The organism is Nonomuraea sp. NPDC003727 (assembly GCF_053586935.1).
This window is the reverse complement of record NZ_JBSFNE010000010.1, coordinates 355,638-411,610: the sequence shown is the minus strand read 5'-3', so window position 1 is coordinate 411,610 and position 55,973 is coordinate 355,638. Positions and strand designations below refer to the sequence as shown.

Here is a 55,973-nt window from a genome sequence, read left to right as displayed (position 1 = left end):
CGGGCTGCCCAACACGCTGATCCTGGCCGGCGTCTCCGCCGTGCTCGGCACGGTCCTCGGCATGCTGCTGGCCATGGCGGGCATCGCCAGGACCCGGTGGCTCAGGTGGCCCGCGCGCCTCTACACCGACGTCTTCCGCGGGCTGCCCGCCGTCGTGACCATCCTGCTCATCGGCGTCGGACTCGCGCCCGTCGGGATGCGGATCTGGGGGCCCAACCCCTACCCGCTGGGCATCCTCGCGCTGTCCCTCATCGCCGCCGCCTACATCGGGGAGATCTTCCGCTCGGGCATCCAGAGCGTCGAGAGCGGCCAGCTCGAGGCGGCCCGCGCCCTGGGCTTCTCCCGCGGCGCCGCGCTGCGCCTGGTGATCATCCCGCAAGGGGTACGGCGGGTGCTGCCTGCCCTGGTCAACCAGGTGATCGCGCTCATCAAGGAGTCGAGCCTGGTCTACTTCCTCGGTCTGCTGGCCACCCAGCGCGAGCTGTTCAGGATCGGCCAGGACGCGGCGGCCAACACCGGCAACGAGTCCGCGCTGGTGCTGGCCGGGCTGTTCTATCTGCTGCTCACCGTGCCGCTCACCCACCTGGTCAACCACATCGACGGCCGGCTGCGGGCCGCGCCGAAGGAGGCGAGGGCATGAGCGGCGTCGTCACCCGCGACATCCGGCTGTCCTTCGGCGCCACACCCGTCCTGCGCGGCGTGGACCTCGACGTCGCGCACGGGCGGACGGCCTGCGTCATCGGCCCGTCGGGCTCGGGCAAGTCGACGTTCCTGCGCACGATCAACCGGCTGCTCGAACCGTCCGGCGGCGACGTCCTCCTGGACGGCCGGAGCGTGCTGGGGGAGGACCCCGACCGGCTCCGCCGCCGGATCGGGATGGTCTTCCAGCAGTTCAACCTGTTCCCGCACATGAGCATCCTGCGCAACCTGACGCTGCCGCTCCGCAGGATCAGGGGGCTGTCGGCCGACGAGGCCGAGCAGGTCGCCAGGCGCCAGCTCGACCTGGTGGGGCTGGCGGGCAGGGCGGACGCGCGCCCCGGGCACCTGTCGGGCGGCCAGCAGCAGCGGGCCGCCATCGCCAGGGCGCTGGCGATGGAGCCGGAGGTGATGCTCTTCGACGAGGCCACCTCCGCCCTCGACCCCGAACTGGTCAAGGGCGTGCTGGGGCTGATGGCCGAGCTGTCGCGCGAGGGCATGACCATGGTGGTCGTCACCCACGAGATGGGCTTCGCCCGCGAGGCGGCCGACACCGTGCTCTTCCTCGACGAGGGGGTGTCGGTGGAGGCGGGGCCGCCGGCGCGGATCTTCGAGGCGCCGGTCAGCCCCCGGCTCAAGCAGTTCCTGTCGGACGTGCTGTGAGCGTGGCGCCCGGCGCCACCCGCTGGACCTGCCCGCCCGCCGTCCAGGTGTAGGTCACGTGGTCCGACAGGTTGCTGAGCGTGGTGGTGCCGCCCTCGTGGCGCACCGCCACGCTGCCGCCGCCGACGGGGATGCCCGAGATCGACAGCCAGTCGATCCCCGCGGGCAGCGCCGGCTCCGTGGCGATGGCCGCGCCGTTCGGCCGCACGCCGAGCAGGCCCTCGACCACCTGGCTGACCAGCGTGAACGACACCTCCGGGTAGTCGCCGTTGCGCCCGCCCGCGACGTGCTCCTCCTCGCGGGCGGCGTAGATCTCCCGCATCCACCGCCAGGCGGTCTCCGGCCTGCCGGCGCGGAAGAACGTGTCAGGCAGGTAGGTCCACGCCTCGATGTTGTGGGGCCTGCCAGGACCGCCGGCCTGGGCCTCGATCGTGTCGAGGAGCCCGGTGTCGGCGGACAGGCCCTTCAGCGCGGGGAACCAGCTGCTCTCCCTGCCCCAGCCGGTGACGGGGCGGCCGTCGGCGGTGAAACCGCGCACGTCCGTCCACTCGGCGGCGAACCAGTCGCGCAGCTCGGCGGCCCGCCGCAGGTAGTCGTCGCCGTCCAGCCCGCGCGCCCGCGACAGCTCGGCCATGGCCAGGAAGGCCGCGTACCGCGCGGCCACCCCGTCACCCGCCACCGCCAGCGGCTCGCCCTCCAGCTCGTTGTAGGAGGCGGTGCCTTCGAAGATGCTGGTGCCCATCGCGGTGGGCGGCAGCTCGATCGCGTGCCGGTAGTAGTCCCACAGCACCGGGTCGTCGACGTAGGCCCGCTCGCCCGTCCAGCGGTGGCCGACGGCGCCCGCCTCCACCAGCTCGTACACCGCGGGGACCTCCCTGACGAAGTCGCCGGGCCCGCGATAGTCGATCGCCAGGTAGGAGCCGTCGAAGTTGAACGCCCACACCGGACGGCGGCCGTGCTCCTCGGTGGCCGAGGCGGCGAACAGGCGCAGCATCGTGAGGTTGGCCTCGTGCAGGCCGAGCAGGTGGGCGCCGGGGAGCTGGTGGACGAAGTCGCGCAGGTAGAAGCCGCTGCGGTGGGCGTAGCCCGCCCAGTACGAGGCCAGGTAGACGCCCTCGCCGGTGCCTTCCGGCCGCCGCTCGTCCACGTCGACCGGGCCGCGCGATCCGGCCGGGTGCGCCCAGCGCAGCGCCCGGTCGCACGCCCACTCGAACATCGCCACCAGCTCCTCGTTCGAGGAGTCGATACGCATGAAAGCCTTCCGATCAGGGTCCGAGACTGGGCCGGACCACCAGCTCGCCGGGCAGCAGGAGCCCGGACTGGGGAGTGACGCCGTCCTCGATGATCCGCAGCAGCCGGCTGACCAGCGCCTCGGCGATCCGCCGCAGCGGCAGCCGCACCGTGGTCAGCGCCGGCTGCAGGAACGCGGTCACCGGCAGGTCGTCGAAGGCGACGAGGGCCACGTCGCGGCCGATCTCCATACCCTCGGCCCTGGCGGCGGCGTAGACGCCGAGCGCGAGCCAGTCGCCCCCGGCCACGATCGCGGTCGGGCGGTCGGCGCCCGCCAGCAGCTCGCGGGTGGCCGCGACGACCCGCGCGGGCTCGTCACCCGGCACGGCGAACTCCCGGCCCCGCAGGCCGTGGCGGCGCACGCCGGCGCGGAAGCCGTCGCGCCGGTCGTCCATCCACGGCTGCCCGCTGGAGGAGGCCAGGAAGGCGACCTCGCCGTGCCCCCTGTCCGCCAGCAGGCCGACCAGGTCGACCACCGCCTGGACGCTGTCGACGTCCACCCACGCCTGCGGCTGCCCTGGCTCGGTCCTGCCGAAGGCCGCGAAGGGGAAGCCCTCGGCGGTCAGGTAGGCGACCCGGGGGTCATCGCGCAGTATGTCGGACAGCAGGAAGCCGTCCACGGTCCGCGCGGCGAGCAGCTCGTCCAGCGCCTGCTCCTGGCTCTGGCCCGGGCGCGGCCGTACCAGGAGGATCCGGTAGCCGGACTCGCCCGCCGCGGACACGACGGCCTCGAGGAAGCCGCCCATCAGCGGGTTGGGGTTGGCCGGGTCGTCGACCGGCGTCGGATAGGCGATGATCCGCCTGGTGCCCGACTTGAGGCTGCGCGCCGACTGGTCCGGACGGTAGCCGAGCTCCTCGATCAGCGCGGTCACCCGCTCCAGCGTCTCCGCCTTCAGCCGGTGCGGGGCGTTGAGCGCGTTGGAGATCGTCTGACGTGACACGCCGGCCGCGCGCGCGACGTCCTCGATGGTGACCCCGCGCTCGCGCGGCCGACGTGTCGCCACTCAGTCTCTCCTCAGCTTGAGCAGACCGCCCATGGGCACCTCGACCAGCCTCGCACCCGCGTCGAACCGCAGCCTGTCGGCGCTGACGAGCGTGCCGCCGCAGTCGAAGACCTCGGCGCTCGCCTCGCCCTCGCCGTAGAGGACCACCCGGGGGTCGGAGTCGGCGTTGGCGACCAGCACCTCTCCCGTGTCCGGAACGTCCACGGGGAGCGCGGCGTAGCGGGCGATGATCGTGGTGTCCCCATCGTAGGCCCGCACGAGGGGGTAGCCGTGCTCGGGCTGCGCCGGCTCCAGGGCGCCGAGTTGCAGGGTGTCCAGGTGGGTGCGGAAGACGCCCAGCCAGAACTCGACGGCGGCCAGCTGGTCGGGCCGCTGGGCGGCCAGGTCGACCGACACCTGCGGCACCGAGAACAGCGCGTTGATCAGGTGCACGGCCACCTGCTCGGCCGGCTCGTCCGGGTGCCACAGGATCATGTCCGAGTGCACGGCGACAGGTCCGGCGATCAGCCGCAGGTCGACCGTGCGCTGCCGGTTCTCCTGCGGGCTGAGCGGGCAGTCCATCGCGCGCACCATGTTCGCGTACGGCCACAGGCCCGGCCCCGTGTACGGCTGGCGGTGCTCGATCAGCACGTCCGGCCGCGTCCGGCGGAGCCGCGCGTCGAGGTCGTGCAGCAGCCGCCGCACCCCCTCGTCGACCTCCACGCAGTCGGCGCCGTCACTCGGGGCGGGATCTCCGCCCGGCGTGGCGAACCGGTCCACGAAGTCGATCTTCAGCCCGTCCATGCCCCACCGCTCGACCGCCTGGGCGAGCCTGCCGATGAGGAACTCGCGCACCTCGGGGTGGCGCGGGTCGAGCACGGCCGCGTCCATGTGGTCCAGGTAGCGCAGGAACCTGCCCTCGAAGTGCTCGAAGGCGGCGTTGTGCTTGCCGACGAACGGCAGCGCGTACCACAGCAGGTAGGCCATGCCGTTGTCGCGCACCCTGCGCACATGGCTCGCGATGTCGGGGAAGGCGGCCGGGTTGGGCTCCCAGTCACCGCAGAAGGCGTAGCCGCGCGCCCGGTCGGCGGTCTGCCAGCCGTCGTCCACGATGATCGTCTCGCAGCCGATCCGCCTGGCCAGCCGCGCCTGCACCTCCACCGTCTCCTCGGTGACCTCCTGGTGCATGCTGTACCACGTCGAGTAGGCAGGCAGCCGCGCCTGAAGGGGCGTCGGCGGCAGCTCGCGGCCCTCCAGCCACCAGGCCGCCACGTCGGCCAGCGCGGCCGAGTAGGGCCGCTCCGACACGTCGAGCCTGATCCGCAGCCCGTCGCCCTGCAGGGTGAAGACGAACTCGCCGGTCTCCTCGATCAGCCCGCCGGTGAAGCTGACCTGCGCCACCGTCTCGGCCAGCGCCGCCGTGCACACGTTGGCGCCTGCCGTACCGACCAGGCTGACGACCGGGGAGCCCGTGGTCAGCCTGGCCGTCAGCGGCGCGGCCCAGATCGGCGGCACCCAGCGGGTGCCGCTGCCCGGCGTCCAGAAGGCGGCCGTGCTCACGCACGGCACCCTCCACTGCGCCGCCGTCGCCTCGGGGGCGTCGATCAGCCACACCCCCTCGCCGAGCGGCGTCACGGTGACGCCGGTGGTCCCCGCCACCGCCACCTCGACCCCGCCCGCGTGAACCACGGTCGTCTCGTCGAGCGCGTGCGGCCCCCAGATCTGCATGTCTATCCCTTCGTGGCACCGGCCAGCAGGCCGGAGATGAACTGTCTTTGGAGAACGAGGAAGAGGATCATCATGGGCAGCGAGGAGATCGCCGTGCCCACCATGACCTGGCCGAAGTCGGTCTTGGCCAGCCCCAGCAGGCTGGCGAGGGCCACGGGCAGGGTGTACATCTCGGGCGTGCGCATCGCGATGAGCGGCCACAGGAAGTCGTTCCACGCGCCGAGGAACAGGAAGACCGCCAGCGCCGCCAGGACCGGCCGCATCACCGGGACCACCACCCGCCACAGCACCCGCAGCTCGCCCGCGCCGTCGACCCGCGCGGCGTCCAGCAGTTCGTCGGGTATGGCCAGCAGCGACTGCCGCATCAGGAAGATGCCGAACGGCACCGACAGGCTGGGCAGGATCAGCGCCGGATAGCTGTCGATCAGGCCGATGTCGTTCATCATCTCGAAGACCGGGATGATGGTGACGCCGGTGGGAATGACGAGCGTCGACAGCAGCAGCACGAACAGCAGATTGCGGCCCTTGAAGGTGAACTTGGCGAAGGCGTAACCCGCCAGCAGCGACACCACGATCGCGCCCGCGGTCTGCACCACCGCCACGTACAGGGTGTTGCCCAGCACGGTGACCAGCCCGATCGACTCCTCCAGCTTGGCCGTGTTCGCCACGAGTTGGTCGCCCGGGTAGAACTTCGGCGGCCAGGAGAAGATGTCGGAGTTGGCGTGGGTGGCGGCCATGGCCAGCCAGTAGAACGGGCCGACGCACAGCCCGAACACCACGGCCAGCACGAAAGTCAGCGTCCAGCCTTTCATGTCTTCTGCAACCTCATCTGTGCGATGCCGAACCCGGCCACGATCAACGTCAGGGCGTAGGCGATCGCCGCGGCGTAACCGAAGTCGAAGTAGCGGAAGCCGTTCAGGTACAGGTAAAGGGAGATCGTCAGCGTGGAGTTGTCGGGCCCCCCGCCGGTCAGCACCAACGGCTCGTCGAACAGCTGCAGCGTCCCGATCGTCGACAGCACCACGGTCAGCGCCAGGATCGGCCGCAGCTGCGGCACCGTGATCGACCAGAACCGGCGGACCGGGCCCGCGCCGTCCACCATCGCCGCCTCGTACAGCTCCTTGGCGATGCTCTGCAGGCCGGCCAGGTAGATCACCGCGTTGTAGCCGGTGTAGTGCCAGGTCAGGGCGATGACGATGGAGATGCGGGCCCAGAAGGGGCTGCCCAGCCAGTCGATGGGCGTCACGCCGAAGAAGCTGAGCAGCCAGTTGAGCAGGCCCGCGTCCTTGCGCAGGATCACCGAGAACATCACGCCGTAGGCGACCAGTCCGGTCAGGCTCGGCATGAAGACGCCGAGCCGCCACAGGCCGCGGAGCCGGAGGGAGGCGGAGTTGAGCCCGAGCGCCAGCAGCAGCGCGAGGAACAGCATGATCGGCACCTGGACGACCAGGATCAGCCCGGTGTTCCAGAGCGCGGTCCAGAACAGCGGGTCGTTCACCAGCCGGACGTAGTTGTCGAGCCCGACGAAGGTGCGGGCCGCGCCCGCGCCGGTGGTCAGGCTGATGTACATCGCGGCGAGGATCGGATACGCCTTGAAGACCAGGAAGCCGGCGAGCGCGGGCACGACCAGCAGGTAGGGGACGTTGCGCCGGGTGACGAACGACCGCCTGATCCCCGCCCGCTCCCGCGGCCTGGACAGGGTGAGCGTCATCCGGCGGCCGGCTTCCTGTTGGTCTGCTGGGCCAGCTGCGTGGCGGCCTCGGTCAGCGCCGCGGCCGGATCGGCGCCCTTGAGCAGCACCTTCGTCTGCGCGTCACTGGCGAGCTTCAGCGCCCTGGCGTAGTCGCCGGAGTAGTAGGTGGCGTCGGCGCCCTCGGTGAGCGCGTCGACGAACGTCTTGAGCGCCGGCTGGTCGCCGAAGTACGGCTGGGGCGCGGTGAACCTGGGGTCGGAGTAGGCCGCGGTCAGCGCCGGGAACACGCCGCCCTCCGCGAAGACCTTGTTGATCACCTCGGGCTTGGTCAGCGCGTACTCGACGAACGCGTACGCCTCCTTCTGGTGCGTGCTGGTGCCCGACACCGACAGGTGCGTGGAGTTGACGATCGCGGCGCGCTTGCCGCCCGGTGTCACGGCCGGCGGCTGCATGACCCGCCACAGGCCCTTCTGCTCGGGACGCATCTCGGGGATGTAGCTGACCGCCCAGGCCGCCCAGGGAAGCGCGGCCAGCTTGCCGCTGCCGATCATCTGCTTGGCCGTGCCCTCGCCGGAGGTGTCGGCGAGGATGCCCGCGTCGTTCATCTTCTTGAGCAGGGTCATGGCCTGGACGGCAGGCGCGGAGCCGAGCGTGACCTCGCCCTCCCGGTTGAAGTAGAAGGCGCCCTGCTGCTGGAGCAGCGACTGGTACAGGTCCATGTCGACGCTGCCGGCGGCCGGCTTGTTGAGGCCGAGGAGGAAGGCGCCGGTCTTCTCCTTCAGCTTCTTGCCCGCCTCGATCGCCTCGTCCCAGGTGGTGATCTTCTCCGCGTCGACGCCCGCCTTGTCGAACAGGTCCTTGCGGTAGAAGAAGCCGACCGGGTTGACCTCCCACGGCATCGCGTAGACGCCGCCGTCCTTGCCGGTCACCGTCGGCCACAGCCCCTTGGCGAAGGCGTCCTTGTACTTGTCGGCGCCCAGCTTGCGCAGGTCGGCGAGGCCGCCGGGGAACTTGTCCATGTAGCCGGGCAGGTAGTCGATGCCGATGTGCAGCACGTCTCCCAGGCCCTTGCCGCCGGCGGCCATGCCGATGGTGATCTTGTCCCAGATGGCGGGGTTGCCGATCGCCTGGACGTTGACCTTGATGTTCGGGTTGGCCTTCTCGAAGTCCTTGGCCACGGCGGCCAGGCCCTCGCTGGCGGGCTTCCATGACCAGACGGTGATCGTGACGGGGCCGTTCTGCTCCGCGTCGGGGGAGGAGCCGCAGGCCGCGGCGAGTGCTCCGGTGAGGACGACGGCCAGGGCCGCGCGACGGTTGATCATTTCTTTCCTTTCGGGGGGTCAGGGCCTGCGTGTGATACGCAGTCCCTCGGCCAGGCGGTCCACGGCCTGGCTGGGGGTGGTGGCGTGGGGGGACAGCCGGATCCACGGGCCGCGCAGGGTGGTGGTGAGCCCTGCTCGCGCGAGGGCGGCATGGACGTCCGCGGGATCGTGCCCGGGGAGGCGGAAGCAGGCGATGCCGCCGCGCTCCTCAGGGGGCAGGTCGTCGTGCGGGATCTCCGCACCCGCGGCTCTGGCGGTGTCCAGGAGGGCGCCGAGGGTGTCGGCGAGCCTGGCGGCGATGGCATCCACGCCCACGGTGGTGACGAGATCGAGGGCGACGCCGAACGCGGCGACAGCCGGGTAGTCGGGGTTGGTCATGGTGTGCGCCGCCGCGCCGGGGAGCGGCTCGCGTGGATGGCCGCTCGTGCCGTCCGGGGCGGGGGCGGGGGCCTGTTCCGCCAGGGGTTCGCGGACGCCGGACCAGCCGCCGATGCCGGGGGAGAGGCGGGCCGAGACCCGGTCGCGGACGAGCAGGGCGGCGGCGCCCCACCCCGCCCTGAGCCATTTCTGGCCGCCGGAGGCCAGGACGTCGGCCGCCTCGACCTCCAGGGGAACGGCGCCCAGGCCCTGGATGGCGTCCACGACCAGGACCCGGTCGCGGCCGAGGACCTCCTTGAGCGCACCGAGCGGGGGCCGATGGCCGGTCAGCGCGTCCACGGCGCTGACCGCCAGCGCCCTGACGTCGGCGGTGAGGTGGGCGGCCACGACCTCGGGGGTCACCCGGGGGGCGTCGATCCACCGCACGCGTGGCCCGCCGCGATCCTGCAGGCGCAGCCACGGATAGACGTTGGCGGGGAACTCGCCGCGGCGCACCAGCACCGTGCCGCCCTGGAGGGCGGCTGCCGCCGCGAACAGCGCGTGGCTGGTCGAGGAGACGAAGGCGACCTCGTGCGGCGTGGCCCGCAGGAAGCCGGCGGTGTTCCGCCGCGCCTCCTCGAGCCGGGCGGCCAGCGTGTCCACCGCCCGCTCGCCCCTGCTCGCGCGGGCCGCCTCGACCAGGGTCATGGCGACGTCGTGTGAGATCGGGCCGACCCTGGCGAAGTCGAGATAGCCGGGCAGCTCGTCGAATCGCCCCAGGTAGCGCGCGAGTTGAACGTTCATATCAACAAGGCGTGCCATGGGGGACTCCAGGGGTGGGGGGTAGATATGAGCGTTCAATATAGGGTAATTCGGGCGCGCCGGGAAGACCCCGTGCGCGCCCGATGCTTTCTCAGTACTCGGTGGTCAGCGTGACACCGCTGAAGTCCGTCACGCCGTAGAGGGCTGGCGGCCGTGGCCTCGCCCGCCGGTGGCGGCTCGTCGCCGGACGGTGCCGGGCCCGATCGCGCCGCGGACGCGGGGGCCGGGGGTAACGAGAGGGAGTCGGCCCGGGCGGCGGTCAGGCCACCGGTCGCCAGGCTGAGCGTCAGGGCGACCACGGCCGCCTTCGACAGGGTTCGCGCAATTCTCATCGCCACTCCTGGGGGTGGAGCGCGGGAAGGGCCGGGCCCCCGAGTGTCCACCGGCCGGCCGCACTTATGGAGTGCAAGCGTCCACTTGCCGAAGCGCCCGCGGCTGTCATTCCCGCCGGTCACGACCTATACTCGAACACATGTTTCAGGCTTCGCTGCTCGACCTGTTCGCCGCCGAAGGCCCCGGGCCGCTCGGATCCACGGTCAGACGCGTCGACCTGGGCCACGGCGCCTGGATCGACCTCAGGCCCGGCTGGATCGGCGGCGCCGACGCCCTGCTCGACCGGCTGATCACCGGAGTGCGATGGCGGGCCGAGCGGCGTCACATGTACGACCGGGTGGTCGACGTGCCCCGCCTGCTGGCCTTCTACGAGGAGGGGCAGGAGCTGCCCGACCCGGTGCTGGACGAGGCCAGGGCAGCGCTCGACGCCCACTACGGCGCCGAGCTCGGCGAGCCGTTCGCCACGGCGGGCCTGTGCTTCTACCGCGACGGCCGCGACAGCGTGGCCTGGCACGGCGACACCATCGGGCGGGGCAGCACCGAGGACACCATGGTGGCCATCGTCTCCGTCGGCGCCCCGCGGGCCCTCATGCTGCGGCCCCGCGGCGGTGGCGGCGCGACCGTGCGGCACGAGCTCGGCCACGGCGACCTCCTGGTGATGGGCGGCAGCTGCCAGCGCACCTGGGAGCACGCGATCCCGAAGACGGCCCGCCCGGTCGGGCCGCGCGTCAGCATCCAGTTCCGCCCCCGGGGCGTCCGCTGACCTTCGCGCTACACTCGGCTCGGGCGCCAGCATCCGGTTCCGGCCCCGGGGCGTCCGCCGACCTTCGCGCCGGATCAGCTCGTGCGTCAGCATCCGGTTCCGCCCCGGGGTGTCCGCCGGCCTCGCGCCCGATCAGTACGCTCGGCTCGTGCCACATACCCTGACCGCAGGTTGGATCACGCTCGTGGGGCCGTCGCCCGCCGCCGCGGCCACGGGCGCCGAGCTGGTCGCCCGATGGGCCGAGCCGCATCGCCGGTACCACACCCTCGACCACCTGCGCGCGGTCCTGCGCGCCGTCGACACGCTGGCGCACCTTGCCGGCGACGCCGACGCGGTACGGCTGGCCGCGTGGTTCCACGACGCGGTGTACGAGGGCAAGGCCGGCTCGGACGAGGAACGCAGCGCCCAGCTGGCCCAGTCCCGGCTGGCGAGATGCGGTCTGCCGCAGGCTCGGGTGGCCGAGGTGGCCAGGCTCGTCCGCCTCACCGCCACGCACGACCCCGACTACACCACCGAGCCGCCCTCCTCGCCTGGGCGCGGGCGGGACGCGAACGGGGCCGTGCTGTGCGACGCCGACCTCGCCGTCCTCGCCGGCGACGACTACGCGGCATACGCGCGGGCCGTCAGGCAGGAGTACGCGCACGTGCCCGACGAGCTGTTCCGGCCCGGCCGGGCCCAGGTGCTGCGCCGGCTGATGGACGCGCCCCGGCTCTATCGCACGCCGCTCGCCCACGACCTGTGGGAGGCGAGGGCCCGCGCCAACATGACCGCCGAACTGGCCACCCTCGAAGCCTGAGCCGCGCCGGTCTTCTCGTGCGCCACCCTGCGGTCAACGCAGTCACGGACGGATCCCGGCCGCTCGGGCCCCATCGCCCCGCGATCAGGCGGCGTCGCGTGCCCCGGCTGGTCTCGCGCAGGGTGCGCCGTCGTCCTACAGTCCGCGGTTTCGGCGGGCCTGGCTGGTCTCGCGCAGGGTGTGCCGTCGTCCTACTGTCAGCGGTTTCGGCGTGCCTGGCTGGTCTCGCGCAGTGCGGTCAGTGGCGTCGGCGTACCCTCGCTGGTCTCGTATGGGGTGTGCCGTCGTCCTGTGGTCAGTGGCGTCGGCGGGCCCGGCTTGTCGCGTGTATCGTCCTGGGTCAGCGGGGTTCCGGGGAGCGGCGCTTGCGGTGGCGCAGGCCGGCGGCGATGAGGCGGGCCAGCAGTTCCCTGGAGCTGACCGGCTCGGCGCCCAGCGAGACGGCCCGCGAGTGCACCGTCTCCGGCACGTCGTAGTGGTCCCTGTCGAAGGCCCGCGCCGGCACCCCCAACAGCTCCGCGAACTCGTGCAGTTCCTCCAGCGAGCGGTCGCTGACCAGATGGGACCACAGCAGCCCCCGGGGACCGGGCCAGTTCGGGGGATCGATCAGCACCGTCACGCCGTCAAGCGTAAAGCCACCCGCGCCGTGAGGCGGCGCCCCGAAACCGCGGCACTTCCGCCAGTTCTTGGGGGCTCGAACCGCTCGAACCGCGCGCCGGCCCCACCCCGCTGCAGGAGAACCACCCACCGCGGATCAGGCGGGTGGGCCGCTCCACGGGCGATGGCATCAACCGATCGGTTGATGGGAGGTTCATCCAGACCCCTGATGGCTCCGGCAGGCCGCGACGGCAACCTGGAACACGTCAAGCCGTTCCGACCTGGAGAACCGACACCATGAAGATCCGTACCCGCCTGGTCGCTGGAGCCGTCGCCGCCATCGCTCTCACCAGCGGCCTGGCCACCACCCAGGTCGCGCGGGCCGCGGCCGCGGACCCGGCCGTCGTCGAGACCAAGGTGCTGTCCGCCGACGTCGCCCTGAAGATCGCCGACGCGGTGCAGAAGGAGGCGGCCAAGCAGAAGCAGCGTGTGACCGTCGCGATCGTGGACCGCTCCGGCGCCACCCGCCTGATCCTCAAGGGTGACGGCGCCGGTCCGCAGACCGAGGAGTCGGCCAGGCGCAAGGCGTTCACCGCGGTGAGCTTCGGCCAGGCGACCAGCGCGCTGGCGAAGAACCAGGCGCTGGCGGCCATCCCCGGCACGCTCCTGCTCGGCGGCGGCATCCCCGTGGCCGTCGACGGCGCCCCGATCGCGGGCATCGGCGTCGGCGGCGCACCCTCCGGCGACATCGACGAGGCCCTCGCCCAGGCCGGCCTCAAGGCCGTCCAGGGCGTTGGCTGACCTGCTCCACTGCTGCCCGCCGACCCGCCGACCCACTGACCCGACCCGCTGACCTGGGGTGGCCCCCGCTCCTCAGGTCAGCGGGTGCGGCCGACCATCCGGTACGGCACGCCGTCCCCCGCGCCACCCGAGGGCGCGGGGCTGGCGCTGTCCAGGGATACGCTCCTCGATCGCGCGTGGCCCGGGCTCGTAACGGCGCCCCGGCACGCGACTCGGGGCCAACCCTCGCCCCCGGCCTCGGCGAGATCGGAATCGCGACCGACCTCGGACCGGGTCGCGCCGTGACGATCGTCGGGACCAACCCGGATCCGGCCGCGCCGAGACCGGCGTTGGGACCACCCCCCGAATCAAGGCCGCACGGAGATGGGGGTTGGTCTACCCGGATCGGGCCGCATCGTGACGATCGTCGGGGCCAACCTCGGATCGGGCCGCGCCGAGACCGGCGTTGGGACCACCCCCCGAATCAAGGCCGCACGGAGATGGGCGTCGGTCTGTCCCGCCGCGTGTTCCTGTTGCCGGGGCGGCCGCACGGCATGCCGCAGGAGGGTGATGAAGATCACCAGCGAAATCCCGTGCGAGGGAGGCCGCCGGATCGTCCTGTCGGGAATCGTGGGAGGCCGGAGGTCACCTGATGCACGTTTTCTCATGCGATGGGCCGTCGCGCCGCGATTCCCCCTTGTCACCGGCCTGCGTAGAGCAGCGGAGCCGGCTGACGGCCACGCTCCGTAGGTTCCGGTATTCCCGACCGGCGGATCCCTGGCCGGCGGTGAATGCTCAATCGGCGGATTCCTGGCCGGCGGATCCCCGGCCCATGGCTAATCCCCGGCCCATGGCGAATCCCCGGCCGATGCCGAACTCCCGGCCGATGGGGGATTCCCGGCCCATGGCGGATCTCCGACCGGCGGCGGGCCCTCGACCGATGGCGAATTCCCGGCCGATGGTGGATTCCCGGCCGATGTCGAATTCCCGGGTGGCGGATCATGCCGGGGCGTGCCGGAGCCGCGATGCGGTCGCGGGCGGCCCGCACGAGCGTCCGGTCGCGTCATGACGGGCGATCTCGCGCAGCCGTACCTGCTGCCCGCAGGAGAGGGCGAGGCCGCCGCCACCCCGCAGCTCACGCCCATGCGGATCAAGGCGTCCAGCGAGCTCACGGGGGGCGCGATGGGCATGCTGGAGAGCGCGGATCCGCCCGGCTTCTCGACCGTGCTGCACACCCACGAGGTCGCGGAGCTCTGGTACATCCTGGAGGGGCACTACGACTATCACGTGGCGGGGCGGTGGTTGTCGGCCGAGGCGGGCGCCGTGGTGTTCGTGCCACCGGGATGCCCGCACGGTCTGCGTGCGGGGCCTTCGGGAGGGCGCAAGCTGACGATCTTCGTGCCCGGTGGCACCGAGGGGTTCTTCCGCGACATCCACCGTCGCGCCGAGGCGGGTGATCTCCCGGAGGAGACCATGCGCGCCCTCGACGCGACGTACGGTGTGACCACGCTCGGCCCGTTACCGCCCCTGGACGGCTGAGCCCGCCCGCGCCATGCCGCGTACCACGATCCAGTGGAAGGGCCGGATGACGGCGAAGTAGAGCCGGCCGGTCCAGTGCAGATACCTGATCACGGTCACCATCCGGAAGCGGTCGTCTCCGTCGGAGACGACCGCCAGGTAGGCGGCCAGGTGCGAGTCGCTCGCCTCCAGCAACAGGTGCCGGTCCTCGACGCCTTCGACGACCCGGAAGAACCCGATCCTGCGGCCCGGCGTGAACGGGATGTCCTCGGGCCGCATGCCGCCCGATCCCGGCTGGACGTCCGGGTGGGCCGTGCGCAGCATCCGAGCGAACACGCCCCGCATCCGGTACAGGAGCCGCAGCCAGCCGGGTTCCCATCCGAGCGCGCCCGCGACGAACTCGCGCAGGGTCCCCCGGGCGCGGACCGGCAGCGTGTCGGTGAAGTCGCCGGAGCCGGTCAGGGCGCGCAAGGCGGCGAAGTCGGTGCCCATGCATCCCCCTTTTTAGAGAGTATCCTCTAGAATTATGTTACATCCGGGCTGGCGGCCCGTTCGGGCGGGCGGCTCGGGCCGGTACGGCGGGCGGGTGGCCACCGAGTAGGCCCTGTGGAGGATCGCCAGGCGCACGGCCGCTGACCACTTTCCTGTGAGGAAAACAGGTGCTACTTTCCTGAGAGGAAAGTAGTCGACATCAGGGAAGGCCCATGGACCCTCAGAACGCCCAGTCCTCGCTCGACGACATCAGGCGCCTCCAGGACAAGACCCGCGACGCGATCGTCCGCCAGATGTTCCCGCTGCCCTACGTGGTCGTCTCGGCGCTCGGCATCTTCGCCGGGTTCGCGGCGATCGACCTCCCTCGCCCGTGGTCCATCGCCGGCACTCTGCTCGGGTTCGGCCTGTATGCGGGCATCGGCATCGTGTACGCGCACTGGGCCTCCGTCCGCAGGAAGGCCACCAGCGAGGAGGTGGGAATCTATGTGGCGTTGACGGTCGGCCTCCTGCTCGTCTTCGCCGTCACCAGGATCGTCGCCTTCTTCGTGTTCGGCGTGCCGGCGCACGGACTGCCGTCCCAGGCCACCGTCGCCGGGGCCGCGTCAGCCGTGACGTACGTGGCGATCATTCCCCTGGCCCGCCGGGTCTTGAAGAGGATCGTCGTGCAGGACGGTAGGCGCGGCTGATGGACCCGCTGTTCGACGAGTTCCTGCACGTTCCCGCGCGGTTGTCGATCGTCGCGGTGCTGGCGCCTGCCGACTGGGTGGACTTCGGTTTCCTCAGGGACGCGGTCGAAACCAGCGACTCGGCGCTGTCCAAGCAGGTCTCCGCGCTGGCCGCCGCCGGGTACGTCGCGGTCCGCAAGGGGCAGGACAAGCGGGCGCGGCGCACCTTCGTGCAGCTCACCCCCGAAGGACGGCACGCCTTCCGGCGGCACGCGGCGGCACTGGAACGAATCGTCGAACTCGCCAGGACGCCGGCGGAACAGCACCCGAGGGACGACCAAGGCCATGCCGGCACAGCCGGGGGCTGAGAGCTGCCGGTGACCGTAGGGCGGGACATCGGGGGAGAACCGGTTCAGGGCGCGGGGGCTGGGTCGGGACCCCTCCGATCCGGGGTGGATGCGCCGCGGCGGCCCGCTCCCAAAGTCGCATCCGACAATGGATCTTTGGGCCGAGGCGCCCCCCGGCCGCCCGCCACCAGCATGGTCACCATGTCAAAGACGACCATCCGCGGCGCGCTGGCCGCCGGCATCGCGCTGCTCGCGTTCACGGCGACCCCCTTGACGGCCACCGCGTCCGCCCGCGCCGCCGAACCGCCCTCGCCGTCCCCCGCCTCGCCGTCCCCTGCCTCGCCCTCCGCTTCGCCGGCTTCGCCGTCCCCCGCCTCGCCGGGTGTCCTGCCCAGGCCGAGCGGCCCCCGCGCGGTGGGCGCCACCACGCTGCACCTGGTGGACGACTCCCGCCCGGACCCGTGGGTGCCCGAGGAGAAGGCGCGCCGGCTCATGGTGTCGCTGTGGTACCCGGCGAAGACGTCCACCGGACGGCGGGCGCCGTACATGACGGCGGAGGAGTCGGCGCTGCTGCTGAAGGGGCAGAAGATCACCGGCGTGCCCGGAGACACGTTGAGCAGGACCAGGACCAACGCGATCGCCGGCGCCGCGCCGGTCGGCCGCCGGCGGAGCCTGCCCCTCGTCGTGCTGTCGCCGGGGTTCACCATGCCCCGCTCCTCGCTGACGATCCTGGCGGAGGACCTGGCGAGCAAGGGGTACGTCGTGGCGGGGATCGACCACACCTACGAGTCCTACGGCACGAGCCTTCCCGACGGCCGCACCGCGACCTGCGTCGCCTGCGCGGAGCAGGAGAAGGAGGCCTGGACGTTCGGTGACAAGGCCACCAGGGGCCGCCAGGCCGACATCGCCTTCGTGCTCGACCGGCTGACCGGGCCACGGCCCGCCTGGAAGGGCGGCGAGCTGATCGACCGCTCCAGGATCGGGGTGGCGGGGCACTCCCTGGGCGGCAGCAGCGCCGCATGGACCGTGCTCAACGACTCCCGGGTGCGGGCCGGCGTCAACATGGACGGACCGTTCTTCGTCCCGGCCCCCGGCGAGGGGCTCGACCGCCCGTTCCTGATGATGGGCGCGGGGAAGGTCCACGAGCCCGGCGGGCAGGACTTCACGTGGGGACGTGACTGGAAGCGCATGACGGGCTGGAAGCGCTGGCTCACCGTGGACGGTGGCGACCACGGGTCCTTCACCGACTATCCGCTGCTCCTGGAGCAGGGCGGCATCGATCTCGGCACGCCGCTGTCCGGGGCCCGCGCGGCCGAGATCACTCGCCGGTACGTCGGCGCCTTCTTCGACCTGCACCTCGGCGGACGGCACCAGCCGCTGCTCGACCGGCCCTCCCGGCGCTATCCCGAGGTGAGGTTCTGGCGCTGACGTCCTGCCGGGCGCCCAGCACACCCACCGGCACCGGGCGCGGCCGTCGCCCCGGACCGCCGCCGGCCAGCGTGGTTCCCGGCGAGCAGGCGTGACCCCTCGTCCCTGGTGCGATCTCGGCCTCGCGCCCTGGGTGGAGGGCACGCCTACCGAGGTCGCACGAAGCACCCGGAGAAACAGCTGTTCGGCCAGGGCCTGAGCGGCCGAAGTCGGTGCCGGAGCACGCCGGCCCCTGCTCGGCGTGTCCGGCGCGGGAGTCAGCCGGCCCGAGCTCGGCGTGTCGCGGTCATCGGCCCGTCGCGCGCCGCTTGAGCGCGGCCAGCATGACGCGGCGCACGAAGCCGCTGCCCAGCCTGATCACCGCCCAGTAGCGGGCCATCGCCCGGCGGGCGTCGGGGCTGGTGGTGATCAGGCGGGTCTCGGTCGTCAGCAGGATCCGGCCCCGGCCGAGGTCGGACAGGCGGAAGCCGACGACCGCCTTGGCGTAGCCGGGACGGTCGAAGGCGGCGAAGTCGGCGACGGGGACGGTGCCGGCCGCGCCGAGCCGCCACCACTGGCCGACCACACCGTGCACGATCTCGCTGCCCGGCACCTCGTCGAGCACGTCGAACACCGGCAGGTCCCGCTGCGGATGCCCATGGAGCAGGCGGGAGAGGAGGTCGCGGGCGGCGAACAGCGGCCGGGCGGCCCTGACGTCGCCCGGCTTCAGGTCGTGGAGGGCGGCCCAGACCCGCTCCCGGGAGGCGTGGATGACGATCGAGTGCCGCTCGGCGTGTTCGGGGTCGGGCATGTACCGGTCGACAAGGGTGGACATGCGGTCCACTCTCCGCCGGGAAGCCAGCCGGCGGCCTCCCACGGCAGAGGGAAAACGCTCCCCCGCGCGGGGGAGCGCGTCGAGTGGCCTACAGATCCTTCTCCTGCTGGTCGAGGATGGACAGGGCCACCGACACCGCCGTGGCGGCGTCCTCCGCCTCGATCGCCGCCAGCAGCCGCTCGTGCGAGGTGTCCGAGCCCAGCACCGCCCGCTCCATGCAGTGGTCGCTGCGCACGCTGTCCCGCAGCGCGTCGCTCATGCTTCGGTACAGGTCGCCCAGCACCGGGTTGTGCGCCGCCTGCGCCACCAGCAGGTGGAAGTCGACGTCGGCGTCGGCGAAGGCGTCCAGGTTCACCGAGCGGCCGGCCTCGGCCCGGCGGGCCAGGGCCTGCCGCATCAGCTCGAGGTCCTCTTCCGTCCGCTTGGTGGCCGCCAGCCGCGCCGCCACCAGGTCCAGGCCGCGCCGCACGTCGATGATGTCCATGGCGGCCGCCCTGTCCAGGCGCCGGCGCAGGGCCACCTGCGACTCGTCGCTGGCCGTCACGTACGTGCCGTCGCCCTGCCTGGTCGTCAGCAACCCCGCGTGCACGAGCACCCGTACGGCCTCGCGCACCGACAGCCTGCTCACCCCCAAAGAGGCGGCCAGCTGGCTCTCCGACGGGATCTTGCTGCCGACCGGCCAGGCCCCGCTCGCGATCTCCTGTCGCAGCTCGGCGATGGCGGCGTCGACAAGCGAGATCCGGCCCACGTTCCGCATCAGTCCTCTTCTCTAAACATCTGATGTCTGATAACTCTAGTGCGGAGTTCTCCTCAGAGTAAGGGGATCACCTCCCATGAGTTCCGTGCTGTTCACCCATATCCATCCCCATGACCTGCTGGTCGTCGACGGCCGCATCGCCGACCCCGCGACCGCTCCAGAGAACACCATGATCGTGGACGGCAAGGGCGCCCTCGCGCTGCCCAGCCCCGTCGACGCGCACATCCATCCCGACAAGACGACGTGGGGCCGGCCCTGGCTGAGCCGTGCCCACGCCGAGACCCTCATGGACCTCATCGAGGGCGACGTGCGCGCCCGCGCGGCCATGACCGCGTCGGTGGCCGAGCGGGCCGGGGCGCTGATGGACACCGCCATCGCCCGCGGGACCCGGGCCTGGCGCGCCCATGTGGACGTGGCCCCCGTCTACGGCCTGGCCAACGTGCACGGTGTGTACGAGGCCGCACAGGCCCGCAAGGACCTGCTCGACGTCCAGATCGTCGCCTTCCCCCAGCTCGGCCTGCTCACCAGGCCGGGCACGGCCGAGCTGATCGAACGCTCCCTCACCGAGGGCGCCGACGTGATCGGCGGCCTGGACCCCGTCGGCATCGACGGCGACCTGCACGGCCACCTCGACGTGCTGTTCGGCATCGCCGAGCGCACGGGCGCGCCGATCGACATCCACCTGCACGACCGCGGCGAGCAGGGCCTGGCCCAGGTCAGGGAGATCGCCCGCCGCGCGGCCGGCCATCCCGTCACCATCAGCCACGCCTTCTGCCTCGGCGAGGACACGGCCGGCAGCAGGGCGGCCGACGAGTTGCTCGCGCGTTCCGGCGTCGCGCTGGCCACCTGCGCGCTCGGCGCCGACCCGGTGCTGCCCGTCGGCCCGCTCACCAGGGCGGGCGTGCTGCTGGCCGCGGGCTCCGACGGCGTCCGCGACCCGTGGACGCCCTTCGGCGACGGCGACATGATCGCGCGGGCGCACCTGCTCGCCTATCGCACCGACGCCCGTACCGACGAGGAGCTGGCCGCCTGCTACGCGGTCGCCGCGCACGGGGGCGCCGCGCTCCTCGGTCTGGAGCGGGTCGATCTCCAGGTCGGCGACCCCGCCGACTTCCTGCTGGTACAGGCCGGCTCGCTCGCCGAGGTCGTCGTGGACCGGCCCGTTCCCCAGTTCGTCGTCCGCGGCGGTGCCGTGATCGCCCAGGACGGACATCTCCTCGAAAGGTCCCCTCGATGATCCGTCGTGCCGTACCTGTCGCCGGGCTCGTCCTGACCCTCGCCGCCTGCGGCGGCGCTCCGCAGCAGCAGCAGGCGCCGGCGCAGGACAAGCCCGCCGCCCTCGACCTGAAGACCTCCACCACCGCGGCCGCCAAGGGCCTGGACCAGGTGACGTGGAACCTGCCCTACGAGCCGCAGACGATCGACCCGATCCGGTCGTTCAACTACGCGGAGAACACCGCGCTGGCCAACATGTGCGAGAGCCTGCTGCGGCTCACGCCCGACTTCGAGATCAAGCCGGGCCTGGCGGAGAAGGCCGACAACCCCACGCCGACGACCTGGGTCTACACGATCAGGAAGGGCGTGAAGTTCTGGGACGGCAAGGAGCTGACCGCCAAGGACGTGGCCGCCAGCCTGAAGCGGCACCTCGACCCGGCGCTCGGCACCTGGTGGGGCGACTACTTCCACACCGTCGAGTCGGTCGAGGCCACCGGGCCGATGCAGGTCACGGTGACGCTGAAGCAGCCCGACGTGCTGTTCAACCAGGCCATGGCCACGGCGGCGGGCGCCGTCGTGTCGGCGGAGTTCGCCGCGAAGAAGGACCTGGGCTCGCCCACCACCGGTGTCATGTGCACCGGGCCGTTCGCCTTCAAGGGCTGGAAGCCGGGCGACTCGCTCACGCTCACCCGCAACGACTCCTACTGGGACAGCACGCTCGCCGCCAAGTCGAAGGAACTGGTCTTCCGCTTCATCGCCGACGAGACCACCGCGGTCAACGCGCTGCGCTCGGGCGAGGTGGACGGCCAGTACTTCTACCTGCCGCCCGCCGGCCTGGCCCAGCTGCGCGAGTCCACGACGGGGTCGGTGACGCTGGGCAGGTCGCTGACGTTCTGGACGCTGCTCAGCGCCGCCAAGTCCGGCCCCTACGCCGACCCGAAGGTCCGCCAGGCGCTCTCGCTCGCCCTCGACAGGGCCGCCATCTCCAAGGTCGTCTTCCAGGGGACCGCCGCCCCGCAGCGCGCGCTGGCCGGCGCGGAGTACTGGGGCTACGAGCAGAACACCTTCAAGCAGGCCTACGACGCCCTGCCGCCGGAGACCCAGGACCTGGCCAAGGCCAAGCAGCTGCTGACCGAGGCGGGCACGCCGACCCAGCCGATCACCATCGGCATCCAGGGCAGCGCCGCCACCCACGAGCAGACCGCCAACCTCATCAAGGCCACAGGTGAGGCGCTCGGCCTGAAGATCGACATCAAGGTCATCCCGGTCGAGCAGTACGGCAACCTCTACAGCGACCCCAAGGCGCGCGAGGGCATCGACGCCTTCTTCTCCACCTGGTACGGCAACGTGCCCGACCCGCTCGACATCTACACGGTCTTCCTGGCGGGCGGCAGGACGAACTTCAACGACTACCCCGCGGTCGACGCCGACATCAAGAAGGCCAGGGCGGAGTACGACCCGGTCGCCCGCGCCGCGCTGGTCACCGGCATCCAGGACAAGGTCACCCGCGACGTGGCGTGGATGCCGCTGAACAACCTGCCGGTGATCCTCTACATGAACAACAGGGTCACGGGCGCGGTCGCGTCCTTCCCCTACCTGTACTACCCGTGGGCCGCCGGGCTGGGCGCCAAGTGAGATTCGCGTTGAAGCGGCTGGCAGGGCTCGTCGTGGTCCTGCTGGTCGCCTCCTTCCTCGTCTACGGCCTGCTGTACCTGGTGCCGGGCGGCCCGATGGCCTTCCTGCTCGGCAACCGGAGCGGCACCCCCGAGCAGATCGCCGCCATCCGGGCCCAGTACCACCTCGACGACCCGTTCCTCGTGCGCTACGTCTCGTGGCTGCGCGACGCGCTGACCGGCGACCTCGGCAGCTCGCTGGTCTACCGGCAGGAGGTCTCGGCGCTGATCGGCTCGCGCGTGGCCACCACCATCCTGCTGGTGGTCTACGCGACCGTGCTGATCTCCGTCGGCGGTGTCGCGATGGGCCTGCTGGCGGGCCTGCGCGGCGGCCGGGTGGAGAGCGCCGTCGGCGTGCTGACCTCCGTCCTGCTGGCCACGCCGCCGTTCGTGGTCGGCGTGCTCCTGGTGATCGTCTTCGCGCTCGGCCTCGGCTGGTTCCCCGTCTTCGGGGCGGGCGACGGCCTGCTCGACCGCCTCTACCACCTGACCCTGCCGGCGATCACGCTGAGCCTGGCCAGCGCCGCCTTCCTGGCCCGCATCACCCGCGCCTCCGTCCGGGAGGAGCTGGGCCGCGAGCACGTCGAGACGGCCCGCGCCCGCGGCTTCGCCGAGCGGCACATCGTCCGGCGGCACGTGCTGCGCAACGCCTCGATCCCGGTCGTGACCGTGACCGGGCTCAACGTCGCCGGCCTGATCGCCGGCTCGGTCGTCGTGGAGAACATCTTCGCCCTCGACGGGCTCGGCTCGCTGTTCGTCCGGGCGATCCTGCAGCGCGACTTCGCCATCGTCCAGGCGGTGGTGCTCGTGCTCGTGACCGCCTTCGTCCTGATCAACCTCCTGGTGGACCTGTGCTACTCAGCTCTCGATCCGCGCCTGTCGCGGTGACCCGCCTGGGCGGCCTGGGTACGGCGTCCGCCGTCCTGCTGGCCGCCGTGGCGGCGACGACCCTGCTGGCGCCGCTCCTGGCGCCCTACGACCCCGACTTCCCCGACCTGATGAACGCGCTGAGCGGCAGCACGGCCGCGCACCCGCTGGGCGCCGACGCGCTCGGCCGCGACGTGCTGTCCAGGCTCATGTACGGCGCGCGGACCACGCTCATCGGCCCCCTTCTGATCATCTGCGTCTCCAGCGTGGCCGGCACCGCGCTGGCGATCACCGCGGCGTGGGCGGGCGGCCGGGTCGACGCGGTGATCTCCCGGCTGCTCGACATCCTGTTCGCGGTGCCCGGCATCGTCTTCGCTCTGGTCACGGTGGCCGTCCTCGGTCCCGGCATCCCAGGCGTGGTCACCGGGCTGGCCGTGGCGTACACGCCGTACGTGGCCAGGGTGGTCCGGTCGGCGGCGCTGCGCGAGCGGAGCCTGCCGTACGTGGCGGCGGCGTGGGTGCAGGGCCGCTCCGCCTTCGCCATCTGCACCCGCCACCTGCTGCCGAACCTGCGGCCCATCATCGTGGCCCAGTCGGTGTCGGCGCTGGGCTTCGCGGTGATCGACGTGGCCGCCGTCTCCTTCCTGGGGCTCGGCGTCCAGCCGCCGACCGCCGACTGGGGGTTGATGGTCAAGAGCGGGCTGGACAGCGCGCAGCGCGGCCAGCCGCTGGAGGCGATCGCGGCAGGCGTGATGATCGCGCTGGTCGTCGCCGCCGTGAACATGCTGGGCGACCGGCTGGGGAGGCGGCGATGAGCCTGCTGTCGATCGAGAAGCTGGCACTGGCCGTTCCGGCCGGAGGCGAGTGGAAGACGCTGGTGGAGGAGGTCGACCTGACGATCGGCCGCGGCGAGGCCGTCGGCCTGGTCGGGGAGTCGGGCTCGGGCAAGTCGATGACCGCCCGCGCCGTCATCGGGCTCACCCCGCCGGGCGCCAGGATCGCCGGGAAGATCCTCTTCGACGGCGTGCCGGTGCCCTCCGGCAGGGCGCTGCGCGAGCTGCGGGCCCGGCGGGTCGCGATGATCTTCCAGGACCCGCGGGCGCACATCAACCCGGTGCGCAGCGTCGGCGACTTCCTGACCGAGGCCATGGTGACCAACCTGGGCGTCCCCGCCCGGGAGGCGGGCGCGCGTGCCGTACAGCTGCTCGAGGAGGTCGGCATCGGCGACGGGGCGCGGCGGCTGCGGCAGTACCCGCACGAGCTGTCGGGCGGGCTGCTGCAACGGGTGATGATCGCCTCGGTGCTGGCCGCGGAACCCGACCTGATCCTGGCCGACGAGCCCACGACCGCGCTCGACGTGACCACCCAGTCGGAGGTCATGGCGATCCTGGACGAGCTGCGGCGCGAACGCGGCATGGCGATGCTGCTGATCACGCACGACCTGGAGCTGGCCGCCGCCACCTGCGACCGGCTCGCGGTCATGTACGCCGGCCGGATCGTCGAGGCCCGGCCCGCCGACGCGCTCACCGCCACGCCCCTGCACCCCTACACCAGCGGCCTGCTCCGCTCCCGCCCCAGCCTGGAGCGGGTCGCGCGGCGGCTGCCGGTCATCCCGGGACGGCCCGTGGCCGCCTTCGAAGCCGACCAGGGATGCGCGTTCGCGCCACGCTGCGAGCACGCGCTGTCCTCGTGCGGCGCGGACCGGCCCGCCTTCGACGGCACGGTCGCCTGCTCCCGCGCGGCCGAGCTGACCCTTCAGGGGGAGTCATGACCGGGCTCGCCGAGGTCACCAGGAGACAGCGCACCTCGGTCATGAGGCCGGCGAAGGAGGACTCATGACGGTGATCAGCGCCGAAGGGCTGCGCAAGGTGTACGGCGAGGCGGTCGCCGTCCAGGAGGTGTCGTTCACCGTCGAGGAGGGCCAGTCGCTGGCCATCGTCGGCGAGTCGGGATCGGGCAAGACCACGGTCGCCAGGATGCTGCTCGGCCTGGAGACGCCCACCAGCGGGACGATCACCGTCTGCGGACGGCCGCGCCCGCCGGGAAGGGTCTCGTCGAAGGAGCGGCGCAGGCGCGCCAGGGAGATCCAGATCGTCTTCCAGGACCCCTACTCCTCGCTGGACAAGCTGCAGCGGATCGGCGACGTCATCGCCACCAGCCTGTCGCTGCACTTCCCGCTCACCCCCGCCGAGCTGCGCAGGCGCACCCTGGAGCTGCTGGAGTCGGTCGGCCTGGCCGAACGGCACGCCGCCATGCTGCCCAGGCAGCTGTCGGGCGGTCAGCGGCAGCGCGTGGCCATCGCCAGGGCCATCGCCGTCGAGCCGCGCGTCCTGGTGCTGGACGAGGCGGTCGCCGCGCTCGACGTCTCGATCCAGGCCCAGATCCTCAACCTGCTGGCCGACATCCGCGAGCGGGGCGAGATCAGCTACGTCTTCATCTCACATGACCTGGCCGTCGTCAACCAGATCAGCGACACGGCCATCGTGATGCACAAGGGCGCGGTCGTGGAGCGCGGTCCCACCGCGGACCTGCTGCGCGACCCTCGGGAGGACTACACCAGGGCCCTGCTGGCCGCCGTCCCCCGTCCCGGCTGGAAACCGACCCGGAGAAACAGGACACCGTGAGCACCACCACTCTCGTCACCGCGTCGTACGTCGTCGGCTTCGACGGCAGCGACCACGTCATCCACCGCGACGGCTGCGTCGTCTACGCGGGCGACTCGATCGTCCACGTCGGAGCCGCCTACGAGGGACCCGTCGACGAGGTGATCGACGCGGGGGAGGCGATCGTCGGGCCCGGCTTCATCGACCTCGACGCGCTGTCCGACATCGACCACGCGATCCTCGACACCTGGCACGCCTCCTCCGACGGGCTGACCTGGTCCCTCGACTACGCCACCACCCGCAGGGCGGCGGTCTTCCCCCTGGAGGACACGCTGTTCATGCGGGAGTACGCGCTCACCCAGCTCATCCGCAACGGCATCACCACCGCGATGCCGATCGCCGCCGAGACCCACAGCGCGTGGGCGGAGTCCTACGAGGAGTTCGCGGGCATCGCCGAGATCGCCGGACGGCTCGGCCTGCGCATGTACCTCGGCCCGAGCTACCGCTCCGGCGTGCCCGTCCTGGCCGGCGGCCGGCGCGACGTCCACTGGGAGCCGGACCTGGGCGAGAAGGGGCTGGCCGACGCGGTCAGGTTCACGCGCGACGTCGACGGCACCTACGGCGGGCGGCTGCGCGGCGCGCTGCTGCCGTGCCGCATCGAGACCCTCACCCTCGACCTGATGCGCGCCACCGCGCGGGCGGCCGAGGAGCTCGACTGCCTGGTGCGGCTGCACTGCATGCAGAGCTTGACGGAGCTGCGGCTGCTGCGGGACTGGCACGGCAGGCACCCGCTCGACGTGCTGGACGAGGTCGGGCTGCTCGGCCCGCGCCTGCTCATCCCGCACGCGCTCTACACCGGCACGCCCGACGCGCCGTTCGAGGGCTCGCCCGAGCGGCTGGCGTCACCGGCGGGCATCGTGCACTGCCCGCTGACCATGGCCAGGTACGGCGACGCGCTGCGCGACTTCGACCGCTACCGGGCGGCCGGGGTGAACGTGGCGCTGGGCACCGACTCGTTCCCGCCGGACATGATCCGCAACATGGACTACGGCACCAACCTGGCCAAGCTGGTCACGGGGCGGCTGGAGGCGGGATCGGCGGCCGACTACTACCGGGCGGCGACGCTGAACGGGGCCAGGGCGCTGGGCCGTACGGACCTGGGCAGGCTGGCGCCGGGCGCGAAGGCGGACCTGATCGTGGTGGACCTGTCGGGGCCGAGGACCGGGCCCGTCGACGACCCGATCAGGACGCTGCTGATGAACTGCTCGGGCGCCGACGTCTCCACCGTCGTGATCGACGGGCGGGTCGTGATGCGGGACGGGGTCATCCCCGGCGTGGACGAGGAGGCGTTCAGGCGGCGGGCGCAGGCGTACTTCGAGCGGATGAAGGCCGCCTACCCGGTGCGCGACCACCTGCGCCGCCCGGTCGAGGAGCTGTTCCCGCCGTCGTTCCGCGTGCTCTGAGTAGTTGTAATCGTCATTTACGGGTAATCGCCGACGGGTCAACCGTCCAGGCGTCTATGATCATGCCCGCTGTAAAGCAATATGTCAGGACATATGGCTATATGGAGGGCACGATGAGTATCCGACTACGGGCGATCACCCTGTTATTGGTCGCCCTGGGAGGCGCCGCGGCGGCCGGCGCGCCGACCGCCGCGGCGACCGCGCAGAAATCCGTCACGTTCGCGTCCACGCAGGACAGCTACGTCAGCGAGGCCGGCCCGGCGAAGACTCACAACACCGTCACCTGGCTGTCGGTCTGCACCACGTCGTGCGACGGCGCGAAGGCCTCCGAACGCGGCGCCTTCATCCGCTTCGACGTCAAGGACGTCCCCGACAACGCGGTCAACGTCAAGATGACGCTCGACGTCCAGTCTGTCAGGACCACCGACACCACGCTCGAGGCGCGCCCGGTCACCGGCGAGTGGTCGGCCGAGACGCTCACCTTCGACAACCGCCCGAGCGTCGGTGAGGTGATCGCCACCCAGCAGGGCCTGACCGCCGGCGGCACGGCGAAGCTGGACGTGTCCTCCGCCTTCGCCGGCAACCGCACCTACGACTTCGCGCTGACCTCGCCGTCCGGCGCCCACGGCGTGCTCCACTCCTCGCGTGCCACCTCCGGCCAGGGCCCCAAGCTGTCGATCAGCTACGACACCGAGGCGGCCACGCCCGCCGGCCCGCTGCCGTTCACCATGCCCTCGCTGGCGACGCTGCGCTCCTCCGAGCGCAAGGTCTTCGCCCACTACTTCACGCCGTACCCGCTCTCCCTGAACAACAAGGCCGGCGCGGACGACTACTACACCAAGCACTACCTGAACCCCGACGGTGAGAGCGGCAAGCACGCCGCCTACGGCGGCCTGCTCAGGGACCGCCCGCTGCCCCGCGGCGTCCTGTCCGGCGACTGGCAGGTCCAGGACATGAAGAAGGAGGTCCAGACCGCCGCCGCGGCCGGCCTGGACGGCTTCACCGTGGACATCCTCTCCCTCACCAGCGCCCACTGGGACCGGCTGCAGGCCCTGATCAAGGCGGCCGAGGCGGTCGACCCCGACTTCAAGATCGTTCTGATGCCCGACATGACCGCGCTGAAGACCGACGCCGCCACCCTCGCCGCCGCCATGGCCAAGCTGGCCGGCTCCACGTCCGTCTACCGCCTGGCCGACAAGCGCCTGGTGATCTCGCCGTTCAAGGCCGAGGCCCAGACGGCCGCGTGGTGGCAGAACTTCATGAAGATCATGAAGAGCTCGCACGGCATCTCGGTCGCCTTCGTCCCGGTGTTCCTCAACTTCCCCTCCAACGCCGCCGCCTTCGCGCCGATCAGCTACGGCTTCTCCAACTGGGGCAACCGCAGTCCGAGCGGGCAGAGCGGCCTGGCCGCCAACATCGCCAAGGCCCACGGCCTGGACAAGATCTGGATGCAGCCGGTGTCCGTCCAGGACGAGCGGCCCAACCAGGCGATCTACGACGAGGCCAACAACACCGAGAACCTGCGTCTCACCTGGGAGAAGTCCATCTCCGATGAGGCCGACTGGATCCAGCTCACCACCTGGAACGACTTCTCCGAAGGCACCCAGTTCACCCCGTCGGTGCACAACGGCGGCGCCTACCTGGACATCTCCTCCTACTACCTGACCTGGTTCAAGACCGGCAAGGCTCCGGCAATCGTCCGTGACACCCTCTACCTGACCCACCGCACGCAGTTCGCCGCGGCCAGGCCGACCTCGGGCACGCAGACCAGGTTCATGGCGCCGCGCGCCGGCACCAGCGCCCCGCGCGACACCGTCGAGGTGCTGTCCTTCCTCACCCGCGCCGCCACCGTCAAGGCGAGCATCGGCGGGGCCGACAAGACGTACGCTGCCCAGGCCGGCGTCCAGGCCAAGACGTTCCCCCTGGCGTACGGGACGAACAAGGCGTCGGTCGGCGCCGTGACCGTCACCTCGCCGTGGCAGGTCAAGAAGGACTTCGCCGTCCAGGACCTGCAGTACCACGCGGTCAGCAGCGGCCGGAAGTGACCCCTGGTGCGGGCCTCCGCGAGGGGCCCGCACCCCTTCCCGGCCCACGCCTGGTCGGTTGACCGGCCGACGCCTGGTCACTTGGACCGGCCCGCGCCTGCTCGCTCCGGGCGCGGGCCTGCCGTGGGCGCCGACGACGGCCTTCACCCTCGCTCCCCGTAAGATCCGCTGCCATGGATCGCCCGAACCTGCCCGAAAGCCTCAAGCTGCTGCTGTCCGACGAGCCCGTCCTCGACCTGTACTCCTACGGTCCCTGGCGGGTCCCCGACGGCCTGTACGAGCAGGTGCGGGCGCGGGCGGCCGAGCTGAACGACGACCCCGCCGCCGAGGCGCTCGCGGTCGAGCTGCCGGCGTTCCTGGCCGAGGGCACCACGGTCATCGGCGCCGAACTGTGGTACCTGCTGCAGTACCTCGTCGGGTCGGTGGCCGTGTGCGCCGGGTCGGCGTGCGACCTGGCGTACGAGACGATGAGCGACTTCGTCGCCGAGCCGCGACGGCCCAACCGCGGCTGGACGTGGTCGTCGGCCGACACGCCCTTCCTGCCCCCGGCGTACTGGCTGATGGACGGCACAGGCGACGACCCCGAACTGCGCGAGCTGGCCTTCGGGGTGGCGCGCCGCTGCCTGGACGTCTTCGCCGGCATCGAGCCGCTCGAACCGCGGCGCAGGGCGCTCATCGAGCTGCACGACCTGCGCGCCGCCGACCCGGCGCTGGCCAAGGAGGACCTGCTCGCACCCGTGGAGGAGCTGCCCAGGCGGTGGGCCGCGCGCGCGGAGGCACGCCAGCTGGCCGTCCTGCCCGAGCTTCTCGGGCCCGCCGGGCACCTCGACTGGGCCTGCTCCGGCCTGCTGGCCGCGCACACCCGGCTCATCGAGAACGTGCCGGGGGCGACGAGCTCCGGACCGCTGCCCGGCTCCCCGTTCGCCTTCGAGCAAGAGGTGACACTGGCGTGCCTCCTGGCGCAGGCGGAGGTGCCCGAGGTGCCGGCCGAGCTCGCCGTCACCCTCGGACTGGCGCGCTTCACCGAGGTCCAGGCGCTGTTCTCGCGGCTGCGCGAGAACTTCGACGCCGACGGCTGGCACGCGCTGGTGCGCTCGTGGCTGGCCCGTGGGGTGCTGGCGGGCGAGACGGAGGCCTGCCGCGCCTGGCTCGACATGGCCATCAGGGTGACCGGCTCGGTCCAGGGGCTGCCGGGGCCGGCGGTGAACCCGACCAGTTCCATCCCCGTCGGCGCCTTCCAGCGGGACGTGCGCGTGCTGTGCGCGCCGCGCAGGGCGGTCAACCCGCTGGTGGCCACGTTCGCCGCGGGCCGTACCGGACAGCCCGGCCGCGCCGGGGAACTGGTCGGCCAGCCGGAGCTGGCCGAGGCGATCGGCGACGCCGTCTCCGCCGGATGGCACGGCGACAGGCGCCCGGCGCGGCTGCTGCTCGCCGGGCCCGAGAGCACGGGCCGCATGACGGCGGCCGACCTGCTGCGGCGCTCGCTGGCGACCGCCGACGGGCCCGCCGAGGTCGTCCACATCTCCGACCTGGTCTTCTCCGGCATGAGCGCCGGAGAGGCCGCGCTGTACGTGATGTCGCGCACCCGCGAGCTCGGCGCCGGCGACCTGCTGGTGGTGCAGGGCCTCGACCGGATCGGCGAGTACGGCCGGTGCGGCGCGGTCGCCCTCGAGGAACTCCGCAGGGCGCTGCGCAGGAGTCCGGGTGTCCACGTCGTCGCCACGTGCGCGCCGGGCGGGGACGAGCGGATCGCGCGGGCCAATCCGGCGCTGCACCACGAGTTCCGGGTCGCCCGCACCCGCGAGTTCACCCACGAGGAGCGGGCCGAGCTGTTCCACCGGGCGGTCGCCAGGCGCGGCGCGACGGCGAGCGACGACGCCGCCGAGGCCGCGGCCGAGCTCGCGGGCGCGGGATCGCAGAACCTGCGTGGCGCCCGCCTCACGGACCGGCTGGCCGAGCACGCGGTACGGGCCGCCCGCGAGCGCGGCTCGGCGAGCGTCACCATCGCCGACCTGCCCGCCGCCCCCGGCGGCCCGCGCGCGAGCCTGGACGGCTGCCTGGGGCTCGAGCCGGTCAAGGCCGAGATCGCCCTGGTCGTGGCCGAGGCGCGGGCCGCCAGGCTGCGGCGCGAGGCCGGCACGCCGGGCCTGGCCAGGCCGCCGCACCTGGCGTTCACCGGACGTCCCGGCACCGGCAAGACGATGGTGGCGGCACTGCTCGGCCGCATGCTCGGAGAGCTCGGACTGCTGTCGTCCGGCCATCTGGTCAGCATCGGCCGCGCCGAACTGGCGGGCAGGCACGGCGGCGACGCCGCGGCCGGCGTCCGGCGGGCCGTCGACCGCGCGCTCGGCGGCGTGCTGTGCGTCGAGAACGCGGGCGACCTGGCCGGCCCCGGCACGGACAGCGACAGGGCGCGCAGCCGCGACGTCGTCGACGCGCTGGTCGCGGCGCTCAGCGCCCACCCCGACGACCTGGTGGTGGTCCTGTGCGGGCCCGACGGGGCCGTCAACGGGCTGCTCAGGTCCTCGGCCGAGCTGGCCGAGCACTTCCCCAGGGTGGTCCGCTTCCCCGACCTCACCGCCGAGCAGGCCGTGTCCCTCTACGAGAGCAGGGCGGTCACGGCCGGGTTCACGCTCGGCGAGGGGGTCGCGGCCAGGGTGCTGCGGATCGTCAGGTCGGCACGTCCCGACGCGGCGGGCGCCCGGCTGGCGCTGCGGCTGCTGGAGCGTACGGTGGCCCGGCAGTCGCGGCGGGTGATGGCTGGGGGCGCGCTCGGCGGGGGCGGGTCGCTGCACGAGATCCTGGTCGAGGACGTGCCGTCCAGCGCCGTGGACGCCACCGCGGCGGGCACGACGGACATCCCCGGGGACGGCAGCGGGGACGGCACCGGGGCGGGCTGGGTCAGCGGCGCCCCCGCCGCGCCGGCCGGCCCGGCGGGTGACCCGATGACGGCCATCGACGCGCTGGTCGGTCTGGAGCCGGTCAAGCGCGAGGTGCGGTTGCTGACGGCCGAGGCCGCGGCGGACCGGCTCCGCAGGCAGGCGGGCCTGCCGATCGTCTCGCCCGCCCGGCACCTGGTGTTCGCCGGCAACCCCGGCACCGCCAAGACGACGGTCGCCAGGCTGGTCGCCGCCGCGTACGCGCGGCTGGGCGTGCTGTCGTCCGGCCACCTGGTCGAGGTCTCCCACGCCGACCTGATCGCCGAGTACATCGGCCAGACCGCGCCGAAGGTCAGGGCCGCGGTCGAGAGCGCGATCGGCGGCGTGCTGTTCATCGACGAGGCGTACGCGCTGACGCCCGGCGGCTCGCACAACTCCTACGGCCCGGAGGCGATCGCCGAACTGCTGCGCCTGATGGAGGAGCACAGGGACGACCTGGTCGTCATCGCCGCCGGCTACGACGGCAGGATGGCGGAGTTCCTGGCCGCCAATCCCGGGCTGGCTTCCCGCTTTCCGACCACGGTCCGCTTTCCCGACTACAGCGAGGACGAGCTGGTCGCGATCTTCGAGAGCATGGCGGCCGGCGCCGGTCTCGTCCTGGAGGCCGGGGTGCGCGAGCAGGTCCGCCACGCGCTGCGCGCCGTCCCGCGCGGCGAGTCGTTCGGCAACGGCCGGGTCGTCCGCAACCTGCTGGAGCGGGCGATGGCGCTGCAGGCCGAACGCGTCATGGCGGGGCAGGACCCGACGGCCGAGGACATCAGGATCCTGCTCCCCGGGGACATCCCCTCCGGCCCGACGCCCGCGACCGACGACGCGGGCACCGGCCAGTACCTGTGACGGCACGCACCCTCAGTCTGGCCCACCTCTCCGTCCCGCCTCTCCGCCCTGCCTGTCCTCGGGCCAGGCCGTCGCTCCGCCCCGACCGTCTTCGACGACCAGGATCGGCCTCGGGCTGCAGCGTTTCGGTCACTTAACGCGTCCACTAAAGCGCGAGACGTGGCCGGAGCGAGGGTCATAGCATCGTTGCTATGAGCTGCCGCTGCTAGGAGAGCCCTACGCGAAGCAGCTTGACGGCAAGCTACGTGAGCTTCGGTTCCATCTCGACGAGTTCGCGGTGCGCATCACCTACTGGATCGCGCCTGGTCGCCGGATCGTGCTCTTGACCGTGTTCCACAAGACGCGGGTTCGGGAACGTAGGGAGGTCGAGCGGGCTCGGCGGGCGATGCGCCGTTGCGTCGAGTCGGCGCACACCGTCGACGAGGAGGGAGGAGCGGCATGAGCGAGCAGGGAAGCTGGCGAGAGCTCAGGGATCGCCGGATGGCCGAGCCGGGTGCAGCCGAGGCGTACGAGGCCGCGCGCCTGGCCTACGACCTGGGCAGGACGGTCCGGGCGATGCGCGAAGGGCGGGGCTGGAGCCAGAACGACCTGGCCCGCGAGGCCGGCATGACCCAATCGGCGGTGGCGCGGTTCGAAGCGGGCGGAACCGTCCCCACGTTGCCGGTCCTGGAGCGCTTGGCACGCGCCTTGGACGCGGATGTCGAGGTCCGCCTGACGCCCAAGGCGCCGGCTGCCTGACGGCCTCCGCGTCCGTATTAAGACCGGCCTCACCGACCGAGACGTGCGCTTGACGGTCTCGGCGGCCGTGCCGCCGCAACTTGCGTCACCGCACGAGGGGCGGGTATCGCCGGGCTGCTTCCCTGATCGCCGTGTGATCCATCGGGCACGACCGAGGGCACTGATCGCACTTTGTGCGTGGCGTGGACACGATGATGGCGGCCATGCAGCGTCGCGGGCCGTCGGCCGTGAACCGGGAAACGTCATGGCCCCGCACCAAGTTCTGCGGTCCGGTCTTGCCATGCCGTGCTCAGCGGGCACAGTGAGCATGTGGGGCATGCATCGCTGAGGGTGTTCTTCGCGATCCACTGGGCGCTGCCGGGCGCGGCGGCGGTCACCGCGGGTCTGCTGTTCGGCCACCATCCGCTCCTGGTGGCCGGGGCGGTGCTGGCCTGCGTGGCGCTGCGACCCGTCCACACGGGGGCGGTCCTGCGGACGGTGATCGTGGTGGTCCTGCTGTCGCCGTTATGGTCGGCCGCGCTCGACCTCTACGCATGGACGGTGACCAAGGTCATCGACGGCCTGGAGTTCGTCGGCACGTTTCCGTCGGTCTTTCTGCGGATCCCCGGCTACCTGATCTACGTCATTCTGTTCTTGATCATCGCCACCGTGGCCGGATTTCTCCAGGTCAAGCTCATTCTCTCCCCGTTGTTCGCGCTCATCGAGCTGGAGAGCCGTGGCCGGCAGTCCTCCCGCGACCGGCGGGCCGCCCGCGTCATGACCCTCGTCGCGGATCCCACCGGAGGGCCGCCGCCGCGCTTCTCGCTCTACCTGCGGCCGTTCGCGACCACGGGCCGCCTGGCCAGCAACTCCGTGGGCGTGCAGGCGAGCGCCAGCGAGCAGCCCGGCAACATCCAGACCGACTTCGAGGCGATCCTGGCCGCCGCCTTTCCCGCCCACCGGCCGCTGATCGCGCTCGGCGTGCCAGGCGCGCTACTGCCCACCCACCCCGAAGGGGTGCAGACCTGGCCGATCAACCACACCTGGGACATCCCCGGCACCGGCAAGGTGGCGTGTACGGAGAGCGACTGGCAGGACAAGGTCAAGCTGCTCGCCAGGCAGGCCGAGCTGATCGTGATCGTCCCGCTGGCCTTCGCCGGGACGGTATGGGAGATCAGGTGGCTGCACGCGAACCGGCTGCTGGACAAGTGCGTCTTCGTGATGCCGGCGACCATGGAGGGCGCGCGCGACTACTCCCCGGACTGGGAGGCGGCCACCCGGGTGCTGAGGTCGCTCGGCGTCCGTCCGCCCGCCTACCGGGACTCGGGGCAGCTGCTCATGGTCGCGAAGGGCCGGAACGTGATGCGCTCGCTGCCGTCCTTCGTCCACGCCCCGCTGCCGCGCGCCACCGCTCTACTGCTGCAGTTCGCCTTCCTCCGCCGGAGAGGGCGCGAGCTCACCGAAGACCGGCGGTGACCGCTCCGGCCGGTGACCGCACGGGGACCGCTCCCGACGGTCCCCGACCGTGACCGCCCCCGACGGTGACCGGTCCGGTGGAGAGCCTCTCGGGCGGCCCACCGGGAAGGACCGTGCCGTCAGGGGAGCAGCTTGTCCAGGGACTTGCCGATGCGTTTCTCCGAGACCGGCGTCGGGGTGCCGAGGGTCTGGGCGAAGAAGCTGACCCGCAGTTCCTCGATCATCCACCGGATCTCCAGCACGTCGGCGTCGCCCCGTCGGGCGGGCGGCAGCTTGTCGAGCACGTCGAGGTAGTCGTCCTCGACCCGGTGCACCTTGTCCATCCACTCGACGTCGCGCCACGGCTCCTCCGGCAGCTTGGCCAGCCGCCGGTCGATTGCCCGGATATATCGGGAAATGTCGGTGAGGCGGGCGGCACCGGTCGCCGTGATGAAGCCGGGATGGACCAGCTTGCCCAACTGCTCGCGCACATCCTCCGTCGAGGCGGACGAGCGCAGCGCCCCCAGCTTCAGGTTGACGTCGTGCCAGGCGGCCAGGATCTGCTCGACCTTCGCCAGGATCTCGGCCGCGGTGTCGTACAGCTCGGCCCGCACGTGCTGGTAGAGCCGGTCGAAGGAGACCGGGTCCCAGGCGGGCCCGCCGACGTCGCGCATCAGCTTGTCCACGGCCGCGTTGACCACGTCTTCGAACAGCGCCACCGCCCCGCCGTGCGGCGAGCGCGACAGCGCCAGCTTCGCCTGGTTGGACAGGCCCCCGAGCAGCGCCTTGGCGGGCGAGGTCACGTTCAGCAGCAGCAGCCGCCTGGTGCCCAGCCACATCGCCCTGCGCTGCTCGGCCTCCGTCTCGAAGATCTTCACCGAGACCGAGGCGCCCGCGTCGACCAGCGCGGGATAGCCCTTCATCCGGCCCTGCTCGAACACCTTCGGCAGCGTCGCGATGCTCCAGGTGGTCAGCCCCGTACGTTCCAGGTCGTCGCCGGCCGCCGACAGCGTCTGCCGCAGCCTGGGGGCCAGGCGTTTCTTCAGCGCGTCGAGGTCCTTGTCCTCGGCGATGGTCCGCTTGCGCTCGTCGACCACCCGGTAGGTGACGCGCAGGTGGTCGGGCAGCTGGTCGATCTGCCACGCCTCGCGCGGCACCCGTACCCCCGTCAGCCGCAGCAGCTCCCGCTCCAGCGCCTCCAGCAGCGGCTCGCCACCGGCCTTGACGTGCTGGAGCACCTGCTTGGCGTAGTTGGGCGCGGGCACGAAGTTGCGCCTGATGTTCTTGGGCAGCGACCTGATGAGCGCGGTGACGAGCTCCTCGCGCAGGCCGGGGATCTGCCAGTCGAAGCCGTCGGCGCTGACCTGGTTGAGCACCTGCAGCGGGACGTGCACGGTGACGCCGTCGGCCTCGGTGCCCGGCTCGAACTGGTAGGTCAGCTTCATCCGCTGGCCGAGCTGCCGCCAGGTGTCGGGGTAGTCGCGGGCGCTGACGTCCGCGCCCTCGTTGACCAGCATCTCGGGGGAGAAGGTCAGCAGCGACTTGTCCTGCTGCTTCTTCCACCAGGCGTCGAAGTGCCCGGCCGAGACCACGTCGGCGGGCACCCGCTGGTCGTAGAAGTCGAACAGCGCCTCGTCGTCGACCATGATGTCGCGGCGGCGGGCGCGGTTCTCCAGCTCCTCGACCTCCTCCAGCAGCCGCCGGTTCTCGCGCAGGAAGGCGTGGTGGGTGTCCCAGTCGCCCTCGACGAGCGCGTGCCTGATGAACAGCTCACGCGACAGCTCCGGATCGATCTTCCCGTAGCCGACCTTGCGGCCGACCACGAGCGGCACGCCGTACAGGGTGACCTTCTCCAGGGCGACGACCGCGCCCTGCTTCTTCTCCCAGTGCGGCTCGGAGTAGGTGCGCTTGACCAGGTGCTGGGCCAGCGGCTCGACCCAGTCGGGCTCGATCTTGGCGTTGACCCGCGCCCACAGCCGGCTGGTCTCCACCAGCTCGGCCGACATCACCCACGCGGGCTGCTTCCTCGCCAGCGCCGAGCCGGGGAAGATGGCGAAGCGCGCGTTGCGCGCCCCGATGTACTCCTGGAGGGGCCTGCGTCCGTCACCGGACTTCTTGTCGACGACGTCCTTGACGCCCAGGTGCGACAGCAGCCCGACCAGCAGCGAGACGTGGATCTGGTACGGCGAGGCGTCCTGGCCGTTGGGATGGGCGCCGAGCGCCTGCCGTAGCTGGCTGTAGATGTCCTGCCACTCGCGCACCCGCAGGTAGTTGAGGTACTCGGTCTTGCACAGCCGCCGGAACGCGCTGGAGGACAGCTCCTTCTGCTTCTCCCGCAGGTAGTTCCACAGGTTGAGGTAGGACAGGAAGTCGGACTCGGGGTCGGCGAAGCGGCGGTGCTTCTCGTCGGCCTGCTGCTGCTTGTCGGAGGGCCGCTCGCGCGGGTCCTGGATCGACAGCGCGGCGGCGATCACCATGACCTCGCGCACGCAGCCGTTCTTGTCCGCTTCGAGCACCATGCGGGCCAGACGCGGGTCGACCGGCAGCGTGGCCAGCCTGCGCCCCATCGGGGTCAGGCCGCCCGCGGCGTCGAAGGCGCCCAGCTCCTGCAGCAGGTTGACGCCGTCGCGCACCTGCCGCTGGTCCGGCGGCTCCACGAAGGGGAAGGCGGCGATGTCGCCGAGGCCGATCGTGGTCATCTGCAGGATGACGCTGGCCAGGTTCGTGCGCAGGATCTCCGGGTCGGTGAACTCGGGCCTGGCGAGGAAGTCCTCCTCCTCGTAGAGGCGGATGCAGATGCCGTCGGAGGTACGGCCGCAGCGGCCCTTGCGCTGGTTGGCGGAGGCCTGCGAGATCGCCTCGATCGGCAGGCGCTGCACCTTGGTGCGGTGGCTGTAGCGGGAGATGCGGGCGTAGCCGGGGTCCACGACGTACTTGATGCCGGGCACGGTCAGCGACGTCTCGGCCACGTTGGTGGCCAGCACGATCCTGCGGCCGGTGTGCGACTGGAAGACCCGGTGCTGCTCGGCGGCCGACAGCCGCGCGTACAGCGGGAGGATCTCGGTGTTGCGGAAGTCGGCCTTGGACAGCGCGTCGAAGGCGTCGCGGATCTCCCGCTCGCCGGACAGGAACACCAGGATGTCGCCCTGCCCCTCGAGCACCAGCTCCTTGCAGGCGTGGACGATGCCCTGGGTCTGGTCGTCGTCCTCGGACAGCGGCCGGTAGCGCACCTCGACCGGGTAGGTCCGGCCCGACACCTCGATGATCGGCGCGTCGTCGAAGTGGCGGGAGAAACGCTCGGGGTCGATCGTGGCGCTGGTGATGACGACTTTGAGATCCGGACGCCTGGGCAGCAGCTGCTTGACGTAGCCGAGGATGAAGTCGATGTTGAGGCTGCGCTCGTGGGCCTCGTCGATGATCAGCGTGTCGTACTGCTCGAGCAGCCGGTCGTTCTGCAGCTCGGCCAGCAGGATGCCGTCGGTCATCAGCTTGACGAGCGTGTTGTCGCTCGCCTTGTCGGTGAAGCGCACCTTGTAGCCGACGACGTCGCCGAGCTGGGTGTCGAGCTCCTCGGCGATGCGCTCGGCGACCGTACGGGCGGCGATCCGGCGCGGCTGGGTGTGGCCGATGACACCGCGCACGCCGCGGCCCAGCTCCAGGCAGATCTTCGGGATCTGGGTCGTCTTCCCCGAACCCGTCTCTCCGGCGATGATCACGACCTGGTTGTCGCGGATCGCCTCCAGGATGTCGTCCTTGTGCTGCGAGACGGGCAGGTTGTCCGGGTACCGGATCGTGGGGACCACCTCGCGGCGGCGGGTCACGCGCTGCTCGGCACGTTCCACGTCGGCGAGGATCTCCGCGGCGATCTTCTGTTGCGCTTCGCGGGAGCGTACCCGGCGCGCGCCGTCGAGCCTGCGCCGAAGGCGCCGCTGGTCGCGCGGCATCAACGCGGGCAGGCGTGACTGGAGGTCGGTGAGCGAGGAGATCAAGGAAGGCGTTCCCATACTGCTATCAGGATATGCGTGCGGATCAACCGCTCATCGTGCCGGACTCATTCCCGCGCTCGCATCCCAATTACTCCCGCCCTCCGAGCGACCGGGATGCCACCCGCCCGAGCGACCGGGATGCCACCCGCCCGAGCGACCGGGATGCCGCGGCGGCGCCCGCGCGGGCCGGAATTCGCGCGCCCGCGCGGGCCGGGCGGAGGCCCGGCCACTACCGGGCGGGGACGGCGCCCGCCTGCGCGGGCGCGGCCATCAGCGCGGCGCCGATGATGCCCGCCTCGTTCTGCAGCCTGGCGGGGACCACCGGGGTGTCGATCCGCACGTGCGGCAGGAACTTGTCGGCCTTCTTGCTCACCCCGCCGCCGATGATGAACAGCGAGGGGGAGAACAGCATCTCCACGTGCTTGAGATACTCCTCGACCCGCTCGGCCCACTTGTCCCAGGACAGCTCGTGGTCCTCGCGGGCCTTGTCGGAGGCCCTGCGCTCGGCGTCCTTGCCGTTCAGCTCCAGGTGGCCGAGCTCGGTGTTGGGCACCAGCCTGCCGTCGGTGAACACCGCGCTGCCGATGCCGGTGCCGAAGGTCAGCATGATCACGACACCGTCGCGGCCCCGGCCCTCGCCGAAGGTCGCCTCGGCCAGACCGGCCGCGTCGGCGTCGTTGAGCACCCGCGCCCCGCCGAACAGCTTGCCGGCGTCGACGCCCACCCACGAACGGTGCACGTTGGCCGCGGTCCGCACGACGCCGTTGACGACCACGCCGGGGAAGGTCACGCCGACCGGCCCCTCCCACGAGAAGTGCTCGACGATCTGCGAGACGACCTCGGTCACGCCTTCGGGCTTGGCGGGCTGGGGGGTCGGGATGCGCAGCCGCTCGGCAGCGAGCGTGCCCTCTTTCACGTCCACCGGCGCGCCCTTGATGCCGGAGCCGCCGATATCGATGCCGAGAACATCCATGTCCGTGTCCTTGCCCCGAAAAGTCGCGATGAACCCGGCGTCATCCTCCCACGTATCTCGCGGCACAAGCGCACATACCAAGGAGGCAGGGATGCGGCCACGCATCGTCACACTCTGCGCATCGGCGCTGATCCTCGGCATGATCCTCGGCACCGCCACCCCGGCGTCGGCCGGTCTCGTCTCGGGTCGGAGCAGGACCAGGTTCGACGTCGTCAACCTGGTCTCCGACATCAGGGGCAAGGCGCCGGTCACCGATCCCAAGCTGGTCAACCCGTGGGGCCTGGCCATGGGCAGGACGCTGTGGGTCTCGGCCGCCGGAACCGGCGTCGCCACCGTCTACTCCGGCACGGGCAGGAAGGAGGCCACCGAGGTCAGCGTGCCCGGCGGGGCGCCCACGGGCCAGGTCTTCAACCCCACCGACGGCTTCACCGTCAAGGGCAGACCGGCCACGTTCGTCTTCGCCGGCCCGAGCGGCGCCATCACCGGCTGGAACGCCGAGGCCGACCCCAGGAACGCCGTCATCGCCGCCTTCACCCGCGGCGCCGACTACAAGGGCCTGGCCCTGATGAAGACGGAGAAGGGCGCGTTCCTGCTGGCCGCCGACTTCGCCGGCGGCCGCGTCCACGTCTTCGACTCCGACTTCAACCGGGTACGGCTGCAGCACCGCCGGTTCGCCGACCCGTTCGTGCCCGAGGGGTACGCCCCGTTCAACGTCTCGGTGGCCCGCGGCGCGGTCTGGGTCTCCTACGCCCTCCGCGACTCACAGACCGGCAGGTCCGTGGCCGGCAAGGGCAAGGGGTTCGTCAGCCGCTTCGACGCCGCCGGCCGCTTCACCGGACGGCTGGCCGCCCGCGGCCCGCTCAACGCCCCGTGGGCGGTGACCGTCGCGCCGCGCGGCTTCGGGCAGTACGCGGGCGCGATCCTGGTCGGGAACTTCGGTGACGGCTGGATCCACGCGTTCAGGAACGGCCGCCACCTCGGCCCGCTGCGCGATGGCAACGGCCGCCCGATCGTGCTGCCCGGCCTGTGGGACCTGGAGCCGGGCACGGCCGCCAACGGCGGCGACAACGCGCTGTGGTTCGCCGCGGGCATCGAGGGCGCCCGGCACGGGCTGCTCGGCCTGATCCGCCCGGCGGGCGCCCGCGCCCCGCACTCGGCCCCGCCGTCGTCGTCCGCGCCGGTGCCGCCGTCCTCGACCCCGGCCCCCTCACCGGCCGCCTCCACCCCCGGCTCGGGCTACGGCTACTGAGCACCAGCTCGGCGTCGAAGACCTTCTCGTGCCACGCCCGGCCGGCTGCCGGATCGCTCGCCCAGATCTTGAGATGCCGCACGCCGGCCAACGCCGTCATGGTCACCATGATGTCGATAAAGTGCGGACGTGAGCGAGGGAAACTTCAGCGAGTGGCTGCGGGCGCAGTGCGAGCCCACGTGGACCGAGGTCGTCACCCATCCGTTCGCGGCGGCGATCTCCACCGGCGAGGTGGCCGACGACGACATGCGGCGCTATCTCGTCCAGGACTTCCAGTTCGTCGACACCTTCACGGCGCTGCTCGGGGCGGCGGTGGCCTGCGCCGACAGCTTCGAGGCGCGCGTGCCGTACGGGCAGTTCCTCGGGCAGGTGGCCACCACCGAGGAGAAGACCTACTTCCACCGCGCGCTCGAGGCTCTCGGCGCCGGCACGGGGCCCGCGGTGCTCGAACCGGTCACCGAGGACTTCCGCACCCTGATGGACGAGGCCAGGACCAGCCAGGACTATCCGCTGATCGTGGCGGTGCTGTGCGTGGCGGAGTGGACCTACCTGGGCTGGGCCTCGCGCGCCGCCCAGCCGTACCCGGACAGCTTCGTGTACAGGGAGTGGATCGAGCTGCACGAGGGGCCGGCGTTCCGGCAGTGGGTGGACTTCCTGCGCGGCGAGCTCGACCGGCTCGGCCCCGCCCTCGGCGAGGACCGCAGGCAGGAGGTGCTGAGCGTCTTCCGGCGGGCGGTGGAGCTGGAGAAGCGCTTCTTCGACATGGCCGCCGGCTGACGACGGCCATGCGCACGACCGCCGGCCGGAGGTGACGACCTCCGGCCGGGGGTGACGGCCGCCGGCCGACCCCGGCGGCCACGGCGGAAGAGCCCCGGAGGGCGCCGCTACCGGCCGAGCGCGTCGGCCAGGTCGTCGGGCGCGGTGAAGTGCACGCCGATCATGCCCAGCGCGCGGGCGGCCGCCACGTTCTCCGTACGGTCGTCGACGAACAGGCAGCGCGCCGGCGCGACGCCCGCGATCTCGGCCGCCAGCTCGTAGATGCGCGGGTCGGGCTTGGCCAGGCCGACCCGGGCGCTGCTGACCACGGCGTCGGCGAAGTGGGTCAGGCCCAGCAGGTCGAGGTGCGCCTCCAGCGTGTCCATGGCGTTGGTCACCAGGATCACCGGCACCCGCTGCTGCGCCTCGGCCAGCAGCGCCCTGACCTCCTCGTCGACCCAGAACGGCACCTGGGCGAACTCGGTCGCCGCCTGGCGGGCCCGCTCGTCGCCGCCCAGCGCCTCGGCGATCGACTCGACCCACTGCGCCTCGGTGATGTGGCCGAGGACGGCGGGCAGGATGCGGTCGGGCGCGAAGGCCGTCTTCATCAGCGGCAGGCCGTAGCGGGCCTCGATGTCGGCCTGGACGGCGTGGTCGAACTGGCGCAGCACGCCGTCGAGGTCGCTGAGAACAGCGTCGTAGGAGGAGGTCACAGCCACCCATTGTGCCGGGCCAGCCGGGCCGCCTCGATCCTGTTCCTGGTGTGCGTCTTGCCGATGGCCGCCGACAGGTGGTTGCGCACCGTGCTCTCCGACAGGTGCAGCCTGGCGGCCAGGTCGGCGATCGTGGATCCGTCGAGCGCGGCGGCCAGCACCTCGCGCTCCCTGTCGGTGAGGGGGTTGGTGCCCGCGTGCAGGGCGGCGGCGGCCAGTGCGGGGTCGACGATCCGCTCGCCCGCCACGGCTCTCCTGATGGCCTGCGCCAGCTCCTCGACCGGCGCGTCCTTCACCAGGAACCCCGCCGCGCCCGCCTCCATCGCCCTGCGCAGGTAGCCGGGCCTGCCGAACGTGGTCAGGATCAGCACGACGACCCCCGCCTCGTGCAGTTCGGCGGCGGCGTCCAGACCGCTGCGGCCCGGCAGTTCGATGTCGAGCAGCGCCACGTCGGGCCGCGCCTGGCGGGCGGCGGCGGCGATCGCCGCGCCGTCGGCGACCTGGGCGACCACCTCCAGGTCGTCTTCCATGCCGAGCAGCAGGGCGAGCGCGTCGCGCATCATGCCCTGGTCCTCGGCGATCAGCACCCTGATCACACCGGCACCGCCACCCTGAGCGTGAACCGCTCGCCCTCGACCGCCGCGGCCACCTCGGCGCCCCGTTCGGCCAGTCCCTTCAGCCCGTTCCCCCGGACGAACGAGCCGGGCGCGCCGTCGTTGACGATCTCCAGGACCACCCTGCCGCCCGCGTCGCGCACCGTGATGGCGCACGTGCTCGCCCTGGCGTGCCTGATCACGTTCGTCACTCCTTCCCTGACCGCCCACCCGAGCAGCACGTCGGCCTCCGGCGGCAGCCGTACCTCCACTGGCTCGACCTCGGCCCGCACGCCCGCCTCCTCCAGCGCCAGCCGGGCGGCCGCCAGCTCGTCGGCCATGCCGCGCCCCCGGTAGCCCGCGACCGCGGCGCGGACCTCGCCCAGCGCCCTGCGCCCGATCTCCTCGATGTCGGCCGCCTGCGCCGCCGCCGCGCCCGCGTCGCGCGGCGCCAGCCTGCGCACCGCCTCGGCCTTGACCACCACCAGCGACAGCGTGTGGCCCAGCAGGTCGTGCAGGTCGCGGGAGAAGCGCTCGCGCTCCCGCGCGACTGCGGCCCTGGCCAGCTCCTCCCTGGCCGCCGACAGCTTCAGCGTGAGGTGCACGACGACGCCCGCCATGAACGTGCCCCAGGCGACGGCCGCCACCCCGTCAGTGCCGCCGCCCGCCCGCCACGTCACCAGCATCGAGGCGAGCGTGACGACCGCCAGCGCGTACGGCAGCGCCCGCCCCCGCACCACGATCCCGCACGCGATGGACACCAGCGGCAGCAGGTACAGCCACGCGCCGCCGTAGGCGAGGCCGAGCGCGAGCGCCGTCACGGCGAGCACGGCCAGGGGCGGCAGTGACGCGGTCCTGACCGACAGCAGGTAGGCCGCCACCACGAGCGACAGGCCCAGCGCTCCGCCCCACGTCGGCACGCTGACCAGCGTGTAGGCGGGAAAGTAGGCCACCGCGACCCAGGCGTAGAACGGGCGCATCCTCACCTCCAGTACGCCAGATTGTGCCCGACGGCGTGGCGGGCGCCTCATCGGCATCCGGCCGGCACGTCCACGGCCGCGCATCCTGCCAGCGGGAACGCCGGAACGAGTGGAATCCTCATGCCTCCAGGGTTGCGGATCGCCCGGATCCGCCGAAGAATCATCGATCCGGTGTTCACCAGGACGAAAGTCCCGGGGCACTACGATCGTCCGAGACATGAAAACGCACCAGCTACCGGCGAGTCTTTGCCGGCTGTTCGAGGACGGCGGCCGCGGGCGGTCGCTGTCCTTCGGGTTGCCCGCGGGCGAGCTCGTGTGGCCGGATCAGCCGGCCAGACGTCCGGCTTTCTGGATGAGCGAGGAGCCCGCGTCCGGGGGGCTGTGGGCGGCGATGCGGGCCGAGCACCCCCACTCGGGGCTGTGGCCGGTGCTGCTCGACGAGTCGGCGCAGCCCTGGTCGTCGGCGCAGGTGATGCCCGACTCGCCGGACCTCATCGACACCTTCACCGCGGCCGGTTTCATGGCCGAGGTGTGGCAGGACTGGGTGGCGCAGGTGCCCGCCGACTCCCTGGTAGAGATCGAGCCGTTCGGGCCGATCTGTCCCGGCCTGGCCGCGCCGGGGAAGCTGCGCGGCGACCCCGGCCAGGTGGCCGACTGGTACGCGGGGATACTGGCCGAGCGCGGCATGCCGCTCGGGCTGGCCGCCGCCCGCAGGGGCGCCGACACGCTCGCCGTGATGGGCTGGCAGGGCGCCCTGCACCACAACGAGTGGATGGTGCCGCTGGCCGCCGTGGTGCGCAGCTGGGAGGAGCGATTCGGCGCCCGCCTGGTCGCGATGGGGTTCAACACGCTGGAGCTGAGCGTGGCCGCGCCGCCGGTCACCCGCGAGCACGCGCTGCACGTGGCGGCCGAGCACTGGGCGTTCTGCCCCGACAACGTGGTGCAGGGGGCCGGCGACCTGTACGGCTACGCCGAGCAGATCGCCGGCCAGTACTTCTGGTCCTTCTGGTGGGACTGACCGGCGGACTGAGCCCCCGGGGGCGGCCGCCCGCCGCCTAGCGGAAGTCGATCTCGGGCGTGGGCAGCTCGACGTCCTGCGGGCCGTACCACCTGGTCCGGTCGGCGGGCACCTCGGTCAGCGGCCGGCTGAGCACGAACGGCACGCTGATCTTGCTGCCGGCCAGGTCGACGGTCACGGTCGCGCCCGTGCCCGTCTCACCGCTGTAGGTGGCGTCGGTGCCGGCGAGCACCAGGCCGAGGCGGTGGCCCTTCCTGAAGACGTAGTCGTGCGGGAGCGTCTCCCAGGCGACCCTGCCGTACTCGCCGGCGGGCAGCGGGCTGGGCGACGACAGCGAGTCGCGGTTCTGCACGTCGATCCAGCCGCGAGCGACGATCTCCAGGGGACGGGTGGCCAGGTTGGTGGCCACCTTCCGGTAGCAACCGTCGTCGGCGGCGGTCGCCTCGCCGTGACAGTCCTCCTCGGCCAGCGTGGTGATGCCCTGGCCGCGCCGCCAGTCGACGCGGGTGGCCTCGCCGAAGTCGACGAGCAGCGCGGTCAGGTTGGCGGTCGGCCGGTCCAGCGCCACCCGCAGGTCGACCAGGGGCGTGCCGGAAAGGCGCAGGTCGAGGGGGAGCGGCCCGGTGGTGTAGGCGAGCCGGCCCGGCTTGGCGGTGCCGACGTCGGCGACCATCTCCGTCTCCGGCATCCGCAGGTCGGTGAACGTCGCCGTCGTCCCCCTGCGCGCCGGCAGCAGCCCGAGCCCGCCGTCGGCGGCGGGGCGCAGCGGCACCCGCACCGCCCCGCGCGCCGGCCAGTCGCGCTGGGTGATCCACTGCGCCGGGCCCACCTGGACGTCGGCGACCGGCTCGCGCATGATCCCGTTGGGCACGCCGAGGAGCCAGTGGTCGAACCACCGGTGCAGCGTGTCGACCCACAGGTCGCGCCTGCCCTCGAAGTCGAACGGGTCGACGTGCTGGTACTGGCCGACCCAGATCTTGCGCGGCACGCCGCGCCGGCCCAGCGCCGCCCACCAGGCGGAGAAGTTGTCGGGCTTGACGTTCAGGTCGTTGCCGGTGTGGACGACGAACACGCTGGCCCTGACGTTGGCGACGTCCTTCTCGTAGTCGCGCAGCCGCCAGAAGGCGTTGTAGTCGCCCGTGTCGTCGCCGTCCTCGGCGTCCATCCCGGCCCGTACGGCGGCGCACTTGGCGTCGGGGTCGGTGTCGACGACGTTGGCCAGCCACGAGGCGTAGTTGTAGTTGTAGACGACGCCGTTTGAGCGCTGGTAGCGGTACCAGGAGCTGATCGCCGAGATCGGGACGATCGTCTCCAGGCCTTCGACGCCCGTGGCGGCCACGGCGTTGGCCAGCGTCCCGTCGTACGACTTGCCGATCATGGCGGCCTTGCCGGTGGTCCACGTCGCCTCGGCGGGGGAGCCGTCGGCGCGGTAGGCCTTGGCCCTGCCGTTCAGCCAGTCGATGACGGCCTTGCCGCCGAGGACGTCGGCCTGCCCGCCGGTGTCCGGACAGCCGTCCGACCTGGTGGTGCCCAGCATGTCCACGTTGAGGACGGCGTAGCCGCGCGGGACGAAGTAGTTGTCGTAGAAGAGCGGGAACTTCGCCAGGTCGCCCGCGGCGTCGTAGACCTTGCGCTCGGCCTCGTTGCCGCGGCCCGAGTTGTCGTAGTAGGGGCTCTCGTCGATGATCACCGGCACCTTGAGCGAGGGGCCGGACTCCCGGGGCCGGATGATGTCCACCCGCACCCGGTCGAGGCGGCCGTCGGCGTCGCTGTCGATCGGGGCCTCGACGTAGACGTGCTCGCGGATGGCGTCGGCGTAGGAGAAGACGGGTTGGGAGCGGTCGTTCTCGACGGTGATGGCGACGGCGGCCCGCGCGGGGGGCGCGGTGGTCGCGACGAGGGTCAGCGCGATGAGGGTCGCCCGTAAGCGTGACACGCGAGGTCCTCCTGGGGGTGGGGGGACTGACCATGATCGGACGTGCCGATCACCTTTCATAGTTCACCGGCTGGCCGGTATAGTTACGGGCCATGCCGAGACCGAGTTCGAGAGAGCGGCTGCTCGACGCCGCCGCCGAGGTGCTGATCGGCGACGGGGCCGAAGCGCTGACCCTGGAGGCCGTGGCCCAGCGCGCGGGCGTGTCGAAGGGCGGCCTGTTCTACCACTTCCCGACCAAACAGGCCCTGGTGGCCGCCATGGTCGGCCGGCTCACCGCCGCCTTCGACGCCGCGCTGGCCGTCGCGGGCGACCGGCCGGGCGACTTCCTGCGCGCCTACGTCGAGGCCACCATCCCCCCTAGCGTTCCGGAGGGCCGCACGGCGGCTCATGCCGGCAAGCCGCCGGCGCAGGCTCATGCCGACCAGGTGCCGGGGGAGCCTCATGCCGGCCAGGTGCCGGCGGCGGCTCCCGCCGACCAGATGACGGCGGCGCTGCTGGCCGCCGTCATCGTCGACCCCGCCGGGCTCGCGCCGCTGCGGGAGAGGTTCGCCGCCTGGCAGACGCGGCTGACCGGCGACGGCATCGACCCCGCCGTGGCCACGACCGTACGGCTGGCCGTGGACGGCTGGTGGGCGGCCAGGCTGTTCGGCCTCGGCGAGCCCGACCCTGAACTGCACGAGCGCACCCGCCGCCACCTCCTGGAGATGATCGACCGTGCTGCGAACGACTAAGGCCCTCATGCTGGTGACGGACGTCGGGTTCGTCGTGTACTTCACGGTGACCGGTCTGGGGCTGATCCCCGCCGACTGGGCCTTCGCCGACTACGCCAACCCGTTGATGGCCGACTGGAACTGGTCGTTCCTCTGGATCGACCTGGCGGCAAGCGCGACCGGGCTGACCAGCCTGTGGCTGCTGCGCGGCGGGCGGCGGCGGCGCGGGGAGCCGCTCATGCTGGTGTCGCTGGTGCTCACCATGGCGTCGGGGCTCATGGCCGTGGCGTTCTGGACGCTGCGGGGCGACTTCTCCCCGGCCTGGTGGATCCCGAACCTGTACCTGCTGCTGTTCCCGCTGCCCGCCGTCATCCGGCTGACCGGCGGACCCCGCCTGGCCGCATCGGCGTCCAGCTGACCGGCTGACCGGCGGGCTCGGCCTGGCCGCATCGGCGGGGCTGACCGGCGGGTCCGGCCGGGCCGCTCCGGCGTCTGGCTGACTGGCTCGGCCGGGACGCTCCGACGTCCGGCTGACCGATGGGTGCGGCCTGGCCGCTCCGGCGTCCGGCTGAGCGCGGGGGCGGGCTCCCGTCCGCGGGGCGCCGCGGGGGAGTCCGTAGAGTTGGGGCGGACGAAGGAGATTCATGGTGATCAAGGCAGTGGTGTTCGACGTCGGCGAGACGCTGATCGACGAGACGCGCATCTGGTCGCGCTGGGCCGACCGGCTGGGCGTGCCCAGCTTCGCGTTCATGGGCGTCCTCGGCGGCACCGCCGCGCTCGACCGCTCCCACCGCGACGCCTTCGAGATCATCCGCCCCGGCCTCGACGTCGAGGCCGAGATCGCCGCATGGGAGAAGGACGAGCCCGGCAGCCTGCGCAACCACTTCGACGCCGACGACCTGTACCCCGACGTACGGCCCGCCCTCGTCGAGCTGCGCGCGGCGGGAGTTCAGGTGATCATCGCCGGCAACCAGCCCACCAGGGCCTACGACGCGCTCGTGGCCATGGACCTGCCGGTCGACTCCATCCACACCTCCGACGGCTGGGGCGTGGCCAAGCCCGCACCCGCCTTCTTCGCCAAGGTGGCCGCCGTGGCCGGCCGGCGCCCCGAGGAGATCCTGTACGTCGGCGACCGGCTCGACAACGACGTGCTGCCCGCGGGCAGGGCGGGCATGCGGACCGCGCTCCTGCGCCGGGGCCCCTGGGGCTACCTGCACGCCGACAGGGCGGAGGCGAGCGCCGCCGACACCGTCATCGACGACCTGTACGGCGTGCTGCCCGCCGTGCGACGGCTCGGCACCGACTAGGGCGGATCGCGCTCGACCAGAGCGGATCCCGGCCGGCTAGGGCAGATCTCGCTCGATGCGGATCGCCCGCTCCTCGGCGGACAGGTCACCGGAGTCGGCCCCCACCTCCTCGGCGACCTCCTCGCTCTCCACGTCGGGGGCCAGCCCCTCGTCGGGCGCCACCAGCCGGTGCTCCTCGCGCGGCGTGCGATCCCGCTCGGGCGCCTCGCGCCACATCCGCTCGGCCACGGTGTCCTGGTGCCGGGGGTCGTCCTCCTCGATGACGTGCTCCCTGCCGAGGTCCTCGGTCCAGCCCTCGACCTCTATCTCCTGCTCGTCGCTGAGTCCGTAGCGGTCCGGTGGTTGTTGGCTCATGCATGGTGCCCTACCCCTCCTCCGACGGGGAACCCTCCTGCCAGGCGCATCGCGCCCGATGAGGAGGCTGGCGCACGAGGAGCCCGGCGCATCGCCCACCGCGCCCCTACAAGGCACATCGCGCCTGACGGGGCGGCCGGCGCACGTGGAGCCCGCGCATCGCCTGACGAGGCGGCCGGCGCATCGCCCACCGCGCCCCCCCATCGCGCCCCCATCGCGTCCCCACCGCGGGGGCTCAGCGGCCGATCGCGGCGCCGATCAGGGCCCGCGGGTCGGCCGCGCCCGCGAGGACGCCTCCGGGCAGCACGTCGATCAGGTGCGCGTGCCCGAACCCCGTCCCGTACGGCCTGCCCGCCACCGGATGGCCGAGCGCGGCCAGCCCGTCGGCCCAGCCGGCGCCTTCCTCCAGCTCCATGACGGTCGCGTCGGGCGCGTCCCACGTGTCGAAGCCGGTGCCGCCGGTCGCCAGCCGCCAGCGGGGCGCGCCGATGGCCTCGCCCGGCGTCTGGCCGTGCCGGAGCAGCCTGGTGATGACCTGCAGCAGGATCTGCGGCTGCGCGTCGCCGCCCATCGTCCCCACGACCGCGCGGAGGGAGCCGTCCGGCCTGGTGACCAGGGCCGGTGTGAGCGTGTGCGGGGGACGCCGGCCGGGGCCGTACTCGGCGGGGTGTCCGGGGGTCAGCGAGAAGCCGATGCCGCGGTTGTGCAGGTTGATCCCGGTGTTCGGCTCGACCAGCAGGCTGCCGAAGCCCGAGGCGTTCGACTGGATGAGCGACACGCCCATGCCGTCGCCGTCGACCGCGCACAGGTACGTCGTGTCGCCCTCGGCGGTCAGGCCGGCCACCGTCAGCCGGGCGGCGGGATCGACCAGCGCGCGGCGCCGCTCGATCTCGGCCGCCGACACCAGGTCTTCCGCGTGCTCGTGCAGGAGCGCGAGCCGGTCGTGGCCCGCGATCCTGGCCGCCTCGCCCAGCAGGTGCGCCCAGAGGGGGTCGTCGGGCGCGGCGGGCAGGTCGAGCCCGTCCACGATGCCGAGCGACAGCAGCAGCAGGTAGCCCTGGGAGTTCGGCGGCATCGACCACACCTGGTGGCCGAAGGCCGGCACGCGCAGCGGCTCCACCCAGTCGGCCAGCGGCTCGGCCAGGTCGTCGTCCGTGTACTCGCCCGCGCCCAGCTTCAGCAGGCCCTGGCCGAACTCGCCCTGGTAGAAGCCCTCCCGTCCGGAGCCGGCGATCGCCTCCAGCGTGCGGGCCACGCCCCGTCTGGTCATGACCTGGCCCGGGGTGAAGCCGCCGGCGAAGTCGGGGTGGCCGACCGTCGAGGCGATGGGCGCCAGCAGCGGCGAGACGGGGAAGCCGCCGGCGGCCAGTTCGACGGCGGGGGCGAGCACCGTGCCCAGCGGCAGCCTGCCGTACCGGGAGTGCAGCGCGAGCCAGCCGTCGACGCAGCCGGGCACCGGCACCGACCTGATGTCGTGCTGGTGCGGCATGCGGGTGTGGCCCTCGGTCCTGAGCCGGTCGGGATCCGCGCCCGACCCGGCGCGGCCCGAGGCGTTGAGCGCGCTGACCCTGCTCCCCGCGCCGCCGGGAGCCTGCCCGCCGCCGCCCTCGTGGACGAGGGCGAACAGGTCGCCGCCGAGGCCGCACATGTGGGGAGCGGTGACCGTGAGGACCGCGTTGGTGGCGATGGCGGCGTCGGCGGCCGAGCCGCCGCGGTCGAGCATGGTCAGGCCGGCGGCGGAGGCGAGGTGGTCGACGCTGCACACCATGCCGGATCGGGCGTATCGGGTGTTCTGCACGGAAGTGACCTTACGCGGTCCTGGGCCGCAGGATCCGTACCCCCGTGACCTTGGCCAGTGCCAGTGCGGCCAGCAGCGTGGCGGCCGTGGTGCTGACGCCGCCGATCTGCAGCGCCGCCTGCGGGCCGAGGGTGTCGCTGAGCCAGCCGAGCAGCGGACCGCCCAGCGCGCCCGCCGCCGCGCTCACCAGGCCCAGCACCGCGATCACCCGGCCGCGCAGCTCGTCGGGGCTGCCGAGCTGGGCGCGCGCCCCGATCGTGGTGTCGATGACCACGGCGCCCGCGGCGATCGGCAGCAGCAGTGCGGCGAAGCTCCACAGCTCGGGCATCAGGCCGCTGAGCGCCTGCGCCACGCTGGACAGGAAGGCTGTGACCAGCAGCAGGCGCATCGTCAGGCGCGGCCGGCCCGCCGCGAAGACGCCGCCCACCACGGTGCCGACGGCGAAGACCGTGGACAGCAGGCCGTAACCGCCGGCGCCCGCGCCGAGCGGCCCGGCCGCCATCGCGGCCATCGTCACCTGGTAGTTGCGGCCCATGCTGCCGAGGACCAGGGAGAGCGCGAGGATCACCAGCAGCCAGCGGGTGCGCAGGACGTACCGCAGGCCCTCGCGGATGCCGGCGGCGCCGGCGGGGGCCTGGGCCAGCCGGTGCATCTCACCGGCGCGCATCGCGGCGATGGCGGCGATCACGGCGAGGAAGCTGATCGCGTTGAGCACGAAGAGGCCGGCGGGCCCGGTGAGGGGGATCAGCACGCCCGCCAGGCTCATGCCGAGGATGCGGCCGGCGGAGTTGACGACCGAGCCGAGCGCCATGGCGTTCGGCAGGTCGGCGGGCGGGACGACCTCCGCGCCGAACCGGCCGAGCGCGGGGCCGCCGAGTGCGGTGACCAGCCCGCCGGCCAGCGCCACGCCGTACACGGGAAGGACGGAGGTCACCCCGGAGCCGGCCACGACGGCGAGCACCACGGCGAGCAGGCCCTGCGCGATCTGGGAGGCCACGACGACGGGGCGGGCGCGCAGCCGGTCGGCGAGCGCGCCGCCCCACAGGCCGAAGGCCAGCGTGGGCAGCGCCTGCAGGACCAGGCTCACGCCGACGCTGGTGGCCGAGCCCGTGGCGGACAGGATGAGCCAGTTGACGCCCAGCACCTGCATCCAGGTGCCGGTCACGGAGACCAGGTCGGCAGCGGCCCATAGGCGGTAATTACGGTGCTTGAGGGAAGCGAAGAGCAAGGCGAGACCATCTCTTGGGGGTATACCGAGAGACTTGAACGCCCCTTTACCTGCCTCGATTTCCGAATGTGCTGTTTATCACGTTTAGAGGGTGATGAGAGGTTCTTCGCGCCGGACGAGAGCCGCGTACCGGCCGTCGAGAGCCATGAGCTCCTCGTGCGTCCCCCGCTCGGCGATCGCGCCGCCGTCCAGCACGACGATCTGGTCGGCCGCGCGCACGGTCGACAGCCGGTGGGCGATGGTGATCGTGGTACGGCCGTCGGCCAGCGTGTCGAGCGCCTCCTGGACGGCGCGCTCGGTCTGGTTGTCCAGCGCGCTGGTCGCCTCGTCGAGCACCAGCACCGGCGGGTCGCGCAGCAGCGTGCGGGCGATGGCCAGGCGCTGCTTCTCGCCGCCGGAGAAACGGTAGCCGCGCTCGCCCACCACCGTGTCGTACCCGTCGGGCAGGGCGGCGACGTGGTCGTGGATCCTGGCGGCGCGGGCCGCGGCCACCAGTTCCTCGTCGCTGGCTCCGGGCCTGGCGAAGCGCAGGTTCTCGGCGATCGAGGCGTGGAAGAGGTAGGTCTCCTGCGAGACCACGCCCACGGTGGCGGCCAGGGTCTCGAAGCTCAGCTCGCGCACGTCCACCCCGTCGATCGTGACCCGGCCGCCCGTGACGTCGTAGAGGCGGGGGATGAGATAGCTGAGCGTGGTCTTGCCCGAGCCGGTCTCCCCGACGACGGCCAGGCTGGTCCCGGCGGGGACGTCGAGATCGACGCCGGTGAGGGTGGGGCGCTCGCCGTAGGAGAAGTCGACGCGCTCGAAGCGGACCGCGCCGCGCGGCGCGCTCAGCTCCCGCGTGCCCGGCGTGACGTCGACCGGCAGGTCGAGGTACTCGAAGATGCGGCCGAACAGCGCCAGCGAGCTCTGCACCTCCACCCCGGTCCGCATGAGCGAGACCGCGGGCCTGAACAGCGCCGCCTGGAGGGTGGTGAAGGCGACGACCGTGCCGACCGACACCAGCGAGGTCATGCCGGCGGCCCAGTAGATCATGGCGGGCATCGCGGCCATGATGATCTGGATGGACGACTGCCGCCAGCGTCCCGCCATGCTCGCCCGCACGCCCAGCTCGGCCAGCTCGTCGGAGGCGGTGGTGAACCTGCGCGTCAGCTCGGTGGAGCGGCCCAGTGTCCGGCCGAGCAGGATGCCGCTGACCGACAGCGACTCCTGCACCATCGACGACATGGCGGCCAGTTTGCGCTGCCGCTCGGCCGTGATGCGCCTGCGCTCCACGCCGACCTTGCGGCTGATCCACACGAACAGCGGCAGCAGCGCCAGCGACACCGCCGTCAGCCGCCACTCCAGGACGAGCATCGCGATGACGCTGGCCACCACGGTGGTGAGGTTGGAGACGATCGAGGTCGCGGTCGAGGTGACGACCTGCTGCATGCCGCCGATGTCGTTGGCCAGGCGCGACTGCACCTCGCCGGTGCGGGTGCGGGTGAAGAAGGCCAGCGACATGCGCTGCAGGTGGCCGTACACGGCGGCGCGCAGGTCGTGCATGACCCGCTGGCCCACGGTGGTCGAGATGAAGGTCTGCATCACGTCGAACACGCTGGTGGTGACGGCGACGGCGACCATGCCGAGCGCCAGCAGGCTCAGCAGCGCCACGTCGCGCGCGGGGACGGCGACGTCGAGGATCTCGCGCAGCAGGAACGGCGAGGCGAGGGAGACCAGCGAGGACAGGGCGATGAGGGCCAGGACGGCGGCCAGGCGGCCGCGGTAGGGCCGGAACAGCCTGATGATGCGCCGCAAGGGCGCGCGTGGTTCCTCTGTCATAGAACTCCTTTCAGATGTTCTCTCAAACAGAGGTTAGCTCACAATTCTTCCACCGGTAGGCTCCTGATCGTGGACACCGCCTCCGAGCTGCTGGAACTCGTGCACAGGATCAGCCGTCTGTCCAGGCACGGCTACCGGAACCGTCTGGAGCCGCTGGGGCTGAGCCCCGGCCAGGCGCGGGCGCTGCGCGAGCTCATCGAGGCGGACCGGCCACTGCGGATGGTCCAGCTCGCCGAGGCGCTGCGCATCGTGCCGCGCTCCCTCACGCCCGTCGTCGACGCGCTGGAGGAGGCGGGGCTGGTGCGCAGGGAGATCGACCCGGCCAACCGGCGATCCACGCTGGTGCTGATCACCCCGCGCGGCGGCGAGGTCTACGAGCGGGCGCGCCAGGCCCGCAGGGAGGTCGCCAGGGACCTGTTCGGCGGGCTGTCGCAGGAGCAGCGCGAGCGGCTGAGGGAACTGCTGCGCGAGGTCGAGGGCGACTAGACCGTCCGGCGGCGGGCCTCAGCCCGCCTGCTCCTGCTCGGGATGCACCCTGCCGGGCGCGGCCTGCCCTGTCCTGCCGGGTGTGGCCTGGCCTGCCCGGCGCGGCTCGGTCCGGCCCGCCCGGCCCCCCGCGCGCGTGACCGGCACGCCGCCGACCACCGTGGCCAGGCACGGCGGCTGCTCCAGGAGCGCCGCGTACGGGTCGCGCCCGCCGCGCGTGTCGAAGACCGCCAGGTCGGCGCGGCTGCCGGGGCCCAGCGTGCCGATCCGGCCGGGGCCGTCGGCCATCCCCAGGGCCCGCGCGCCGCCGACGGTCGCCGCCTCCACCAGCACCCGCTCCAGGCGGCGCATCCGCGTGGCCTGCCGTACGGCCCGCGCCGTCGCCAGCGGCGGACCGCCGAACGCGATCGCGCAGCCCTCCTCCACCAGCGCCGAGGCGTCCCCGCCGAACAGCGCCAGCGTGGTGCCGCGCAGCCGCAGCAGCTTGCGCTCGCCGGGCCCGAGCGGCGCCTCGCCCGTGACGTGGCAGTGCTGCCCCAGCACGCCGGCCTCGTCCAGCTCGGCGGGGGAGTGGCGGCCGAGGTCGGCCATGAGCCGCAGCCCGAACGTCCGCGCGAGCACCGCCAGATCCTCCAGCACCAGCGGGTCGGACGCGTACGCCGCCACGCCCACCGTGCCGGGATGCTCGCGGATCGCGGTGATCAGCGCGTCCCGCTCGCTGTCCTCCCACGCCTGCTCGCCGGCGCCTTCGATCTCCAGGTAGGTGACACCACCTGGGCCGCGGCGATCCCCGAGATCGGCCGCGCTCGTCACCCCGGGCACCGGCGGTCCGGTACGGCAGGCGTCCACCAGCCCGGGACTGATCAGCCCCGGCCAGCGGATCTCGTCCTCGACGGGGAAGTAGGCCAGCAGGTCGGCCCGCGAGCCCACCTGGAGCACGCGCTCGCCCCTGATGGCGACGCCACCGTCGCGGACGGGCGGGGCGCAGACGGGCAGCACGCAGGGGGCCGAGTGGAGCACGACGGGCGCGGGGGTGCGGAGGCCGAACCCCCGCGTCAACGCTCCCATTGTGTGATTAAAAGGCACGAGTGCTGGCAAATCAATCACGCTCGCCAGGTTTCCGGCCGCACCCGCCTCCCGCCGGTCCCTCTCGCGAGGGTCCCACCCGGCACGGACGGCGACTCTTCCCGCCCCTGACCCGACGCCGGCTCTCCCGGGGGAGACCTGTCCGGTTGCGGACAGGAGATGGCCCCGGCAGGTCCGGTACGCTCCTTCTCCTCCTCGGGTGAGCCGTTCCCCGGAAGATCCTGCCGGCTCCCGGTGGGCCGTGCGTGGAACCGCCCCGTGACACCGCTCCGCAGGCCCGGCGGTGGGCACAGTGGTGGGCACGGTGGGCCCGGTTGCGGACGC

General features: G+C 72.3%; 50 protein-coding genes (1 of these 50 only partly in view). 28 read left to right on the top strand and 22 right to left on the bottom strand.

The annotated features are described in order from the left end of the window. Together ACWDLG_RS26955 and ACWDLG_RS26950 are read left to right on the top strand one after the other, a co-directional pair. A protein-coding gene (locus ACWDLG_RS26955) for an amino acid ABC transporter permease (RefSeq protein WP_449924854.1) crosses the window boundary here: on the top strand, positions 1-640 show its 3' portion. It extends 80 nt beyond the left edge of the window; the window shows 640 of its 720 coding nt (coding positions 81-720); its start codon lies beyond the left edge, outside the window; the stop codon is at positions 638-640. Further along, complete coding sequence (locus ACWDLG_RS26950; protein WP_449924850.1) at positions 637-1,359, top strand: amino acid ABC transporter ATP-binding protein; 723 nt, start codon at positions 637-639, stop codon at positions 1,357-1,359. Before ACWDLG_RS26955 ends, ACWDLG_RS26950 begins: the two co-directional genes overlap by 4 nt. Here the strand turns inward: ACWDLG_RS26950 and ACWDLG_RS26945 are convergent. From ACWDLG_RS26945 to ACWDLG_RS26915, 7 genes are read right to left on the bottom strand one after another with little or no spacing between them, the layout of a single operon-like run. Further along, on the bottom strand, positions 1,331-2,611 hold the full coding sequence (locus ACWDLG_RS26945) for a hypothetical protein (RefSeq protein WP_449924847.1): 1,281 nt from the start codon (positions 2,609-2,611) through the stop codon (positions 1,331-1,333). The two genes, ACWDLG_RS26950 and ACWDLG_RS26945, sit on opposite strands and share 29 nt — an antisense overlap. Positions 2,612-2,624: 13 nt before the next feature. Beyond that, complete coding sequence (locus tag ACWDLG_RS26940) at positions 2,625-3,653, bottom strand: LacI family DNA-binding transcriptional regulator (RefSeq protein WP_449924844.1); 1,029 nt, start codon at positions 3,651-3,653, stop codon at positions 2,625-2,627. Next, complete coding sequence (locus tag ACWDLG_RS26935) at positions 3,654-5,360, bottom strand: glycoside hydrolase family 36 protein (RefSeq protein ID WP_449924841.1); 1,707 nt, start codon at positions 5,358-5,360, stop codon at positions 3,654-3,656. Between the two features lie 2 nt (positions 5,361-5,362). Next, positions 5,363-6,172, bottom strand: a complete 810-nt coding sequence (locus tag ACWDLG_RS26930) for a carbohydrate ABC transporter permease (protein WP_449924838.1) — start codon at positions 6,170-6,172, stop codon at positions 5,363-5,365. Then, positions 6,169-7,071 carry a carbohydrate ABC transporter permease gene (locus tag ACWDLG_RS26925; RefSeq protein ID WP_449924835.1) on the bottom strand — a complete coding sequence of 301 codons (903 nt, stop codon included), beginning with the start codon at positions 7,069-7,071 and terminating at the stop codon, positions 6,169-6,171. The genes ACWDLG_RS26930 and ACWDLG_RS26925 overlap by 4 nt, the downstream gene beginning before the upstream one ends. Next, positions 7,068-8,375, bottom strand: coding sequence for an ABC transporter substrate-binding protein (locus ACWDLG_RS26920; RefSeq protein WP_449924832.1), 1,308 nt, complete (start codon positions 8,373-8,375; stop codon positions 7,068-7,070). Before ACWDLG_RS26920 ends, ACWDLG_RS26925 begins: the two co-directional genes overlap by 4 nt. An 18-nt stretch (positions 8,376-8,393) precedes the next feature. After that, a complete protein-coding gene (locus tag ACWDLG_RS26915) occupies positions 8,394-9,536 on the bottom strand; it encodes an aminotransferase class V-fold PLP-dependent enzyme (RefSeq protein ID WP_449924829.1) in 1,143 nt (380 codons plus the stop codon). A 490-nt stretch (positions 9,537-10,026) separates the two neighbouring features. On the opposite strand from ACWDLG_RS26915, the gene ACWDLG_RS26910 reads away from it, so the two are divergent. Both ACWDLG_RS26910 and ACWDLG_RS26905 read left to right on the top strand, forming a co-directional pair. Beyond that, positions 10,027-10,650 (top strand): alpha-ketoglutarate-dependent dioxygenase AlkB, encoded by a 624-nt coding sequence (locus ACWDLG_RS26910; RefSeq protein ID WP_354904837.1) that lies wholly within the window; start codon positions 10,027-10,029, stop codon positions 10,648-10,650. Between the two features lie 148 nt (positions 10,651-10,798). Further along, positions 10,799-11,446 (top strand): HD domain-containing protein, encoded by a 648-nt coding sequence (locus ACWDLG_RS26905; protein ID WP_449924825.1) that lies wholly within the window; start codon positions 10,799-10,801, stop codon positions 11,444-11,446. A 340-nt stretch (positions 11,447-11,786) separates the two neighbouring features. Here ACWDLG_RS26905 and ACWDLG_RS26900 read toward each other — a convergent pair whose 3' ends face one another. Beyond that, positions 11,787-12,065 carry a DUF4031 domain-containing protein gene (locus ACWDLG_RS26900; protein ID WP_449924822.1) on the bottom strand — a complete coding sequence of 93 codons (279 nt, stop codon included), beginning with the start codon at positions 12,063-12,065 and terminating at the stop codon, positions 11,787-11,789. Between the two features lie 275 nt (positions 12,066-12,340). On the opposite strand from ACWDLG_RS26900, the gene ACWDLG_RS26895 reads away from it, so the two are divergent. Then, the gene (locus ACWDLG_RS26895) at positions 12,341-12,844 is read left to right on the top strand and encodes a GlcG/HbpS family heme-binding protein (RefSeq protein WP_449924819.1); all 504 of its coding nucleotides are present in this window, start codon (positions 12,341-12,343) and stop codon (positions 12,842-12,844) included. A 1,044-nt stretch (positions 12,845-13,888) separates the two neighbouring features. Further along, the gene (locus tag ACWDLG_RS26890) at positions 13,889-14,362 is read left to right on the top strand and encodes a cupin domain-containing protein (protein WP_449924817.1); all 474 of its coding nucleotides are present in this window, start codon (positions 13,889-13,891) and stop codon (positions 14,360-14,362) included. On the opposite strand, the gene ACWDLG_RS26885 is transcribed toward ACWDLG_RS26890, so the two are convergent. Then, positions 14,342-14,833 carry a DUF2867 domain-containing protein gene (locus ACWDLG_RS26885; protein ID WP_449924815.1) on the bottom strand — a complete coding sequence of 164 codons (492 nt, stop codon included), beginning with the start codon at positions 14,831-14,833 and terminating at the stop codon, positions 14,342-14,344. The genes ACWDLG_RS26890 and ACWDLG_RS26885 overlap by 21 nt on opposite strands. 212 nt (positions 14,834-15,045) lie before the next feature. Between ACWDLG_RS26885 and ACWDLG_RS26880 the strand changes: the two genes are divergently transcribed. The 3 genes from ACWDLG_RS26880 to ACWDLG_RS26870 all read left to right on the top strand — a co-directional run bounded on the left by ACWDLG_RS26880 (position 15,046) and on the right by ACWDLG_RS26870 (position 17,273). Beyond that, positions 15,046-15,519, top strand: a complete 474-nt coding sequence (locus tag ACWDLG_RS26880) for a hypothetical protein (RefSeq protein ID WP_449924813.1) — start codon at positions 15,046-15,048, stop codon at positions 15,517-15,519. After that, the gene (locus ACWDLG_RS26875; RefSeq protein WP_449924811.1) at positions 15,519-15,866 is read left to right on the top strand and encodes a winged helix-turn-helix domain-containing protein; all 348 of its coding nucleotides are present in this window, start codon (positions 15,519-15,521) and stop codon (positions 15,864-15,866) included. The genes ACWDLG_RS26880 and ACWDLG_RS26875 overlap by 1 nt, the downstream gene beginning before the upstream one ends. A gap of 180 nt (positions 15,867-16,046) precedes the next feature. Next, positions 16,047-17,273, top strand: coding sequence for an alpha/beta hydrolase family protein (locus ACWDLG_RS26870; protein WP_449924808.1), 1,227 nt, complete (start codon positions 16,047-16,049; stop codon positions 17,271-17,273). Positions 17,274-17,559: 286 nt separating this feature from the next. On the opposite strand, the gene ACWDLG_RS26865 is transcribed toward ACWDLG_RS26870, so the two are convergent. Continuing rightward, positions 17,560-18,087: a hypothetical protein gene (locus tag ACWDLG_RS26865; RefSeq protein WP_449924805.1), complete on the bottom strand. Its 528-nt coding sequence runs from the start codon at positions 18,085-18,087 to the stop codon at positions 17,560-17,562. Between the two features lie 88 nt (positions 18,088-18,175). Further along, positions 18,176-18,844: a FadR/GntR family transcriptional regulator gene (locus ACWDLG_RS26860; RefSeq protein ID WP_449924803.1), complete on the bottom strand. Its 669-nt coding sequence runs from the start codon at positions 18,842-18,844 to the stop codon at positions 18,176-18,178. Between the two features lie 76 nt (positions 18,845-18,920). On the opposite strand from ACWDLG_RS26860, the gene ACWDLG_RS26855 reads away from it, so the two are divergent. From ACWDLG_RS26855 to ACWDLG_RS26800, 12 genes are all read left to right on the top strand, one after another. Continuing rightward, positions 18,921-20,081, top strand: a complete 1,161-nt coding sequence (locus tag ACWDLG_RS26855; protein ID WP_449924800.1) for an amidohydrolase — start codon at positions 18,921-18,923, stop codon at positions 20,079-20,081. After that, positions 20,078-21,694, top strand: coding sequence for an ABC transporter substrate-binding protein (locus ACWDLG_RS26850; protein WP_449924797.1), 1,617 nt, complete (start codon positions 20,078-20,080; stop codon positions 21,692-21,694). Before ACWDLG_RS26855 ends, ACWDLG_RS26850 begins: the two co-directional genes overlap by 4 nt. Next, a complete protein-coding gene (locus tag ACWDLG_RS26845) occupies positions 21,691-22,620 on the top strand; it encodes an ABC transporter permease (RefSeq protein WP_449924794.1) in 930 nt (309 codons plus the stop codon). Before ACWDLG_RS26850 ends, ACWDLG_RS26845 begins: the two co-directional genes overlap by 4 nt. Further along, the gene (locus ACWDLG_RS26840) at positions 22,617-23,414 is read left to right on the top strand and encodes an ABC transporter permease (protein ID WP_449924792.1); all 798 of its coding nucleotides are present in this window, start codon (positions 22,617-22,619) and stop codon (positions 23,412-23,414) included. Before ACWDLG_RS26845 ends, ACWDLG_RS26840 begins: the two co-directional genes overlap by 4 nt. Further along, positions 23,411-24,370, top strand: coding sequence for an ABC transporter ATP-binding protein (locus tag ACWDLG_RS26835; RefSeq protein WP_449924789.1), 960 nt, complete (start codon positions 23,411-23,413; stop codon positions 24,368-24,370). Before ACWDLG_RS26840 ends, ACWDLG_RS26835 begins: the two co-directional genes overlap by 4 nt. A 64-nt stretch (positions 24,371-24,434) precedes the next feature. Continuing rightward, positions 24,435-25,223 carry an ABC transporter ATP-binding protein gene (locus ACWDLG_RS26830; RefSeq protein ID WP_354904799.1) on the top strand — a complete coding sequence of 263 codons (789 nt, stop codon included), beginning with the start codon at positions 24,435-24,437 and terminating at the stop codon, positions 25,221-25,223. Beyond that, positions 25,220-26,665 carry an amidohydrolase family protein gene (locus tag ACWDLG_RS26825; RefSeq protein ID WP_449924786.1) on the top strand — a complete coding sequence of 482 codons (1,446 nt, stop codon included), beginning with the start codon at positions 25,220-25,222 and terminating at the stop codon, positions 26,663-26,665. Before ACWDLG_RS26830 ends, ACWDLG_RS26825 begins: the two co-directional genes overlap by 4 nt. A 113-nt stretch (positions 26,666-26,778) precedes the next feature. Further along, positions 26,779-28,710: an endo-1,3-alpha-glucanase family glycosylhydrolase gene (locus ACWDLG_RS26820; RefSeq protein WP_449924784.1), complete on the top strand. Its 1,932-nt coding sequence runs from the start codon at positions 26,779-26,781 to the stop codon at positions 28,708-28,710. Between the two features lie 173 nt (positions 28,711-28,883). Further along, complete coding sequence (locus tag ACWDLG_RS26815; RefSeq protein WP_449924781.1) at positions 28,884-32,486, top strand: AAA family ATPase; 3,603 nt, start codon at positions 28,884-28,886, stop codon at positions 32,484-32,486. 196 nt (positions 32,487-32,682) lie between these two features. Further along, the gene (locus ACWDLG_RS26810; RefSeq protein WP_449924941.1) at positions 32,683-32,928 is read left to right on the top strand and encodes a type II toxin-antitoxin system RelE/ParE family toxin; all 246 of its coding nucleotides are present in this window, start codon (positions 32,683-32,685) and stop codon (positions 32,926-32,928) included. Then, positions 32,925-33,224 carry a helix-turn-helix domain-containing protein gene (locus tag ACWDLG_RS26805; RefSeq protein WP_449924778.1) on the top strand — a complete coding sequence of 100 codons (300 nt, stop codon included), beginning with the start codon at positions 32,925-32,927 and terminating at the stop codon, positions 33,222-33,224. Before ACWDLG_RS26810 ends, ACWDLG_RS26805 begins: the two co-directional genes overlap by 4 nt. Before the next feature lie 309 nt (positions 33,225-33,533). Further along, positions 33,534-34,679 carry a hypothetical protein gene (locus ACWDLG_RS26800; RefSeq protein WP_449924775.1) on the top strand — a complete coding sequence of 382 codons (1,146 nt, stop codon included), beginning with the start codon at positions 33,534-33,536 and terminating at the stop codon, positions 34,677-34,679. Between the two features lie 119 nt (positions 34,680-34,798). Here ACWDLG_RS26800 and hrpA read toward each other — a convergent pair whose 3' ends face one another. Both hrpA and ppgK read right to left on the bottom strand, forming a co-directional pair. After that, positions 34,799-38,662 (bottom strand): ATP-dependent RNA helicase HrpA, encoded by a 3,864-nt coding sequence (hrpA, locus tag ACWDLG_RS26795; RefSeq protein ID WP_449924773.1) that lies wholly within the window; start codon positions 38,660-38,662, stop codon positions 34,799-34,801. Between the two features lie 211 nt (positions 38,663-38,873). Beyond that, a complete protein-coding gene (gene ppgK, locus ACWDLG_RS26790; protein WP_449924770.1) occupies positions 38,874-39,617 on the bottom strand; it encodes a polyphosphate--glucose phosphotransferase in 744 nt (247 codons plus the stop codon). Between the two features lie 91 nt (positions 39,618-39,708). On the opposite strand from ppgK, the gene ACWDLG_RS26785 reads away from it, so the two are divergent. Further along, positions 39,709-40,866, top strand: coding sequence for a TIGR03118 family protein (locus ACWDLG_RS26785; RefSeq protein WP_449924767.1), 1,158 nt, complete (start codon positions 39,709-39,711; stop codon positions 40,864-40,866). Positions 40,867-40,995: 129 nt separating this feature from the next. Beyond that, positions 40,996-41,643: a TenA family protein gene (locus ACWDLG_RS26780; protein WP_354904777.1), complete on the top strand. Its 648-nt coding sequence runs from the start codon at positions 40,996-40,998 to the stop codon at positions 41,641-41,643. Between the two features lie 107 nt (positions 41,644-41,750). On the opposite strand, the gene ACWDLG_RS26775 is transcribed toward ACWDLG_RS26780, so the two are convergent. From ACWDLG_RS26775 to ACWDLG_RS26765, 3 genes are read right to left on the bottom strand one after another with little or no spacing between them, the layout of a single operon-like run. Then, positions 41,751-42,335 (bottom strand): HAD family hydrolase, encoded by a 585-nt coding sequence (locus tag ACWDLG_RS26775; protein WP_449924763.1) that lies wholly within the window; start codon positions 42,333-42,335, stop codon positions 41,751-41,753. Beyond that, complete coding sequence (locus ACWDLG_RS26770) at positions 42,332-42,931, bottom strand: response regulator transcription factor (RefSeq protein WP_449924760.1); 600 nt, start codon at positions 42,929-42,931, stop codon at positions 42,332-42,334. The genes ACWDLG_RS26775 and ACWDLG_RS26770 overlap by 4 nt, the downstream gene beginning before the upstream one ends. Further along, positions 42,928-43,908: a sensor histidine kinase gene (locus ACWDLG_RS26765; RefSeq protein WP_449924757.1), complete on the bottom strand. Its 981-nt coding sequence runs from the start codon at positions 43,906-43,908 to the stop codon at positions 42,928-42,930. Before ACWDLG_RS26765 ends, ACWDLG_RS26770 begins: the two co-directional genes overlap by 4 nt. A 352-nt stretch (positions 43,909-44,260) precedes the next feature. Between ACWDLG_RS26765 and ACWDLG_RS26760 the strand changes: the two genes are divergently transcribed. After that, the gene (locus ACWDLG_RS26760; protein ID WP_449924755.1) at positions 44,261-44,926 is read left to right on the top strand and encodes a DUF4253 domain-containing protein; all 666 of its coding nucleotides are present in this window, start codon (positions 44,261-44,263) and stop codon (positions 44,924-44,926) included. A gap of 37 nt (positions 44,927-44,963) precedes the next feature. Here ACWDLG_RS26760 and ACWDLG_RS26755 read toward each other — a convergent pair whose 3' ends face one another. Next, positions 44,964-46,862, bottom strand: coding sequence for a Xaa-Pro dipeptidyl-peptidase (locus ACWDLG_RS26755; RefSeq protein WP_449924753.1), 1,899 nt, complete (start codon positions 46,860-46,862; stop codon positions 44,964-44,966). A gap of 92 nt (positions 46,863-46,954) precedes the next feature. Here ACWDLG_RS26755 and ACWDLG_RS26750 point away from each other — a divergent pair, with 92 nt between their 5' ends. The 3 genes from ACWDLG_RS26750 to ACWDLG_RS26740 all read left to right on the top strand — a co-directional run bounded on the left by ACWDLG_RS26750 (position 46,955) and on the right by ACWDLG_RS26740 (position 48,879). Then, on the top strand, positions 46,955-47,593 hold the full coding sequence (locus ACWDLG_RS26750) for a TetR/AcrR family transcriptional regulator (RefSeq protein ID WP_449924750.1): 639 nt from the start codon (positions 46,955-46,957) through the stop codon (positions 47,591-47,593). After that, entirely contained in the window at positions 47,577-47,990 is a 414-nt protein-coding gene (locus ACWDLG_RS26745; RefSeq protein WP_449924747.1) for a DUF5360 family protein, read from the top strand. The genes ACWDLG_RS26750 and ACWDLG_RS26745 overlap by 17 nt, the downstream gene beginning before the upstream one ends. Before the next feature lie 226 nt (positions 47,991-48,216). Then, positions 48,217-48,879: an HAD family hydrolase gene (locus tag ACWDLG_RS26740; RefSeq protein WP_449924744.1), complete on the top strand. Its 663-nt coding sequence runs from the start codon at positions 48,217-48,219 to the stop codon at positions 48,877-48,879. A gap of 36 nt (positions 48,880-48,915) precedes the next feature. Here the strand turns inward: ACWDLG_RS26740 and ACWDLG_RS26735 are convergent, their stop codons facing one another. From ACWDLG_RS26735 to ACWDLG_RS26720, 4 genes are all read right to left on the bottom strand, one after another. Next, positions 48,916-49,233: a DUF5709 domain-containing protein gene (locus ACWDLG_RS26735; RefSeq protein ID WP_354904755.1), complete on the bottom strand. Its 318-nt coding sequence runs from the start codon at positions 49,231-49,233 to the stop codon at positions 48,916-48,918. Between the two features lie 235 nt (positions 49,234-49,468). Beyond that, positions 49,469-51,031, bottom strand: coding sequence for a gamma-glutamyltransferase family protein (locus ACWDLG_RS26730; RefSeq protein ID WP_449924741.1), 1,563 nt, complete (start codon positions 51,029-51,031; stop codon positions 49,469-49,471). Positions 51,032-51,041: 10 nt separating this feature from the next. Continuing rightward, on the bottom strand, positions 51,042-52,259 hold the full coding sequence (locus tag ACWDLG_RS26725) for an MFS transporter (protein ID WP_354904751.1): 1,218 nt from the start codon (positions 52,257-52,259) through the stop codon (positions 51,042-51,044). A gap of 84 nt (positions 52,260-52,343) precedes the next feature. After that, positions 52,344-54,077: an ABC transporter ATP-binding protein gene (locus ACWDLG_RS26720; RefSeq protein WP_449924737.1), complete on the bottom strand. Its 1,734-nt coding sequence runs from the start codon at positions 54,075-54,077 to the stop codon at positions 52,344-52,346. 69 nt (positions 54,078-54,146) lie between these two features. Here ACWDLG_RS26720 and ACWDLG_RS26715 point away from each other — a divergent pair, with 69 nt between their 5' ends. Continuing rightward, complete coding sequence (locus ACWDLG_RS26715; protein ID WP_449924735.1) at positions 54,147-54,563, top strand: MarR family winged helix-turn-helix transcriptional regulator; 417 nt, start codon at positions 54,147-54,149, stop codon at positions 54,561-54,563. Between the two features lie 18 nt (positions 54,564-54,581). Here the strand turns inward: ACWDLG_RS26715 and ACWDLG_RS26710 are convergent, their stop codons facing one another. Beyond that, positions 54,582-55,631 carry an amidohydrolase family protein gene (locus ACWDLG_RS26710; RefSeq protein ID WP_449924733.1) on the bottom strand — a complete coding sequence of 350 codons (1,050 nt, stop codon included), beginning with the start codon at positions 55,629-55,631 and terminating at the stop codon, positions 54,582-54,584. Between the last annotated feature and the right edge of the window lie 342 nt (positions 55,632-55,973).

What these genes read in the sequence shown, in the direction of transcription:
- ACWDLG_RS26950 (WP_449924850.1), top strand. Translation starts at nt 637, where the DNA reads ATGAGCGGCGTCGTCACCCGCGACATCCGGCTGTCCTTCGGCGCCACA.
- ACWDLG_RS26945 (WP_449924847.1), bottom strand. Translation starts at nt 2,611, where the DNA reads ATGCGTATCGACTCCTCGAACGAGGAGCTGGTGGCGATGTTCGAGTGG.
- ACWDLG_RS26935 (WP_449924841.1), bottom strand. Translation starts at nt 5,360, where the DNA reads ATGCAGATCTGGGGGCCGCACGCGCTCGACGAGACGACCGTGGTTCAC.
- ACWDLG_RS26930 (WP_449924838.1), bottom strand. Translation starts at nt 6,172, where the DNA reads ATGAAAGGCTGGACGCTGACTTTCGTGCTGGCCGTGGTGTTCGGGCTG.
- ACWDLG_RS26925 (WP_449924835.1), bottom strand. Translation starts at nt 7,071, where the DNA reads ATGACGCTCACCCTGTCCAGGCCGCGGGAGCGGGCGGGGATCAGGCGG.
- ACWDLG_RS26920 (WP_449924832.1), bottom strand. Translation starts at nt 8,375, where the DNA reads ATGATCAACCGTCGCGCGGCCCTGGCCGTCGTCCTCACCGGAGCACTC.
- ACWDLG_RS26915 (WP_449924829.1), bottom strand. Translation starts at nt 9,536, where the DNA reads ATGAACGTTCAACTCGCGCGCTACCTGGGGCGATTCGACGAGCTGCCC.
- ACWDLG_RS26910 (WP_354904837.1), top strand. Translation starts at nt 10,027, where the DNA reads ATGTTTCAGGCTTCGCTGCTCGACCTGTTCGCCGCCGAAGGCCCCGGG.
- ACWDLG_RS26895 (WP_449924819.1), top strand. Translation starts at nt 12,341, where the DNA reads ATGAAGATCCGTACCCGCCTGGTCGCTGGAGCCGTCGCCGCCATCGCT.
- ACWDLG_RS26890 (WP_449924817.1), top strand. Translation starts at nt 13,889, where the DNA reads ATGACGGGCGATCTCGCGCAGCCGTACCTGCTGCCCGCAGGAGAGGGC.
- ACWDLG_RS26885 (WP_449924815.1), bottom strand. Translation starts at nt 14,833, where the DNA reads ATGGGCACCGACTTCGCCGCCTTGCGCGCCCTGACCGGCTCCGGCGAC.
- ACWDLG_RS26880 (WP_449924813.1), top strand. Translation starts at nt 15,046, where the DNA reads ATGGACCCTCAGAACGCCCAGTCCTCGCTCGACGACATCAGGCGCCTC.
- ACWDLG_RS26875 (WP_449924811.1), top strand. Translation starts at nt 15,519, where the DNA reads ATGGACCCGCTGTTCGACGAGTTCCTGCACGTTCCCGCGCGGTTGTCG.
- ACWDLG_RS26870 (WP_449924808.1), top strand. Translation starts at nt 16,047, where the DNA reads ATGTCAAAGACGACCATCCGCGGCGCGCTGGCCGCCGGCATCGCGCTG.
- ACWDLG_RS26865 (WP_449924805.1), bottom strand. Translation starts at nt 18,087, where the DNA reads ATGTCCACCCTTGTCGACCGGTACATGCCCGACCCCGAACACGCCGAG.
- ACWDLG_RS26860 (WP_449924803.1), bottom strand. Translation starts at nt 18,844, where the DNA reads ATGCGGAACGTGGGCCGGATCTCGCTTGTCGACGCCGCCATCGCCGAG.
- ACWDLG_RS26855 (WP_449924800.1), top strand. Translation starts at nt 18,921, where the DNA reads ATGAGTTCCGTGCTGTTCACCCATATCCATCCCCATGACCTGCTGGTC.
- ACWDLG_RS26850 (WP_449924797.1), top strand. Translation starts at nt 20,078, where the DNA reads ATGATCCGTCGTGCCGTACCTGTCGCCGGGCTCGTCCTGACCCTCGCC.
- ACWDLG_RS26835 (WP_449924789.1), top strand. Translation starts at nt 23,411, where the DNA reads ATGAGCCTGCTGTCGATCGAGAAGCTGGCACTGGCCGTTCCGGCCGGA.
- ACWDLG_RS26830 (WP_354904799.1), top strand. Translation starts at nt 24,435, where the DNA reads ATGACGGTGATCAGCGCCGAAGGGCTGCGCAAGGTGTACGGCGAGGCG.
- ACWDLG_RS26820 (WP_449924784.1), top strand. Translation starts at nt 26,779, where the DNA reads ATGAGTATCCGACTACGGGCGATCACCCTGTTATTGGTCGCCCTGGGA.
- ACWDLG_RS26815 (WP_449924781.1), top strand. Translation starts at nt 28,884, where the DNA reads ATGGATCGCCCGAACCTGCCCGAAAGCCTCAAGCTGCTGCTGTCCGAC.
- ACWDLG_RS26805 (WP_449924778.1), top strand. Translation starts at nt 32,925, where the DNA reads ATGAGCGAGCAGGGAAGCTGGCGAGAGCTCAGGGATCGCCGGATGGCC.
- hrpA (WP_449924773.1), bottom strand. Translation starts at nt 38,662, where the DNA reads ATGGGAACGCCTTCCTTGATCTCCTCGCTCACCGACCTCCAGTCACGC.
- ppgK (WP_449924770.1), bottom strand. Translation starts at nt 39,617, where the DNA reads ATGGATGTTCTCGGCATCGATATCGGCGGCTCCGGCATCAAGGGCGCG.
- ACWDLG_RS26785 (WP_449924767.1), top strand. Translation starts at nt 39,709, where the DNA reads ATGCGGCCACGCATCGTCACACTCTGCGCATCGGCGCTGATCCTCGGC.
- ACWDLG_RS26765 (WP_449924757.1), bottom strand. Translation starts at nt 43,908, where the DNA reads ATGCGCCCGTTCTACGCCTGGGTCGCGGTGGCCTACTTTCCCGCCTAC.
- ACWDLG_RS26760 (WP_449924755.1), top strand. Translation starts at nt 44,261, where the DNA reads ATGAGCGAGGAGCCCGCGTCCGGGGGGCTGTGGGCGGCGATGCGGGCC.
- ACWDLG_RS26750 (WP_449924750.1), top strand. Translation starts at nt 46,955, where the DNA reads ATGCCGAGACCGAGTTCGAGAGAGCGGCTGCTCGACGCCGCCGCCGAG.
- ACWDLG_RS26740 (WP_449924744.1), top strand. Translation starts at nt 48,217, where the DNA reads ATGGTGATCAAGGCAGTGGTGTTCGACGTCGGCGAGACGCTGATCGAC.
- ACWDLG_RS26735 (WP_354904755.1), bottom strand. Translation starts at nt 49,233, where the DNA reads ATGAGCCAACAACCACCGGACCGCTACGGACTCAGCGACGAGCAGGAG.
- ACWDLG_RS26720 (WP_449924737.1), bottom strand. Translation starts at nt 54,077, where the DNA reads ATGACAGAGGAACCACGCGCGCCCTTGCGGCGCATCATCAGGCTGTTC.
- ACWDLG_RS26710 (WP_449924733.1), bottom strand. Translation starts at nt 55,631, where the DNA reads ATGGGAGCGTTGACGCGGGGGTTCGGCCTCCGCACCCCCGCGCCCGTC.